47 protein-coding genes and 1 tRNA gene (1 of these 48 running past the window's edge) are annotated in these 57,671 nt (G+C 59.3%); 22 read left to right on the top strand and 26 right to left on the bottom strand.

Annotated features, from left to right (window positions below):
• The 4 genes from KDL09_RS03705 to KDL09_RS03690 form a co-directional block, all read right to left on the bottom strand.
• Positions 1-1,871: the 5' portion of an NfeD family protein gene (locus KDL09_RS03705; protein ID WP_294381473.1), read on the bottom strand. The gene continues 283 nt to the left of window position 1, outside the view; 1,871 of the gene's 2,154 nt are visible here — the first part of the coding sequence; it begins with the start codon at positions 1,869-1,871; its stop codon lies off the left edge, out of view.
• Positions 1,872-1,937: 66 nt separating this feature from the next.
• Positions 1,938-2,204, bottom strand: a complete 267-nt coding sequence (locus tag KDL09_RS03700; protein WP_294381470.1) for a GlsB/YeaQ/YmgE family stress response membrane protein — start codon at positions 2,202-2,204, stop codon at positions 1,938-1,940.
• A gap of 41 nt (positions 2,205-2,245) precedes the next feature.
• Positions 2,246-2,686, bottom strand: coding sequence for a rhodanese-like domain-containing protein (locus tag KDL09_RS03695; protein WP_294381469.1), 441 nt, complete (start codon positions 2,684-2,686; stop codon positions 2,246-2,248).
• A gap of 12 nt (positions 2,687-2,698) precedes the next feature.
• The gene (locus KDL09_RS03690; RefSeq protein WP_294381467.1) at positions 2,699-3,382 is read right to left on the bottom strand and encodes a DUF1573 domain-containing protein; all 684 of its coding nucleotides are present in this window, start codon (positions 3,380-3,382) and stop codon (positions 2,699-2,701) included.
• Between the two features lie 78 nt (positions 3,383-3,460).
• On the opposite strand from KDL09_RS03690, the gene KDL09_RS03685 reads away from it, so the two are divergent.
• On the top strand, positions 3,461-4,276 hold the full coding sequence (locus KDL09_RS03685; RefSeq protein ID WP_294381464.1) for a sugar phosphate isomerase/epimerase family protein: 816 nt from the start codon (positions 3,461-3,463) through the stop codon (positions 4,274-4,276).
• Positions 4,277-4,301: 25 nt separating this feature from the next.
• Here the strand turns inward: KDL09_RS03685 and KDL09_RS03680 are convergent, their stop codons facing one another.
• From KDL09_RS03680 to KDL09_RS03660, 5 genes are all read right to left on the bottom strand, one after another.
• Complete coding sequence (locus KDL09_RS03680) at positions 4,302-6,317, bottom strand: transglycosylase domain-containing protein (protein ID WP_294381458.1); 2,016 nt, start codon at positions 6,315-6,317, stop codon at positions 4,302-4,304.
• 5 nt (positions 6,318-6,322) lie between these two features.
• Positions 6,323-8,188 (bottom strand): penicillin-binding transpeptidase domain-containing protein, encoded by a 1,866-nt coding sequence (locus KDL09_RS03675; protein ID WP_294381455.1) that lies wholly within the window; start codon positions 8,186-8,188, stop codon positions 6,323-6,325.
• A gap of 211 nt (positions 8,189-8,399) precedes the next feature.
• The gene (locus KDL09_RS03670; RefSeq protein ID WP_294381452.1) at positions 8,400-9,194 is read right to left on the bottom strand and encodes an EF-hand domain-containing protein; all 795 of its coding nucleotides are present in this window, start codon (positions 9,192-9,194) and stop codon (positions 8,400-8,402) included.
• An 81-nt stretch (positions 9,195-9,275) separates the two neighbouring features.
• Positions 9,276-10,604 (bottom strand): dipeptidase, encoded by a 1,329-nt coding sequence (locus KDL09_RS03665; RefSeq protein ID WP_294381449.1) that lies wholly within the window; start codon positions 10,602-10,604, stop codon positions 9,276-9,278.
• A gap of 53 nt (positions 10,605-10,657) precedes the next feature.
• A complete protein-coding gene (locus KDL09_RS03660) occupies positions 10,658-11,890 on the bottom strand; it encodes an MFS transporter (RefSeq protein WP_294381446.1) in 1,233 nt (410 codons plus the stop codon).
• A gap of 173 nt (positions 11,891-12,063) precedes the next feature.
• On the opposite strand from KDL09_RS03660, the gene def reads away from it, so the two are divergent.
• Positions 12,064-12,624: a peptide deformylase gene (def, locus tag KDL09_RS03655; protein ID WP_294381444.1), complete on the top strand. Its 561-nt coding sequence runs from the start codon at positions 12,064-12,066 to the stop codon at positions 12,622-12,624.
• 1 nt (position 12,625) lies between these two features.
• Here the strand turns inward: def and KDL09_RS03650 are convergent.
• Positions 12,626-12,700: transfer RNA gene (locus KDL09_RS03650), tRNA-Thr, on the bottom strand.
• 98 nt (positions 12,701-12,798) lie between these two features.
• Here KDL09_RS03650 and KDL09_RS03645 point away from each other — a divergent pair.
• Both KDL09_RS03645 and KDL09_RS03640 read left to right on the top strand, forming a co-directional pair.
• Positions 12,799-13,572, top strand: a complete 774-nt coding sequence (locus tag KDL09_RS03645) for an RNA methyltransferase (RefSeq protein ID WP_294381442.1) — start codon at positions 12,799-12,801, stop codon at positions 13,570-13,572.
• A 66-nt stretch (positions 13,573-13,638) separates the two neighbouring features.
• Positions 13,639-15,051 (top strand): FAD-dependent oxidoreductase, encoded by a 1,413-nt coding sequence (locus tag KDL09_RS03640; protein ID WP_294381437.1) that lies wholly within the window; start codon positions 13,639-13,641, stop codon positions 15,049-15,051.
• Here the strand turns inward: KDL09_RS03640 and KDL09_RS03635 are convergent, their stop codons facing one another.
• Positions 15,052-15,897: an AraC family transcriptional regulator gene (locus KDL09_RS03635; protein WP_294381434.1), complete on the bottom strand. Its 846-nt coding sequence runs from the start codon at positions 15,895-15,897 to the stop codon at positions 15,052-15,054.
• 56 nt (positions 15,898-15,953) lie between these two features.
• Between KDL09_RS03635 and KDL09_RS03630 the strand changes: the two genes are divergently transcribed.
• Genes KDL09_RS03630 through hisH form a run of 6 tightly spaced genes read left to right on the top strand, consistent with a single transcriptional unit; the run spans position 15,954 to position 25,254 of the window.
• Positions 15,954-18,116, top strand: coding sequence for a PSD1 and planctomycete cytochrome C domain-containing protein (locus KDL09_RS03630; protein WP_294381431.1), 2,163 nt, complete (start codon positions 15,954-15,956; stop codon positions 18,114-18,116).
• A 1-nt stretch (position 18,117) separates the two neighbouring features.
• Positions 18,118-19,533: a DUF1501 domain-containing protein gene (locus KDL09_RS03625; protein ID WP_294381430.1), complete on the top strand. Its 1,416-nt coding sequence runs from the start codon at positions 18,118-18,120 to the stop codon at positions 19,531-19,533.
• A 14-nt stretch (positions 19,534-19,547) separates the two neighbouring features.
• The gene (locus tag KDL09_RS03620) at positions 19,548-22,535 is read left to right on the top strand and encodes a DUF1553 domain-containing protein (protein WP_294381427.1); all 2,988 of its coding nucleotides are present in this window, start codon (positions 19,548-19,550) and stop codon (positions 22,533-22,535) included.
• A 13-nt stretch (positions 22,536-22,548) separates the two neighbouring features.
• Positions 22,549-23,979 carry a DUF1501 domain-containing protein gene (locus tag KDL09_RS03615; protein ID WP_294381424.1) on the top strand — a complete coding sequence of 477 codons (1,431 nt, stop codon included), beginning with the start codon at positions 22,549-22,551 and terminating at the stop codon, positions 23,977-23,979.
• A 52-nt stretch (positions 23,980-24,031) separates the two neighbouring features.
• Complete coding sequence (hisB, locus tag KDL09_RS03610) at positions 24,032-24,634, top strand: imidazoleglycerol-phosphate dehydratase HisB (protein WP_294381421.1); 603 nt, start codon at positions 24,032-24,034, stop codon at positions 24,632-24,634.
• On the top strand, positions 24,634-25,254 hold the full coding sequence (gene hisH / locus KDL09_RS03605; RefSeq protein WP_294381419.1) for an imidazole glycerol phosphate synthase subunit HisH: 621 nt from the start codon (positions 24,634-24,636) through the stop codon (positions 25,252-25,254). Before hisB ends, hisH begins: the two co-directional genes overlap by 1 nt.
• Here the strand turns inward: hisH and ybeY are convergent, their stop codons facing one another.
• From ybeY to KDL09_RS03560, 9 genes are all read right to left on the bottom strand, one after another.
• Positions 25,255-25,695, bottom strand: coding sequence for an rRNA maturation RNase YbeY (ybeY, locus tag KDL09_RS03600; RefSeq protein ID WP_294381416.1), 441 nt, complete (start codon positions 25,693-25,695; stop codon positions 25,255-25,257).
• Positions 25,695-27,401: an HDIG domain-containing metalloprotein gene (locus tag KDL09_RS03595; RefSeq protein ID WP_294381413.1), complete on the bottom strand. Its 1,707-nt coding sequence runs from the start codon at positions 27,399-27,401 to the stop codon at positions 25,695-25,697. Before KDL09_RS03595 ends, ybeY begins: the two co-directional genes overlap by 1 nt.
• Before the next feature lie 35 nt (positions 27,402-27,436).
• Positions 27,437-28,462 carry a PhoH family protein gene (locus tag KDL09_RS03590; RefSeq protein ID WP_294381410.1) on the bottom strand — a complete coding sequence of 342 codons (1,026 nt, stop codon included), beginning with the start codon at positions 28,460-28,462 and terminating at the stop codon, positions 27,437-27,439.
• On the bottom strand, positions 28,462-28,935 hold the full coding sequence (locus KDL09_RS03585) for a hypothetical protein (protein WP_294381408.1): 474 nt from the start codon (positions 28,933-28,935) through the stop codon (positions 28,462-28,464). Before KDL09_RS03585 ends, KDL09_RS03590 begins: the two co-directional genes overlap by 1 nt.
• Before the next feature lie 18 nt (positions 28,936-28,953).
• A complete protein-coding gene (locus KDL09_RS03580; RefSeq protein ID WP_294381406.1) occupies positions 28,954-29,778 on the bottom strand; it encodes a hypothetical protein in 825 nt (274 codons plus the stop codon).
• A 107-nt stretch (positions 29,779-29,885) separates the two neighbouring features.
• Entirely contained in the window at positions 29,886-30,449 is a 564-nt protein-coding gene (locus tag KDL09_RS03575) for a hypothetical protein (protein ID WP_294381403.1), read from the bottom strand.
• 27 nt (positions 30,450-30,476) lie between these two features.
• A complete protein-coding gene (locus tag KDL09_RS03570; RefSeq protein WP_294381401.1) occupies positions 30,477-31,841 on the bottom strand; it encodes a coproporphyrinogen-III oxidase family protein in 1,365 nt (454 codons plus the stop codon).
• Positions 31,842-31,912: 71 nt separating this feature from the next.
• Positions 31,913-34,456 carry a bifunctional serine/threonine-protein kinase/formylglycine-generating enzyme family protein gene (locus KDL09_RS03565; RefSeq protein WP_294381398.1) on the bottom strand — a complete coding sequence of 848 codons (2,544 nt, stop codon included), beginning with the start codon at positions 34,454-34,456 and terminating at the stop codon, positions 31,913-31,915.
• A gap of 261 nt (positions 34,457-34,717) precedes the next feature.
• Entirely contained in the window at positions 34,718-36,400 is a 1,683-nt protein-coding gene (locus tag KDL09_RS03560; RefSeq protein WP_294381396.1) for an autotransporter outer membrane beta-barrel domain-containing protein, read from the bottom strand.
• 203 nt (positions 36,401-36,603) lie between these two features.
• On the opposite strand from KDL09_RS03560, the gene KDL09_RS03555 reads away from it, so the two are divergent.
• The 7 genes from KDL09_RS03555 to KDL09_RS03525 all read left to right on the top strand — a co-directional run bounded on the left by KDL09_RS03555 (position 36,604) and on the right by KDL09_RS03525 (position 44,018).
• Positions 36,604-37,446 carry a MotA/TolQ/ExbB proton channel family protein gene (locus tag KDL09_RS03555; protein WP_294381391.1) on the top strand — a complete coding sequence of 281 codons (843 nt, stop codon included), beginning with the start codon at positions 36,604-36,606 and terminating at the stop codon, positions 37,444-37,446.
• The gene (locus KDL09_RS03550; protein ID WP_294381389.1) at positions 37,443-37,850 is read left to right on the top strand and encodes a biopolymer transporter ExbD; all 408 of its coding nucleotides are present in this window, start codon (positions 37,443-37,445) and stop codon (positions 37,848-37,850) included. The genes KDL09_RS03555 and KDL09_RS03550 overlap by 4 nt, the downstream gene beginning before the upstream one ends.
• A 6-nt stretch (positions 37,851-37,856) precedes the next feature.
• Positions 37,857-38,720: a TonB C-terminal domain-containing protein gene (locus KDL09_RS03545; RefSeq protein WP_294381386.1), complete on the top strand. Its 864-nt coding sequence runs from the start codon at positions 37,857-37,859 to the stop codon at positions 38,718-38,720.
• A 9-nt stretch (positions 38,721-38,729) separates the two neighbouring features.
• On the top strand, positions 38,730-39,950 hold the full coding sequence (locus tag KDL09_RS03540; protein ID WP_294381383.1) for a DPP IV N-terminal domain-containing protein: 1,221 nt from the start codon (positions 38,730-38,732) through the stop codon (positions 39,948-39,950).
• A gap of 101 nt (positions 39,951-40,051) precedes the next feature.
• Positions 40,052-40,459: an OmpA family protein gene (locus tag KDL09_RS03535; protein WP_294381380.1), complete on the top strand. Its 408-nt coding sequence runs from the start codon at positions 40,052-40,054 to the stop codon at positions 40,457-40,459.
• Positions 40,460-40,552: 93 nt separating this feature from the next.
• Positions 40,553-43,285 (top strand): PVC-type heme-binding CxxCH protein, encoded by a 2,733-nt coding sequence (locus tag KDL09_RS03530; protein WP_294381379.1) that lies wholly within the window; start codon positions 40,553-40,555, stop codon positions 43,283-43,285.
• 25 nt (positions 43,286-43,310) lie between these two features.
• Complete coding sequence (locus KDL09_RS03525) at positions 43,311-44,018, top strand: hypothetical protein (RefSeq protein WP_294381376.1); 708 nt, start codon at positions 43,311-43,313, stop codon at positions 44,016-44,018.
• Positions 44,019-44,037: 19 nt separating this feature from the next.
• On the opposite strand, the gene KDL09_RS03520 is transcribed toward KDL09_RS03525, so the two are convergent.
• From KDL09_RS03520 to KDL09_RS03505, 4 genes are all read right to left on the bottom strand, one after another.
• Positions 44,038-44,685: a LysM peptidoglycan-binding domain-containing protein gene (locus KDL09_RS03520; protein WP_294381373.1), complete on the bottom strand. Its 648-nt coding sequence runs from the start codon at positions 44,683-44,685 to the stop codon at positions 44,038-44,040.
• 66 nt (positions 44,686-44,751) lie between these two features.
• Positions 44,752-45,501: an ABC transporter ATP-binding protein gene (locus KDL09_RS03515; RefSeq protein WP_294381486.1), complete on the bottom strand. Its 750-nt coding sequence runs from the start codon at positions 45,499-45,501 to the stop codon at positions 44,752-44,754.
• Positions 45,501-47,318, bottom strand: coding sequence for an efflux RND transporter periplasmic adaptor subunit (locus KDL09_RS03510; protein ID WP_294381370.1), 1,818 nt, complete (start codon positions 47,316-47,318; stop codon positions 45,501-45,503). The genes KDL09_RS03515 and KDL09_RS03510 overlap by 1 nt, the downstream gene beginning before the upstream one ends.
• Positions 47,315-48,994 (bottom strand): TolC family protein, encoded by a 1,680-nt coding sequence (locus KDL09_RS03505; protein WP_294381368.1) that lies wholly within the window; start codon positions 48,992-48,994, stop codon positions 47,315-47,317. The genes KDL09_RS03510 and KDL09_RS03505 overlap by 4 nt, the downstream gene beginning before the upstream one ends.
• 147 nt (positions 48,995-49,141) lie before the next feature.
• Between KDL09_RS03505 and KDL09_RS03500 the strand changes: the two genes are divergently transcribed.
• From KDL09_RS03500 to KDL09_RS03485, 4 genes are all read left to right on the top strand, one after another.
• Positions 49,142-49,816, top strand: a complete 675-nt coding sequence (locus KDL09_RS03500) for a sigma-70 family RNA polymerase sigma factor (protein ID WP_294381365.1) — start codon at positions 49,142-49,144, stop codon at positions 49,814-49,816.
• Between the two features lie 196 nt (positions 49,817-50,012).
• Positions 50,013-50,687 (top strand): choice-of-anchor R domain-containing protein, encoded by a 675-nt coding sequence (locus KDL09_RS03495; protein WP_294381362.1) that lies wholly within the window; start codon positions 50,013-50,015, stop codon positions 50,685-50,687.
• A gap of 127 nt (positions 50,688-50,814) precedes the next feature.
• Positions 50,815-52,212 (top strand): N,N-dimethylformamidase beta subunit family domain-containing protein, encoded by a 1,398-nt coding sequence (locus tag KDL09_RS03490; RefSeq protein ID WP_294381360.1) that lies wholly within the window; start codon positions 50,815-50,817, stop codon positions 52,210-52,212.
• 9 nt (positions 52,213-52,221) lie between these two features.
• Positions 52,222-53,487, top strand: coding sequence for a right-handed parallel beta-helix repeat-containing protein (locus tag KDL09_RS03485; protein WP_294381358.1), 1,266 nt, complete (start codon positions 52,222-52,224; stop codon positions 53,485-53,487).
• Here KDL09_RS03485 and KDL09_RS03480 read toward each other — a convergent pair whose 3' ends face one another.
• Together KDL09_RS03480 and KDL09_RS03475 are read right to left on the bottom strand one after the other, a co-directional pair.
• Entirely contained in the window at positions 53,488-55,044 is a 1,557-nt protein-coding gene (locus KDL09_RS03480; RefSeq protein ID WP_294381353.1) for an NAD(P)/FAD-dependent oxidoreductase, read from the bottom strand.
• 48 nt (positions 55,045-55,092) lie between these two features.
• Entirely contained in the window at positions 55,093-56,178 is a 1,086-nt protein-coding gene (locus KDL09_RS03475; protein ID WP_294381350.1) for a hypothetical protein, read from the bottom strand.
• Between the two features lie 236 nt (positions 56,179-56,414).
• Between KDL09_RS03475 and KDL09_RS03470 the strand changes: the two genes are divergently transcribed.
• The coding region (locus tag KDL09_RS03470; protein ID WP_294381347.1) for an acetylxylan esterase at positions 56,415-57,671 on the top strand (1,257 nt) is incomplete at its 3' end.

The raw sequence follows: 57,671 nt of genomic DNA, 5'->3' as shown, positions 1-57,671 counted from the left end.
ATGAGCACCGCCGCTCCGCTGACGCCCAGGGCGAAGTTGCGAAAGCCAACGGCGTACGTGGCAAGATTGAAGCCCACTCCACCGCCGGAGGACGGGACATCTCCTGCCGGAGCCACTTCCCAGCCTGACATGGCATACACCAAGGCGACCATCACACAGAGGAATCCGAAGATCCCGGGCAGAATCGTCCCGGGAGCCGCAAAGAGCTCGACGCCGATGAGCACAATCCCAAGGATGAAGACCGCCGCCACGACCATGGTCTCCTTCCCCGCGAGACTACCGGCGACATAATGGCCGAAAAAGAACAGGCTAAAGGCGGCCACCGCGACAAACCCAGGAATGCCAAACCCAGGGGTCTGCATCTCGAGATAGCCGCCCGCCAGACCGATCAGGATCAAAATCGCCGCGTATCGTGTCACCCAGATGGCAATCCACTCAAAGCCGGTGGGCTCGGCGGTGATCACCTCCCCCTTGAGCGATTCACGCTGTTTGATCTCCTCGATCGATTTGACGACTCCTTTGGCCAGCAGCGGCTTGCCATTGATCAGCATTGTCGCCTGCTCGGAATCGAGCGTTACGATCTCCCCTTTCGGGATGATGACCTGGCCGTTGATAATGAGACCGCGGTCCATGTCGATCATCCCTTCGATGATGCGCACATCATGTCCTTTCTCACGCACGACTGTGCGGGCCATGCCCATGAAGGCTGAATTGTTCTTGGCACGTTCCGCTTCTGCCAAAGGAGTGCCGTCGCCTGAAACTGGCGTGGAGGCTCCGATGGCGCTGGCGGGGGCCATGTAAATGACATCCGTCGCCATCGCGATCATCGCACCGGCGGAGATGGCCCGAGTGTTCACAAAGGAAAAGCTGCGCGACTTGAGCGCCTGCAGGTCCTTCATCATCAGACTGATCGTGTCCCAGGCCAGACCACCCGGCGTGTCGAGTTCGAAAATCACCGCCTCGGCGCCCTGTTCGTTGCAGAGGTTGAGCGTGCGCTTCATGAATTCGAAACGCGCAGGAATGATGAGATCGTCCTGTCCAACCGGGATCACGACCACCTTGTCCTTGTAGCTTTGATCTCGCGCGATGACCGGCGTTTTGTGTTCCACCGCGGCCTCCTTCTTTTCCTCTGCAGCGACGGCCGGTTTCGTTTCTGCCACCGCCTCGCCACGTTTGTCAAACCAGCCGGCGTTCAGAGTTACGAGCGTTCCCCCGGATTTGGCAGCCTTCGCCAAAGCACCGACATCGGCAATGATCGCACGAGCCAGCAACGGCTGGCCATCGACGGGCTGAACGGCGGTGTCGGCATCGAGCATCAGCAACTCGCCCTTCTCCGCCAGCGTGTTTGTCCCAAGCACCAGTCCTTTGTCGCGATCCACAAAGGCCTCGGCGATCTCCGGGCGATGGTTCTTGAGCTTGCACAGGCTGCGTGCGCCAGCCTTCAAAACAGCGAGTGCCTCCGCCAGCAGCGTGTCCTGTGCTTTAGGTGACAACGATTCGTCCACCTGCACCTTCGGTGGTGCGGCGCCAATGCGTGAACCGGGAGCCATCCAGATCTCGTCACATGCCAGGGCAAGCAGCGCCCCGCCGCCGATCGCGGACGTGTTCACATAGGCCTGCGTTTTGACTTTCAATCGGGCGATCTCCTCCGCCATCGGCAGAGCCGCCTGCGCATTGCTCTGCGTTGTGTGAATGTCGAGGATCAAACCCGAGGCGCCTTGTTTCACGGCTTCGTCCATCCACGAGCGCAACTCCCGCCAGCGGCGAACATCCTCAATGTCAGAGTCTGTGACAACCACTCTGGCCAGCTTGCCCTCCAGCGCGGGCGCGGCGAGACATGCGCTGGAAAGCATCAGGCCAATGACAGGCAAGAGGAGTCGAAAAATGTGCATGCCTAAGACTACGAGTGTGAACGTCCTGCCGCAACCGACACCGAGTCAGCTCTTCCTGCCAAACAACAGACGCCAGCCGAACATCAGGATCAAAGCTCCAGCCACTGCGGTGGCGATGCCTTTGAGACTGAACTCACCCACCACGCCCCAGCCGATCAGGCTGCCGACCTTTCCACCAATGATGCTGCCAATGATGCCCAGCAGCACCGTGGTGATGGGATTGATCCCCTGCTTCCCTGGCATGATGAGTTTTGCCAAAATACCGGCCACCAGACCGAGCGCCGACCAGATCAGAAGTCCTTGGAGTGACATAAGACTGAGATGCTACGGAAATGCGACGCCTGCAGTCAACCCTATTTCCGTTGTGCCTCTTTCCAGGCGTTCCAGCCACCCTTCAACACGAACGCATTCTCAATCGGCAGCGTCTGCTTGAGGCGCTCAAGGATCTTGCGACTCGCGTCACACTTGGCCGCATTGCAATAGAGGATGATCGGCTTGCTGTTGGCCTGCAGGATGTCCAGATAGCTGAAGAGCTGCTCTTCAAAGTGCTGTTCATTGAGCAGCAGGGCTCCGGGAACATGTTCGGCGTCATACTGCTCCTGAATACGGGCATCAATCCACAGAACCCGGCCCTGCCAGCGCTCCTCGATGACCTGCATGGAGACTTCGTCATCGCGCAGCGGTTCCTGCACGAGATACAAGGCCGGAGCACGCGGATGCCAGGCGTAGGTGGCACAGGCGGCGGTGGCGGCGAGGAAAATCAAAACAGCTGCCTGACGAATCGCGGAACGCATAGGAGGGCAAGATCAGGGCTTGGCGGCAGGCAGCGGCTCCGGTTTCCGGGTGATCGAGAAGAAAGCGAGTTGATAGCGATACTTGGCGATGGGGCTGTTTGTTTCGATCTTGAGCGCCCCCATGGTGACGTCCTTCGTGGATTTGGGCGTCACCTTGATGAGGTACTCCCGGCCTTCCTTGATCTCCTTCCAGTCAAAATCGACGTTCTCCCGGGTCGGAGTAATTTTGATGATCTTCATCGGTTCAGGGCCCTTGAACTGCACGAGGCAGGCTTTTTGCGCCGGCTGGTCGCCGATCCACCACTGTAAGTTCTTGGGTTTGATGTCCACAATGGCGGGAACATCAAGAATGAAGTTCACCTGCCACTCGGGTTGTTTGGGATCGTCGGTGCTTACGGTGATGAATTTTTCATGCCGTCCGACAAAGGTGGAAACCTTGAAGGAGGCGTGGCCGGTTCCTTCCTCGCCCGGCTTGTACTCGGCCTTGTCGATCTCGGCGCTCAGGCAACTGCAGGCGCTTTCGAGCCCAAGAATCTTGACGGTCTTGTCTCCCTTGTTGCGAAACTTGAACGTGGTCTCCACCTCCTCGTCTTCCGGCTTCGGCTTCAGTTCGACCGCAGGCACATTGAGCGCAAGCTCGGCGCGAGCGCAGACCTCAAACGCGAGCATGAGGAAGATGAGTCGGGTGGTTGGCATTTGGAAAGATAGCACAACATGCCCCCCTTTGCGCAAGCCGTGTTGACGTGGCGGAGCATCCGCGCACTCTGCGCCCCTATGCGATTCGCGATCTGCAACGAGACCTACCAGAACTGCTCCTTCGAAAAGATGTGTGAGGATGTGGCCGCCGCCGGCTATGAGGCCATCGAACTCGCCCCCTTCACGCTCAAAGAAGACCCGCGCGCCCTCACCGTCGAGGAGGCGCTGACGCACTGTGCGAAAGCCAAGTCCTTCGGCCTCGAAATCCTTGGCCTGCACTGGCTGCTGACCAAGCCCACCTGGTTTCACATCACTACGCCGGATGCGGTGCAGCGCAAGGAAACCGCCAAGTTTGGCCGCCACCTGGCCCGGTTCTGCGGCGCCACCGGTGGCCGGATCATGGTCTGGGGCAGCCCCAAGGCCCGCAATCTTCTGCCGGAATGGAATTACGACGACGCCTTCAAACGCGCCGCTGACTGCGTACGCGAAGTCGCCGAAGAGTGCGGCAAGTACGGCGTGGTCATCGCGATGGAGCCGTTGGGCCGCAAGGAAACGAATTTCCTGAACACCGCCGAGGAGACGATCCGCTTCTGCAAGCTCGTCGATCATCCTTCCTGCAAACTGCACCTCGACGTGAAGGCGATGAGTGACGAATCCAAGTCGATCCCGGACATCATTCGCGACAGCAAGGAGTGGACCGTGCATTTCCACACCAACGATCCCAACCTCCGCGGCCCCGGTCAGGGCGAGGTCAAATATGAGCCCATCATCGCCGCGCTGCGTGAGACCGGCTACAACGGCTACCTCTCCACCGAAGTCTTCGACTACACACCCGATGCGCCGACCATCGCACGGCAGAGCATCGCGTATCTGAAGCAGGTGATGGGGCTGTAATCGCGGCCGCAACACCAAATGCAGGCTACTGAGCCACAGGCTCCGGGATCGGGCTGGAAGTAACAGTCCGATACGGATCATTCCCCAGCACTACTTGGGACGCTGGTGGAATGGCTGGCACGCGAACTTCATCTTCCAAAGGCAACGCACGTAGCGGCACCGCCAGCAGTTTGGGCAGGCCACCTTTCGCATCCCATCCTTTTACCTGCTCAGCCGTGACCATTTCAAACACAGCAGCCCAGAGAGGAAGAGCCGCAGTGGCAGCGGTCGCTTTGGCACTGATCGGGATATCTTTGTCATGCCCGATCCAAACGAGGCAGGTCACAGCCTGATCTGATCCAATGAACCACGCATCGGTGCGGTCGTAAGTGATGCCCCCATAGCCGGCGATGCTCTTTTGCGCGAGCCCATGCGCGACCAGCGGCTGACGGTACTCGGGCCGTGCCATCCCTGCGATCATGGTATTGCGCACATGTGAAGCGGCGGCGGGATTGAAGACTTCCACACTGCGAGGCGAGGAGGATGCCAGCAAAAGATGCGGCAGCGGACAGGGACGTCCATCGTTGGCAATGGCGGTGAAGGCGCGGGCCAGTTCGATGAGCCTAAGGTTGCTCAGCCCTAGCGTGAAGGCAGCCTCTGAGCGCAGCGGATTGGTGAATTCGCAGCGGTTGAGCGCCGCACGCAGAGGATCCAAACCAACTTGATAACCGAGGCGAACGGTGGCCGCCGTGCGGCCCTCAATCAGCGCCTGCATGGGAGTGATGGTGCCACCCGTGTAGGCCACTTGTTCACCATCAGCCCCCCACTCACCCAGCGTGCCCACGAGGCCGCCGATCATGGCCTGGCGGTTGTCCAAGGGGCCATCGATCATCGATGCGTCGGTAACGTCAGGCTGCAAAGTGAGTGCGGCAGCATAAACAAGCGGCAGAAACGCCGTTCCGGGAGGTCGGATGCCATCGAGCGCACGATTGAAGGGACTGGTGGTGAAGTTGCGCCCTCCTTGCATGGCAACGATGGCACCGGTGCGGTTGTCCAGCACGATCACGGCACCTTGAAGCGCCCCCTTGTCGTTGGGCGCGAGCTTCACCAGATGCTGCCTCACCAGCTCATCGAGGCGTTTCTGCCAGTCCAGACGCAGGGTCATCGACATGGTCGGAGGCGTGCCCGGCTTGAGACCGAGGCGCTGAAATTCTGCACGGGCCGCGGCCAGCATGTAACCGGTGCGAACGCGGGTCTTGTCATGCCGCACAACCACCGGCTGCGCCTGTGCGTCCGCAGCCTCTTTCTCCGTGATGGCTCCCGTCTCCGCCATTCGCTTCAAGGTGAGATCACGCTTTTGGCGGGCCAGCTTCGGCTGGGTGATCGGAGAGAAGGAAACCGGGGCCTTGATGATACCCGCCAGCGTTGCAGCCTCCGTGAGCGTGATGTCGCGCACATCTTTTCCAAAGTAGCAGCGCGCAGCCGCCCCCACGCCGCTGCATCCGTGACCAAGGTAGATGCGATTCAGATAGTCCGTGAGGATTTGATCTTTTTTGTACTCACGCTCGATCCGCATGGCCAGAAAGATTTCGGTCAGCTTCCGATCATAGTTCCGCCCCTGAAGACCAAAGGCGTTGCGCGCGAGCTGCTGAGTGATGGTGCTGCCTCCCTGACGGATCCCACGCGATGTGAAGTTCGCCACGGCGGCACGTGTGAGCCCGATGATGTCGTAGCCTGGATGGGAATAAAAGCGCGCATCCTCCGTGGCAACGATGGCCTGAACCAAATGAGGAGGCACGGCATCGAGGGTGACAGGCTCGCGTTCAATGTCGCTGGCGCTGCCAATGAGTTCGCCCCGCACATCCACGATGAGAGTCTCGTTCTGACCGCGGGTGAGCGCCTCCATGTCGTAGGTGGCGGCGATGCTGGCGTAGTGTTGCCAGACAACCCCCAGTGCGATCAAGCCGATCAGACACAAAAAAGCGCACACACCAACGACACGTCGCATCCATCGGGGAAACCGATGCCAGCGATCACGAAGATTGAAGAGAAAGCGTTTCATCGGGATCAACGGAAAAGGCGTGAGAAGAAGCCGCCCAAGGAATTGTCACGGGGCGGAGGTGGCGGCGGAACGCCATAGATGAATTCAGGAGTCAAAGGCCCGATGAGCGTGTCTGTTTCCTCGGCGACGCTGCCCTTCTCATAACTCACGGCGTGAGCCTCAGGCCTCTCCTGAATATCACGCAGGACCTTGGCGATGATCGGCGCTGCCGTGCCACCACCGGAAAGCCCTCGCTCTTCCTGATTGCCCTCGATCGTCACGGTAAAGGCCAGAGGCGGAGTGGTGCCCACATAGCCGGCAAACCAGACAACATTGGCCTTTTTCCCATGCAGAACCCACTGGGCGGTGCCCGTTTTTCCAAAGACGGGCACCTTGCTCAGACGTGCTGCCTTGCCTGTGCCTTTCACGTGATTCACCACACCAAACATCGCATGCCGGACGGTCTCCAAGTCGATTTGCCCCACAGGCATCACCGTTTCCCGGCACGGGCTCGCGACATCACCCACCTTGCCGTTCTGTGTCTGCGTCTGCATCACGAGCCGAGGACGCGGACGGCAGGCGCCGTTTGCGAGTGTGGCCATGGCCATCGCAACCTGAAGCGGCGACGCTTCCGTCACCCCTTGCCCGATCGAAAGATTCGCGAGATCATGATTCGACGGCGCACGCGTGGGCAGAGAGCCCGCAGAAGCCTTCAGAGGAAGCACGGGAGCCTGCCCATAGCCAAACTCATGCGCCATGTAGAGGATGGGCACGTCCCGTGTCACCATGGCGGACTGATAAAAGTAGGTGTTGCAGGAGCGGATTATGGCAGCGCGCGCGTTGAACCAGCCGTGATCATCCTTCGACCAGTTGTCGAACTCACGTCCATCAATCATGAGCGTCGGACCGCACTCAAACTCACGAAAGGCATCCACCGTCGCAACCCGAAGCCCGGCCAGGACGACCATCGGCTTAAACACCGATCCAGGCGGATAACTGCCCTGAACGGCACGATCGAAGAGCGGACCATCCGTGTTCTGCGTGAGCGCTGCGAAGTCGGCGCTCGAGATGCCCTGTGCAAAGGCATTCGGATCGAACCGTGGATTGCTCGTCATCGCGCGGATGTCGCCGGTATAGGCATCCACGATGACAATCGCACCACGGCGGCCTGACTTGGTGAGGGCAGCCTCGGCAATCTGCTGTGTCTCGAGATTCAGTGTGGTGACCACGTCCCGTCCTGCCTCAGGAGCAGCAAAAACCTGTTCATACGCGACGGTGCCAGCATCGGACATCATCATGCACAGCGTTCCGTCAGTTCCGGTGAGCTGTTTGTTGAACGCCTGTTCGAGTCCCGCCGCACCGCGCGTACGCTGCCAAAGCGGCTCGTTGCGCAGCACCGGCCCGGCAGGCGGCGCGCCCTCAGCCGACACATAGCCCAAGATGTGTGCCGCCATGTCACCGTGAGGATAGTGCCGCACATACTCCCTCCGCACATTGGCATGAGGGTGTTTCGTTGGATCAATGACCGTTTGATCGAACAGCACGTCACTCACCGTCACGGGCAGTTCCCGACGGTCCTCATAGTGGCGCTTCAACTGATCGGCATCCGGCATGCAGGCTGCGGGCAGTTCTTGCTTGAGTCCAGCGACGGCCTGCTCGAGCCAGGCAGTGTATGATTCAAGCTTGCTCCTCTCTGAGGCCGGCACAGTCAGCTGCAAATGACGTATCACCGTATTTTGCGCGAGCGGGCGCCCCTTGCGATCCAGGATCTGCCCACGAGGTGCGGGAATCGAAAAGTAAAAGGGTTTCACATCGGTGCGTGTGCCGGTCCCCGGCACAAACCCTTGGACCGGCACCACTTCACCATGTGAAAGCGGCGACAACCCGGTCATCCAGCCAACGAACGCCATCAGAAAACGCGGCCAAAAAACATGCCCTAGGTGCCAGAGTCCGTCTTGTCGGCTGAATTCAGCAACTGCTCCCATCCTTTACTGATAGGCCTCTCCAGGCATATCACAAGCCCGCCGTCATCCTTCTCATGGAGTAAATAAAAGCGGGATGGCCTTTCGACCATCCCGCCACACATGCTAATCCAAACTCTGATCAGGCTGCATCCTTTGGTTTGTCACCTTCAGGAGCCTTGGGGGCATCACCTTCGCTTGGAGGACGACGGAATCCGCCTTCTCCCCCGGGAGGGCCGCCTTCCGGACGACGCCCGCCACCCTGTCCAGGCTGGCCGGGCTGGCCGCCACGATTACGGAACATTTCACGCATCTTCTCGGTTGCCGCGATGTACTCTTCTTCGGAGACACTTCCGTTGCCGTCCGTGTCCATGCGCTTGAAGCTCTCTTTGGGATCACCACCGAACATGCCACCGCCACGGGGGCCACCTTCGCCGCCAGGACGCATGCCTTCACCACGGGGACGCTCACCATCTGGACGACCGGCACCATCCGGACGCGGACCACCTTCAGGACGGGAGCCTTCACCACCCGGAGGACGGCGGAATCCGCCGCCTTCACCGCCCGGAGGGCCTCCCTCTGGGCGACGCATTCCCTGGCCCTGACCTTCAGCTCCACGGCGGATCATCTGGGAGATCTTGCCAATTTCATCCTGATCGACGAAGCCGTCACTGTTGGCATCCATGCGGCTGAAGCGCTCTTCGCTTTCTTTTTTGCCCATGCCTTCAAACTCGGCCTTGCTGATCTTGCCGTCGCCGTCGGTGTCGGCGCGCTTGATGAATTCCGCGAGGCGTGCAGCAGGATCGCCACCGCCGGGAGGAGGACCTCCGGGACGACCGCCTTCAGGTGGTCCTTTGCGTTCACCGTCCTGAGCGCTGGCAGAGCAGGTCAGGCACAGAAGGCCGAAGCCATAGATGAGTGATTTTTTGAGTTTCATATCGTAAGTGCGTTTGGTTGTTTGAAGCACGACGACTGAAACAAGACCTCCCGAAGTTGGTTGCGGAAGGTGCGAAAAAAATCACGCAAGCTCCGCCAGCAGCGCCTGATTGAGACGCACACCGGCCTCAAAATTCGCGATCGGAAAGTTCTCGTTCGGCGCATGCGCCTGGCAGTCCGGCAGCGCGAGGCCGAGCAGCAATGTGTCCACGCCCAGCACGTCTTTGAACGCCTGCACAATGGGTATGCTGCCGCCTTCACGGATGAGCGCGACTTTGTCGCCAAACACCTTTTTGAGCGCACGCTGAGCAGCGGTGCCGAGCGTGGAATGCGGATCCATCAGATACGGCATGCCGGTGTGGCCGGGCTTGATCTCAAGGCGGACGCCCTTCGGCAAATGCGAACGAAGATGTGCTTCAGCACTCTTCAAAACGTTATCGGGATTCTGATCGGGCACGAGACGGAAGGACAGCTTCACAAACGCTTCACGTCCGATCACCGTTTTCGATCCTTCCCCCTGATAGCCACCACCGATACCGTTCACTTCCGCCGTCGGACGCGCCCAGCGCCGCTCGCGTTCCGTGTAGCCGGGTTCGCCAAACAGCGCCGGAGAACCGGTCAGTTCGAGCATCTCCGCGTCGCCATCACCCAGTGCAGCCCATGCTTCACGTTCCCACTCGGCGATGGGACGAACGCTGTCGTAAAAGCCCTCAATGGCCACGCGCCCCTCAGCATCATGCAGCGTCGCCGTGAGACGCGCGACGGCAGTGACCGGATTCGCAATCGCACCACCAAAGATGCCGCTGTGAAGATCGATCGCCGGACCGTGAACTTTAGCCTCCATGCAGGCGATGCCGCGCAGACCATAAGTGAATGTACCGACCCCGGGCGCGACCATGCCCGTGTCTGAAATCGCCACGACATCGCACTTCAACAAGTCGCGATGCTGCTCCAAGAAGGGCTTCAAGTTTGGACTGCCGATCTCCTCCTCTCCTTCCAGCAGGAGCACGAGGTTCACCGGCAGATCGGCATGCTTGGCGAGCGTTTCGGCGAGTCCCTGAACGTGCGCCATCAGTTGCCCTTTGTTGTCCGTCGCGCCGCGGCAGTAAATGCGGCCATCACGGATCGTGGGCTCGAACGCAGGCGACTTCCACTCGTTCAGCGGTTCTGCAGGCTGCACATCGTAGTGGCCGTAAATCAGCACCGTGCGGCGTCCGGCCACATGCTTGTTCTTGGCCACCAAAACCGGATGTCCAGGCGTCTCATGCAACGCACCGCTCAGGCCCATCCCCTGCACCTTGGCCAGCAACCACTCTGCGCAGGCACGCACATCGGCGTTGCGAGTGGAGTCGGTGGAGACGGAAGGAAAGCGGAGGCAGGTGAGTAGATCGTCGAGTCCGGGCGGGTTCATCTTGCAAGCTAGAGCGTGGAAGTCCCGTGCTCAAGCCGTGCGCTGCGTTTTCATCAATGCTGAATGTCACCCTCGGGGCCATGCGTCGGCGGACGGAAGAACAACGCCAGAAGCACGATGCCTGCCAACGCCATGCCGGTCGGCCACAGGAAAAGGGACCGGTAATCCACCACGCCGTCCTTGGTGTAGTTCGCGAGCAATTGCGGGAAGATCTTGCTGGCCACCACCATGCCCACCCCAAGGATCAGCAGATTGAACAGACCTTGCGCACTGGAGCGGATGTCCTTCGGAAACACGGCGTCCACAAAGATGTAAACCGTCACAAAGAAGAAGGCATAGCAGATGCCGTGCAGCACCTGGACGGCAATGATGAGCCACTGGCTCTCCGGCGTGCCAAAGAAGGCAAAGATGCTAAAGCGGGCCGCGTGTCCGAGGATGCCCAGAATGAGCGTCGCCTTCCAGCCGATTTTTTTCAGCACCGCACCGAGGATGAGCATCGTCACGATTTCAGCCACCTGGCCGATGCTGCTGACGACCATGCTCATGTTCGCTGAGATGCCCACCTTTTGCAGGAAGCCGTCGATCACCACGAAGTAGCCGTTGTGAATCGTCGAGTCGATGAACGTCACGATGAACAGGATGAGGACAAACGGATGCGCCAGCAGCTTGAATGCCTTGAGCCACGCGACCTTGTCGGCTGCGGACACGTCCTTGCGCGGCGGCGTGTGCGGCAGCGTCAGGCTGAAGGCCGCCAGAATGAACGAGATGACACCGGCCACGATGAACACCCACTTCGTCTCGCCGGCACCGGCGTTGGAACTGAGCAGGAAGATGAACGGCCAGCTCACGATGATCCAGCCGATAGTCCCCCCCATGCGGACGAATCCAAAGTCCTTGGCGGGATCCTTCAGGTTGGCGAAAGCCAGCGAGTTCGTCACGGAGATCGTCGGTACGTAAAGCAGGCAGTAGGTCACGAAACAGCCGAAGAACGGCCAGAACGTCGTTTGAAAAGCGGTGGCGATGAGCGCGATGCCGCCGACCACATGGCTGAAGGCCAGAAAGCGTTCCGCAGAGAAATGGCGGTCGGCGAAATGGTTGCTGAAAAAGATGCCCAGAATGGACGCGATGCCGAAGGAACTGCCCACCAGCCACTGCTGGTCGGGATCGAACCCCAGCATGCCCATGTAGGGGAAGATTTTGATCTGCCACGCCCCCCAGATCGCGATCTCCAGGATCATCATGAGGAACAGCTTGAACTTGATGGTGGATTGGGTGGCGCCGGTCATAAGTGGCCGCGAGGCTAGGGAGAGGCATTCACATTGGCAAGGACAAAAGGCGCGACCGCTGAGAGACCGATACACGGCCCGTTAGGAAGCGCCAAAACGCAGGCGGACGGACTGTTTCACGAACACCCCACTCCCGCGCTTGAGCCGATGGAAAGCCAGTGATATTGACCCTCATGGTCCGCAAAATCGTCCGCTATCCCGAACCCGTGCTCCGCGCCAAATGCCGTCCCGTGACCGAGGTCACGCCAGAAATCCGCACCCTGGCCGATGACATGTTGGAAACGATGCGTGAAGCCAACGGTGTCGGACTCGCCGCCCCTCAGGTGGCCGTGGACGTTCAACTTGCCGTCATCGACGTCTCCCACAATCCCGACTGCATCACCTTCATGAAGATCGACGGTGAAAATGTCGACATGATGAAAAACATGCCCGTCGTCTTTCTGAATCCCAAACTCGAACTCGGCAGCGCCAAGGAGATCGGCGAGGAAGGATGTCTCAGCTTCCCCCGTCTGCGCGGCGACATCCGCCGCTCCAGCCAGATCAAGGTCACCTACACAGATCTCGAGGGCAAAACCGTCACCGTGGAAACCGACGGACTGCTGGCACGCGCCTTCCAGCACGAGATCGACCACCTAAACGGCATCCTTTTTATCGACCGCCTGAACGCCGTCGCCAAAGTCGGCATGAAGCGCAAGCTCGCCCGCCTGATGCAGGAGTGGGAGGACGATGATTAAATGGAGCCAGCAGTCGGAATCGAACCGACGACCAGCGGTTTACAAAACCGCTGCTCTACCGCTGAGCTATGCTGGCATCGCTAGGGGGGCCGCGATAGTAAACGCCCATGCTCATTCGGCAAATGGATTTACATCCGGTTTGAGAACACGAAATCTCCACTGAGAATACTTAGCATGCTCATCACGAGTTCCTCCAACGACCGCATCAAACACGCCCGCCGCGTACGCGAAGGGCGCGAGCGTGATCTCGTCTTTGTCGAAGGAGACCGGCTAGTTGGCGAATGCCTCGCCTCAGGCCTGCAACTGTACGCCTGTTTCACCACCGCAGAGCCTCCAGCAGCGCAGCAAACACTCTTGGAACGCATCAAGTGCCCGGTGTTCCAACTGTCCGACTCTGTCCTCGAATCGTTGAGCGACACCACCTCTACTCAGGGCATCATCGTCATCGCTGAGCGTCCATCTCCCGCCTTGGATCGGCTGTTTGAGTCTCAATCGCCGCTCCTCCTCGGTCTCGACCGCATCCAGGACCCTGGAAACTTGGGCACACTCGTCCGCACCGCGGAGGCATCCGGTGTGAACGGCATCTTTTCCTTCGCTGGGTCCGCTGACGCCTTCGCACCCAAGACGTTGCGCAGCTCGATGGGTTCCGCATTCCGCCTGCCCATCCTCCCGAACGTTTCCGGCCTCGGCGTCGTCGAAACCTGCCGTGCTCGCGGCCTGAAAACCGTCGTCGCCACCGGCGAAGCCGACCTTCTGCACTACGACTACAACTGGCGGCAGCCCACGCTTCTCATTCTCGGAAACGAAGGCCGTGGAGCCAGCACCGAGATCATGAATGCATGCGACGCACGCGTCCGCATCCCGTTGCACGAACCCGTCGAATCCCTCAACGTCGCCGCCGCTGGAGCCGCGATCTTGTTCGAAGCGGTGCGGCAGAGGCGAGCGTGAATCACGCTGCCAGCCTGTCGTGGATTCAACGCTTGCGAACCACTCCACCGCCCTGCACCTCTCCGCATGGCAGAACACCATTTCGATTTTGTGGTCATCGGCGGAGGCAGTGGCGGCTATGCGGCGGCACGCACGGCGCACAGCGCTGGTTTGAGCGTTGCCGTCATTGATGGCGCCCAGGAACTCGGCGGCCTTTGCATCCTGCGCGGCTGCATGCCGAGCAAGACGCTCATCGAATCCGCCAACCGCCAGCTTCACATCCGCCACGCCGCTGAATTCGGCCTCAAGGCCACGTCACAGGGCGTGGACATCCGCACCATCCGCGACCGCAAACGCACGTTGATCGCAGACTTCGCCGGTTACCGGCAAGGGCAGCTCGAAGACGGCCGGTTCACGCTTTACCGCGGCCATGCACGTTTCCTCGACAAACATACCATCGAAGTCGTTCCGCGCGATGGCTCGGCGTCGTTCCAAGTCACCGCTCGCAGCTTCTGCATCGCCACCGGATCGGAAGTGTTCGTCCCTGATGTGCCCGGACTCGCGGAAACGGGATTCTGGACCAGCGATGACGTCCTGGATGCCGATGCGCTGCCGAAAACCATCGCCGTCTTGGGCGGCGGAGCCATCGCACTGGAGATGGCGCACTATCTCGAAGCCATGGGCTGTGGCGTGACGCTGATTCAGCGCAACACGCAGCTTCTCACCGGTCTCAATCGTGAATGCAGCGATGTGATTGCCAAAGCCTATGCAGCACGCGGCATGCAGGTGCATCTCGGCACGCACCTGAGCAGCGTTTCAACACACGAAGGTCAGAAGTGCATCGAGTTCACCCACGGCGGCAAAATGCACCAAATCGTCGTCGATGAAATCCTCCTCGCCATGGGACGCCAGCCTGCCTCGAAGAGACTCAGCCTCCATGCAGCCCACGTGTCTGCGAGCAAGGGCAAGATCACCGTCAACGACCGCATGCAGACCTCGCAGTCGCACATCTTCGCCGCCGGTGATGTGTGCAGCCCGTTGGATGTCGTGCACATTGCGATTCAACAGGGAGAAATCGCCGCACGCAATGCAGCCTCACTGCTCAATAACAAAGACGCCGACGAAACCATCGACTACCGCCTCACGCTCTTCGGCGTCTTCTCGCATCCACAGGTCGCCGTTGTCGGTGCCACGACGGAGAAGCTCAAAGAACAGAAGATTCCTTTTCTGGAAGCCAGCTATCCGTTCGACGACCATGGCAAGTCGATGGTCATGGGCGAAACCGCCGGCTTCGTGAAGATGCTGGCCCACGCTGAAACTGGCGAGATCCTCGGTGCCTGCGTCGTCGGTCCTGAAGCGACCGAGTTGATCCATGAAGTCGTCATCGCCATGAACTTCCGCGCCACTGTGAAGCAGTTCATGACGATCCCGCACTATCACCCGACCCTCAGTGAGATCTGGACCTACCCGGCGGAAGAGATTGCCGATCAGCTGCCCTGATCACATCCCCTTCCGGTCCCGCTGACGCGCCCGGTATTCCGCAGGACCACAGCCGACCTGTCGCGCGAACATGCGGCTCATGTAGTGACGGTTGGGAAAGCCGGTTTCGATGGCGATTTGGTCGATCGTCTTGTCCGTAAGAGCCAACGCCTCGCCCGCTAGACGAATGCGGGTCGCCAGCACATACGAGGCGGGCGTCTGGCCGGTGTGCTCTCGAAAACTGCGGATAAATCGCTCCACGCTCATGCCAGAGCGCTCGGCGAGAAACCGATTCGTCAGCCTCGTGTGCGGTGAGCGAGCGATAAGGGACAACACCAGAAGCAAACGCTCCGGCACCGTTGTGGGACTCGGCGTTTCCAAAGTGGCGAACACGGTATGAAGCAACGCGGAGCCCAGATGGAGCAGTTGATGATCCCGCGTGTCGGAAGCGGGCTGTTGATGCGCTTGAATGATCCGCGTCAGCATCGGTTTGAGCGTGTCATCCGCCGGAACGAGGATCGGCTTCGCAGGAAAAGACACACCGGGACGCGTGGTGGTGAAGTGCAGCCAGTAGTGACAGGCGCGCTTCGGTCCCACGCAGTCGAAAACCGTGTCTGCGGGAATCAAAACAGCGTTCCCAGGCTCCAAAGGAATCTTCTGACCTTGAAACAGCAAATGGCATCCCGGCTTGGGATTGTAGTAGAAGCGCCAGAAGGGCGAATCGACCCCTTGATGGTTCCAATCCTCCAAGGATGGCTGGTAGCCGCTTTCGTGGATCAAAAACGGCGTCCAGTCCGCCGCGGCGATACGGGCGAGGTCCACGCCCCACGGCGTGGTGTAGTTCAGGTATTTGCGCTTGGCCGCCATGATCAGACATAACTACGGCAGAAAACGGCACACTCGTCCAGCGTTTGTACTCTCCGATGAGACACATTTTCGTCCTCTTCCTCACCAGTTCCGCCTTCGCAGCCGATCTGCCGCCTGACCATGCCCAGCGCATGGAACGCGGCTTGAAGTCGTTTCAACAGGAGGTGGCGGGCCTTTTGAAGGAGAACTGTCTCCGCTGTCACGGTGGCGAAAAGGTAAAGAGCGATTTCGACATGGCCACGCGTGAGGATTTGCTGCGTGGTGGCTCGCACGGCTCGGTCGTGATCCCGTTTGATGCGAAGAACAGCAGACTCGTCGAACAGATCAATCACACGAAGGAGCCGCACATGCCGGACGACAAGCCAAAGCTCTCCGCCGAAGTGATCGCGAAGATCAGTGCGTGGATCGATGACGGCGCGCCCTACTCGGAGCCGCTGGTGGCCGGGAAGAAGCCCAAGCGTGATGCCTCGGTCGTCACTGCGGAAGATCGCCAGTGGTGGTCGTTTCAACCGCTCAAAAAGGTGCAGGCGAAGTCGATCGATGAACTGCTCTTGAAGAATGCGAAGGGCATGAGCTTCAATCCACCGGCGCAGAAAAATGTGCTGGTGCGCAGGCTGTATCTCTATTTGACCGGTCTTCCACCGTCCGAAGCGTCAGACAAGGCCGCCCTACCCGACCTCATCGACAAACTTCTCGATTCGCCACGCTTCGGCGAGCGCTGGGCACGTCACTGGCTCGATGTCGCGCGCTACGCGGAGAGCACGGGCTTTGAGCAGGACTACGACCGCCCCTACGCCTTCCATTATCGCGACTTCGTCATCAAGGCGCTCAACAGCGACATGCCCTATGACCAATTTGTGAAGTGGCAGCTCGCCGGCGACGAATACGAGCCGCACAATCCGCTCGCACTCGCGGCGACGGGGTTCCTTGGCGCGGGTGTGTTTCCTTCGCAAATCACCGCGAACGAGGTCGAGCGCACGCGCTACGACGCGATGGACGACATGCTCAGCACCACCGGCAGCGCGATGCTCGGACTCACGGTCGGCTGCGCGCGCTGTCACGATCACAAATACGATCCGCTGCCAACGCACGACTACTACGCGATGCTCGCGACCTTCACGACCACGACGCGCATGAACGTGGATGTGCATACCGACGGTCAAGTCACCAGCGCCGTCACGACGATGAAGAAGGATAAAAACACGCCTGAGATCCCCAGTGCCACGCGCATGATGATCTGCGGCGAAGGCTACGATCCCATCGTGATGCACACGCAGGGCGGTCCGTTTTTCGACAAGACCTACTTCCTCAAACGCGGCAACTCGGACATGAAAGACGGCGAGGCCACCCAGGGCTTCATGCAAGTCCTCAGCAGGCCCGGCGACGCGAAGCGCTGGCAGTGGCAGCCGCCGAAGGACGCGAAATACAGCGGGCGACGCCGCACGTTTTCCAATTGGATCACCGATGTCGATCATGGCGCCGGTGCACTGCTCGCCCGCGTCATTGTGAACCGGTTGTGGCAGCATCACTTCGGCACCGGACTCGTTCCGACGACGAACGACTTCGGAAAAACGGGTGCGCCTTGCACGCAGCCTGAACTGCTCGACTGGCTGGCCGGTCAGCTCGTCGCAAACGGATGGAAGCTCAAGCCGATCCACCGCCTCATCCTCAACAGCCGTGCGTGGCAGCAAAGCAGCGCCCGCGATGCAAAAAAAGAGGCTGCTGATCCGGCCAACGGCCTCTTCATGCGCTTTGTGCCGCAACGCCTCGAAGCCGAGGCCATCCGCGATTCAATGCTCGCTGTGAGCGGCCTGCTGGACGACACCATGTTCGGCCCCGGCACGCGCGATGAGAACAGCCATCGCCGCAGCATCTACTTCAGCATCAAACGCAGCCAACTCATCGGCAGCATGGTCGCCTTTGACCTGCCAGAGCCACTCGTCAGCCAGGGCACACGCCCAACAACGACCGTAGCACCGCAGGCGCTCATCCTGATGAACAGTCCGCAGGCACGCACGTGGGCGGAAGGACTGGCGAAACGCATCCAAAGCGCAGGTGACGCACCAAAGCAGGTCACGATGGCTTATCGCCTTTGTTTCAACCGCGATCCAACACCCGACGAAGTCACCGCCGCAAACAGCTTCTTAAAACCCGGAGCCACACTGGCGGACTACTGCCAGGTGGTGCTGAGCCTGAACGAATTCATCTACGTGAACTGACATGAACGCGCCCCTCTATTCTCGTCGTGAAATGCTCGCCCGTGCGGGTGGCGGCTTCGGCATGCTGGCGTTTGCCTCGATGCTGGAGGCGGCCTCGAATCCCTTTGCGCCGAAGGTTCCGATGCAGGTCGGCGGCAAGGCGAAATCCATCATCTGGATCTTCACCAATGGCGGCCCGTCGCAGGTGGACACTTGGGACTACAAGCCCGAACTCGCGAAACGTGACGGCCAGACGCTGGAAGGTTTTGACCCGAAAACTGGCTTCTTCCCAGGTTCCGTGGGAGGTTTGATGAAGTCGCCGTTTGAGTTCAAGCAATACGGCGAAAGCGGCACGTGGTGCAGCGATCTGTTTCCAAAGACCGCGATGCATGTGGACAAGATGAGCTTCATCCACAGCTGCTGGACCGGATCAAACAACCATTCGCCCGCGCTTTTCATGATAAACACGGGCACCACGCGCATGGGCTACCCCTGCGTCGGCTCGTGGGTGACCTACGGACTCGGCAGCGAGAGCGATTCACTGCCCAGCTTCGTCGTGATGACGGATCCACTGAACCGCGGCCTGCCGAAAGGCAGCGCCTCGAACTGGGGCTCGGGCTTTTTGCCGAGTGTGTTTCAAGGCACGTGGCTGAAGCCGAGCGGCGCGCCCATCGACAACCTCGCCGTGCCTGCATCGCTCACACCGCAACGTCAGCGAGCACAGCTCGATCTGCTCGCCAAGCTCAACCGCAACGCGCTGCACGGATCGGCCATCGAAAGCGAATTGAATGCGCGCATCGAAAGCTTCGAGCTGGCTTATCGCATGCAAACCGCCGCGCCGGACGCCTTTGAGGTCAAAAATGAGCCAAAGCACATCCAGAAGATGTATGGACTCAACGAAAAGCACTGTGGCCACTTCGCGGCACAGTGCCTCACCGCACGACGCATGGTTGAGCGTGGTGTGCGCTTCATCCAGCTCTACAGCGGCGGCATGGAGAACCAGCAGAGCTGGGACGGGCACAAGGACATCCTCGGCAACCATCGGGGCTTCGCGAATGAGAGCGACCAGCCCGTGGCGGCGCTCATCAGCGATCTCGAACAACGTGGCCTGCTCGACCAGACGCTCATCGTCTGGGGCGGCGAGTTCGGGCGTCTGCCCATCGCGCAAAAGGGCGACAAACCGGGACGCGATCACAATCCGCATGCCTTCACCGTGTGGATGTGTGGCGGCGGTGTGAAAGGCGGCTACCATCACGGTGAGAGCGACGAGATCGGCTTCAAAGCTGCCATCGACAAAGTCAGCGTGCATGACCTGCACGCCACGATCCTCGCTGCGGCCGGACTCGATCACGAACAGCTCACCTTCAAGTTCCAGGGCCTCGACCAGCGCCTCACCGGGGTCGAGAATCCGAAGGTGGTGAAGCAGGTGTTTGCATGAGATACTTCGAAGCCATGACGCGCGGCCTATTTGTTTCCATCCTGTTCTTCACAACCTCGCTCCTCGCCGCGCCGGCGAAGGTGAAGTTCAATCGTGATGTGCGGCCGATTCTCTCGGACAAGTGCTTCTTCTGCCATGGTCCTGATCCAAAGAAGCGCGAGGCTGATCTGCGGCTCGACATGCGTGACGAGGCGCTCGCGGCGAAGGCCTTTGTTCCCGACAAGGCGGAGATGAGCGAACTGATTCAGCGCATCGTCACGACGGATGAAGACGATCACATGCCACCGGCGAAGTCGAAACTGGGCGACCTCACAGCGGCCGAGATTGCCATCTTGAAGCAGTGGATCGACGAAGGTGCCGAGTATGAGGCGCACTGGTCCTTCATTCCGCTGAAGCCGGAGGCGACGAAGGATCAAAGCATCGACAAGATCGTCAGCGCAGGACTCGCAGAACGTGGATTGAAACTTCAGCCCGAAGCGACACCGGAAACGCTGATTCGCCGCATCAGCTTCGATCTCACCGGATTGCCACCCACTCCGGAAGAGGTCACCGGTTTTGTCACCGAGCATCAGTTCGATCCTGTATCCAGCATCGATCACCTCGTCACAAGATTGCTCGCATCGCCGCATTACGGTGAACGCATGGCTGTGGACTGGCTGGACATGGCGCGCTACGCGGACAGCTACGGCTTCCAGGTGGATCGTGAACGCGAGGTGTGGCCCTGGCGTGACTGGGTGGTGAAGGCGTTCAATGACAACCTGCCCTATGACAAGTTCGTGACCTGGCAGCTCGCGGGCGATCTGCTGCCGAATGCGACGGATGAGCAAATCCTCGCCACGGCGTTCAATCGCCTGCATCAGCAGGAAAACGAAGGCGGCAGCGTCGAGGAGGAGTATCGCGTCGAATACATCGCGGATCGCGTGCAAACGGTGGCGACGGCGTTTCTCGGCCTGACCTTCGAGTGCTCCCGCTGCCACGATCACAAGTATGACCCGATCACGCAGAAGGACTACTACGGACTGTTTTCGATGCTGCAGAACATCGACGAAGCCGGCTTGTACTCCTTTTTCACCCCTTCCCCGCCGACTCCGGCGATGATGCTGATGGATCAGCCCGCGAAAGACAAGATGGCCGCGCTGAAGGCCAAGGTGGCTGACTTGGAAAAGCCCAAATCCTCACTCCCACCCGATCTTAGCCGAGGTGAACTGGCTCACTTCACGTTTGATGAACTCAAAGGCAACAAGCTGACCGATTCATTGCATCCTCCGCCAGCGCCGCAGCCAAAACAAGAAACGAAAAGCAAAGACGCCAAGAAGGACAAAGCTCCACCTGATCCTGCTGCTGTCCTCAAAGGAGAAAACAAACTGGTGTCGGGCAAGATCGGCAACGCGATTCAATTCACCGGCGATGACGCGGTGGACACACCTCTGGGTAATTTCCAACGGCATGAGCCCTTCAGCATATCGCTGTGGATGCAGACGCCGGATGTGAAGGACCGAGCGGTGGTGTTTCATCGTTCGCAGGCCTGGACCGATGCGGCGAGCCGAGGCTACGAACTGCTGATTGAGGAAGGAAAGCTCAAGTGGTCACTGATTCACTTCTGGCCGGGCAACGCGATCAGCATTCGCACGAAGGAAAATATTCCGCTGAAGCAGTGGCTGCAGGTGATCGTAACTTATGATGGCAGCAGCCGGGCGGATGGCCTGAAGATCTTCTTGGATGGCAAACAAGCCGCCGTGGAGGTGATCAAAGACAATCTGACAAAGACCATCGCCGGTGGCGGTCATGACAACATCAGCCTCGGCGAGCGCATGCGGGATCGCGGTTTCAAGGGAGGCTTGATTGATGATTTCCGCGTCTTCGGCCGCGATGTGACGCAAGAGACAAATGCCGACCTGCAAAAGGCACGGGCGGAGCTGTATGCCTTTCAGGATGCGCAGAAGGAACTGATGGTCATGAAGGAACTGCCGCAGCCAAAGAAGGCTTACGTGCTGACTCGCGGCGAGTATGACAAGCGCGGTGAAGAGGTCGGTCCTCAAACCCCGGCGGTTCTGTCGCCGTTTCCAAAGGGGGCTCCGAAGAACCGGCTCGGCTATGCGCAGTGGCTCACGGCACCGGAGCATCCGCTCATGGCGCGAGTCACTGTGAATCGCCTGTGGCAGAGTTTGTTTGGCCGTGGATTGGTGAAGACCACGGAGGACTTCGGCAGTCAGGGGGAGAGGCCGTTGTATCCCGAATTGCTCGACTACCTCGCGATGAAGTTCATCCAAAGCGGCTGGGACGTGAAGTCACTGGTGAAAGAGATCGTCACGAGCCAGGTCTATCGCCAGCGCAGCATCGCCGATGCGAAAACGATGGCGGATGATTCCGACAACCAGTGGCTGGCCCGCGGCCCGCACTTTCGACTTCCGGCGGAGATGATTCGCGACAACGCGCTCGCCGCCTCCGGCCTGATCAAACTCGCGATGGGCGGGCCGCCGGTGCATTCCTACGAGATGACCGAGGCATTCAAGCCGGTGAACCCGGGCGGGGGCGATGCGGTCTATCGACGCAGCATTTACTCCAACTGGCGACGCACCAGCCCGCCGCCCGCGATGGTCGCCTTCGATGCGCCACGGCGAGCGGTGTGCATTTCAAGACGCGAGCGCACCGATTCCCCGCTTCAAGCGCTCATCCTGCTCAACGGCGTGCAGTATGTCGAAGCCGCGCGGGTGCTGGGTGAGAAACTGTATCTCGAAGCGAAGGGCGATCTGCCCAAGATGATCGAACTTGGCTTCCTGCGTTGCCTGAGCCGCAAACCGGATGCGAAGGAGGTTCAGATCTGCACGCAGCTCTATCAGGAACAACTGGCGCACTTCAAGGCGCAACCAAAGGAGGCAGAGAAGTTGCTCAAAACAGGAAACGCCAAACGTGATGCCTCCATTCCACCTGCCGAGGCGTCTGCAGCCGCCGTGCTGGCTCAAACTCTATTAAATCATGATGCCTGCATCGTTAAACGTTAAGCCAATCTCCTCGATGAACTCCTCTTCTGTCATGTTGGATCGTCGTTCTTTTCTAAACGGCTTTGGTTTGGGACTGGGTGGCATCGCGTTGAATGAAATGCTTGCAGCGGAAAGTCGTGGAGCATCGACGGTGGATCACGGAGTGCTAAGCGGCACTCATTTCGCGCCGAAGGCGAAGCGGATCATCTACCTGTTCATGTCCGGTGGGCCGTCGCATCTCGATTTGTTTGATTACAAACCGCTGCTGAACAAGCGCCATGGCGAGCAGCTTCCCGATTCGGTGCGTGGCGGACAACGGCTGACGGGGATGTCCGGCAATCAGTCGTCGATTCCGATGGTGGGATCGCCGTTTAAGTTCACACAACATGGACAGGCGGGCGGGTGGTTCAGCGAACTGTTGCCACACACGGCGAGCATCGCGGACGACATCTGCGTGGCACGGTCGATGTTCACGGAGTCGATCAATCACGGGCCGGGTGTGACGTTTTTCCAAACAGGATCGCAGATCGCTGGACGGCCGAGTTTTGGATCGTGGTTGAGCTATGGCCTTGGTGCGGAGAACGCGAATCTGCCGTCGTTCACGGTGCTGATCACGAAAGGAAAGGGCGGCCAGCCGCTTGGGTCGCATCTGTGGGGCAGCGGCTTTTTGCCGACGAAGCATCAGGGAGTGCTGTTCCGTGCGGCGAAGGATCCGGTGCTGTATCTCGGCAATCCGGCGGGCGTGAGTGCCGACAGCCGTCGTTTGATGCAGGATCGGCTGAAGGAACTGCACGAGCATCAATTTGCCGAAACGCCGGACGCGGAGATTCAGAACCGTATCGACCACTATGAGATGGCTTTCCGCATGCAGACGAGCATTCCGGAGGTAACCGACCTCAGCGACGAGCCGCAGCATGTGCTCGACAGTTACGGGCCGGATGTAAAAACGCCGGGCACCTTTGCGGCCAACTGCTTGCAGGCACGTCGTCTTGCCGAGCGTGGCGTGCGCTTCATCCAGCTTTATCATCAGGACTGGGATCATCATGGCGGTCTTCCGGGAGCACTGCCGAGGCTGTGCAAGGAAACTGACCAGCCTGCCGCCGCCCTAGTCAAAGACCTCAAACAACGCGGCTTGCTGGACGACACGCTCGTCGTTTGGGGCGGTGAGTTTGGCCGCACGGCGTATTGCCAGGGCAAGATCAGCCCCAACTTCGGCCGCGATCATCATCCGCGCTGCTTCAGCGCCTGGCTAGCCGGCGGCGGCATCAAGGCGGGCTCGGTGTATGGCGAAACAGACGATTTTGGCTACAACACGGTCAAGGACGGCCTGCACATCCACGATTTCCACGCCACGCTCATGCACCTACTCGGCATCGACCACGAACGGCTGACCTACAAGTTCCAGGGGCGGCGTTACCGGCTGACGGACGTGCATGGCAAGCTGGTGAAGGGCATTGTGGCCTAGAGCGAGCGTCTGCTTGCCCTAGTGGGGAATAGCGTGTTGATTAGCACTCCCGATGAGCCAAGCCAGAACCGCCAAGCAGCACCGCAAAACCGCCGAGACGGACATTGAGATCGAACTCAATGTTGACGGATCCGGCCAATCGCAGATCGACACGGGAGTGCCGTTTTTTGACCACATGCTGACGCTGTTCTCCAAGCACGGCCTGTTTGACCTGAAGGTGAAGGTCGTGGGAGACATCCAGGTGGATTATCACCACACGGTCGAGGACACCGGTATTGTGCTGGGCAATTGCTTCCGTGAAGCGCTGGGCAACAAGGCGGGCATCGTTCGCTACGGCTTCTGGCTGCTCCCGATGGATGAGACGCTGGCTGAGGTCGCGCTCGACCTCAGCGGTCGCGCCTTTCTCAGCTATCACGCTCCAGAAAACGTCGAGGCAATCGGCGGCGTCAACCGCTTCAGCTACCAACTCGTCGAGGAATTCCTTCGCGCATTTGCATCGAGCCTGTTGGTCACGCTTCACGTCGAAATCCGCCGTGGACGCGACGCGCATCACATGGCCGAGGCGATTTTCAAAGGTCTCGCCCGCGCACTGGACGCAGCCACCAAGCTGGATCCACGAGTCACCGGCATTCCGAGCACAAAGGACGTTCTGTGATGAAACTCGGCGTGCTTGATTATGGCGCGGGCAACCTGCGCAGTGTCTTGAATGCGTTCGAAGCGATCGGAGCGCATGCGAATCTCGTGACGAAGCCTGAGGACTTCGAAGGCATCGACGTGCTCGTGTTTCCCGGACAGGGAGCCTTTGGTGATTCGGTGCGCATTTTGAAGGACACCCACCTGTGGGAGCCGTTGCGGGCCTGGCTTAAGGCGGAGAAGCCCTACCTTGGCATCTGCCTCGGCTATCAGCTTCTGTTTGAATCCAGCGAGGAATGCCCCGGGGTCGAAGGTCTGGCCGCCGTGGCCGGCAAGGTGCGCAAGTTCGACGCGACGAGCGGTTTGAAGATTCCTCACATGGGCTGGAACGTGGCGCAGTGGGAAACGAGCCAAAGCGCTGTTTGGGACAGCCTTCCAAACCCGACCCACGTCTATTTCGTGCACTCGTACTATCCCGAAGTGGCCGATGAATCGCTGGCGCTGTGCCGCACGGACTACGGCGTGAGTTTCATCAGCGGCATCGCGAAGAAGAACCTCGTTGCCGTGCAGTTTCACCCGGAGAAAAGCCAAGAGGCAGGGCTGACGCTGCTGCGCAATTCGCTGAAGGTGCTGGAGCAGTAGTCAAACGGCCTTCAAGGCCGCCTGCAGGATGCTTTCTTGGCGCCGAGCCATCTCGCGAGCCTCAGCGGCATCGTGATCGTCCCAACCGGCAAGATGCATCAAACCATGCACGAGATAGAGCGCCACCTCGTGATCGACCGACTGCCCATGTTCCTTGCCTTGCCGCTCAGCAGTGTCGGCGCTGATGAGAATCTCGCCGTGATGGAAAGTGATGACGTCAGTCGGCGTGGGATCATCGAGGAAGTCGCCATGAACACGGGCGATATCAGCATCGTTGACGATGGTGACTTCGATCTCCGGCAGCGAAGTGAGTGGAGCATCAGGAGATTTCACCTCCGTGAGGCACTTTGGCAGGGCATATTTGCCAATCTTTCGAAGCCAAGGCAGTGGGATGGGATGAACCTTCTGCCGATTGTAGATGCGGAGCTTCGGCAGCGGCATCACGCAGCAGAGGCAGGAGGTGACTTGCGACCACCGCGAGGCTTCTTGGGTCCTTCGGGCTGCGTGCCGGAGAACGAAGCCTCAACGATGTTGGCTGAACCCGCCGCTGGCTCATCATCTCCCGCAAGATGCGGTTTGGCCTCCACTTGCACAGGTGCCGGCTTTGATTCGACCGCCTTCTGATACTTGATGCGACCGTGCATCATGCTGAGCAGTGTTTTTGCAAAGCTGGCCTTGATACGGGCAAGTTCGGCGATGGTGAGATCGCACTCATCCAACTGTCCATCCCCCATGCGACCCTGAACAATCTCATTGATCATGGTCTCGATGCGAGTGGCGTTCGGTTTCTCCAGCGTCCGGGAGGCGCTTTCCACCGCGTCAGCAAGCGAGATGATGGCTGATTCCTTGAACTGTGGACGCGGCCCAGGATAGCGGAACGTGTCCTCACTGACCTGAGGAATGTCATCTTCCTTGGCCTTGGCCTGTTTGACCTGGCGCTCCACCTCCGCCTTTTGATCCAGCGCCTGACGATAGAAGTACCAGACCAGCGAATTGCCGTGATGCTGCTCGATAACATCGATAATGCGCGAATTGAGATTGTGCTTTATGGCGAGATCGACGCCGTCTTTGACGTGGGCGATGATCACCAGAGCACTCATGCGCGGAGTAAGATCCTCATGCGGGTTGCCTGATGGATCCATGTTTTCGATGAAGTACTCAGGCTTGCTGAGCTTGCCTATGTCATGAAAATATGAGCAGACACGGCACATGCTTGCGCTGGCACCGATGGTTTCGGCGGCGGCCTCAGAAAGGTTCGCTACGACAAGGCTGTGGTGATAGGTGCCGGGAGCCTCGATACTGAGACGGCGCATCAGAGGGTGGTTCAAATCGCCAAGTTCCAGCCATGACACATCCGTGGTGACGCCAAAAACGCTTTCAAGAACCGGCAGGAGACCGCCCACGGCCATCCCAGTGACAATCCCCACGAGCAATGGAAGGCCGACCATGCGTCCCAGCTTTTCTTCCATGATCACCCCTGCAGCCTCATGCAGCAGCAGTGAAAAGACCATCGCAGCAAGGCCCACATAAAGCCCGGCCATGAAAAGGCGATTGCGGCGACGAACCTGCTTAGTCAACAAAACCCCCGTGAACCCGAGCAGTGCCGACGTGGCCATGTAGGTGGGTGCAGAAACCGAAATGCAAACTAACACCCCGAGCAAGGTGGCATACACAGCCCCGAACAAGCCGATGCGCCGTCCCAAAATAACCGAAAGCACAACAGGTCCAAAAGCATGCGGCAGGACCACCGCCTTGAGAGTTTTCCCCCAGCTTTGTCCGGAGGAAAAGTCGAGCATTAGCACAATCAATGCGAGATGGGTAAAAATTGTCCCCATCACCAGAAGCAGGACAGCATTGTCACGAATCTCCTGCCGGAGTACCACCCGCTCATGCACTACCATGGCAAAGCCGATGGCGGCAGCATAGAGGGCATGAAGCCAAGTCACGGCAGGCAGGCCGTCCTCCACCTGGGTTCCCAGACGCATCAAGAGAGCTACACCGATGAAAAACAGGAGGTAGACCGCAACTGTTCCAGCGGGATGCGTCCGCATCTCGTCAAAGACGTCCCCTTCTTGGTGCTTCCGTCGGGTTTTGCCGCAAGAAAGCCCTTCGCGTTGCAGACGGGAACGACGAATGGACTCAAACATGATTCAGGAAGATAGAAGAGGTGGCGAGGAAGCTATCATACATCGGAGGTCGGACAAGAATCTTTCCCCTCCCCCTCGATTGCATTGAGCCGTTGTGGCTCATTTTTTCGACCTCGGCCCGTTTGGTAGGCTTCAATGATACGCTGCACGACTGGCAAGCGGACGATGTCTTTCGGGGCAAAACCCACGAAGCGGACCCCCTCCACGTCCTGCAGGAGTTCCACGGCCTCCCTGAGTCCGGACTTCACGTGGCGACGCAAATCGACTTGGGAAGGGTCCCCGGTGACTACGCAACGCGCCCCTTCCCCGAGGCGGGTAAGAAACATCAGCATCTGCTCGGTCGTCGTGTTTTGGGCCTCGTCGAGGATGATAAACGCATTCTTCAGCGTTCGTCCGCGCATATAGGCCAAAGGGGCAATTTCAATGCTGCCCCGTTCAATGAGACGCTCCGCCTCTTCTGGTTCCAACATGTCGTAGAGGGCGTCGTAGAGCGGGCGCAGGTAAGGGAATATCTTTTCTTTCAGGTCTCCAGGCAGGAAACCCAGCGCTTCCCCGGCCTCGACAGCCGGGCGGGTTAAAACAAGTCTCTGAACGACTTTTTCCTTCAGGTAGTGCAACCCCTGTGCCATGGCGAGATAGGTCTTGCCCGTACCAGCAGGTCCGACTCCGAAGACCACTTCACAATCACGCATGGCCTGCACATAGGCAATCTGGCCACGGGTCTTCGCCAGCACGGCGGGGCGTTTGCCCGAACCAAGAAGTTTCAGATGCATGATGGCATCCCCCGGAGCATCACCCGCCTCACGCAAAACGCTTTCGACAATCAGCCGCACCATCGCCACAGACACCTCGCCACCGCTGCGGCGCACCTTTTCCAACTGCGCAAAAACTTCACGTGCAGAAGCAATCCTGTCCTGATCACCTTCCAGACGCACCCAGCCTTCGCGACTGGTCACCCCCACCCCAAACGACTCCGCCACCAGCCGAAGACTGCCGAGGTTATTGCCAATCAGCTTCTGGAGGAACTGCGGCGTCTCGTACGTGAGCGTTTCGACGGGCATCAGCGGTAACCATAGGCCAGCGCCCATAGCACGCCGGGATCCAGCTTCGACTTCAGCTCGAAGACGATCTTGTAGGTGCCGGTTTTCGGCGGATTCACGCGAACGCTCATGAAGTATTTGTCCACCTTCGCGTCGATCTGCACCGGCTGATTTTTTTCGTCGAACACCTTCATGTCCAGCGTCACCCCCTCCTGGCTCGTACCAAGCCAAAAGGCATATTCGTTGCCCTTGAAAAGCTGGTGCGTGATCATGAGCTTCTGTCCACTCTTCACCTCGCCGTTCCAGTAGTCCTCTCGCACGATGAAGCCCTTCTCCACGAAGGGAGTGGCGGCTTCCATCGCGAAGTCATGCGCCTCGTCCACCGTCGCATGCACGAGCACAGTGCCAACCATTGCCATGGCGGCAAGAAAGGCTGTTTTGAGGCGGTTCCAAGGTCGAATCATTGTCTTGCTTCCCTCCACGGATAAGGTCATGCGAATAAAGTTGAGTGATTACTTTTTCGCGAGAATTTCAGCCAGCAGGCCGTCGCAAGTCTTGCCAATGTCCGATACAGCGTCTTTGGAGAAACCGTCGACGGCGCTCTCCATCTGCTGAAGTACGGACGCGAGCCCCTTCTGAATCGACCTCACCACATCGTGATCACGCGTGCTTCCCGGCATCTTGGCGATGGAGCTGACAAAGTGCTCCACCAGCATCGGCTGATTGAGCAGTTCCGCACGGTCTGCAGAAAAGCTTTTCTTCACCACCGAAGTCACCGAAGCCGTGCCGCGCAGCCAGCCACCAAGGCTGACGCACTGCGAAAGGTCCACGTCCTTCATTTGCTCCATGGTGTCGCGCACCGTCTTCTGAGTCTGGTCAAACTCCTTGCGGATCGCAGTCCAGTTCCCTTTGTCCGCAGCGTCGAGAATGCTCTGTGCATGCGGCAGCACCGACTTGCTGAGACCAAGGCTCTTGGCGAGGGAGATCACATCATGACCGACGTCCTTCACGGCCTCTTTGTCCTGGGCTTGAACAGCCACAAAACCTTCGGCCACCGTGTAACCAAACAAGAGGGACAGCTTCGTACGGTCGCTAGTGGTGGGGATTTCCTGTTTGCGCAGCTCCGCGCGCCAGTTCGGTTCTCCCAATTTGTCGAGCACGGAAAACACCTCACTTGGCACTGGAACAATCACGTCATCCACGACTTTTCCTGGGAAGGCGAGCGGATCAAAATCATCCACACCTTTGGTGCCCTGAGGTGCGGCGACGAGGGGCAGGCTTCCCACCATCAGCAAGGCGGCCGTCAGGGTGGGGAGAGGAAAAAATAGGCGTTTCATGGCAAAAGAGGACCGAGGGGATTGTCACAACTGGCGTGCAGTGAACTCAAGCCTCATAACCCCCAAATCGCAACTGGTTTGACTGCGAACCGCCAGTCTCGCCCCGGTTATGGCAATCTCGGCAGCACCTCGACCACATCCGCCAGCACTCGACCGCTGCCATGGCGCAGTTCATTGCAGCGACCAAAGAGCATCTGCCCGCTCGTCGCGCCAAGAAGGTCGGCAAGACGCTGATCCACAGAAATCCGAAAATAACCCCGCGGGTGGCTGGAATGCGGCACCTGGAAACGCTCGAGAATCGCACCGAATGGCACCCTGCCTTCGAGGACCAGCTGCTGCGCTTCCTCAGGCAAAATGTCGAGATGGATGCCAATGGCGCCGAACTCCACCGGCATGCCGTCGTTGCGACGATGCAGCACAGAAGCCCGGACGAGGTAATTGCCGATGCGGGCCCGGGCGGCGACATCCAAATCGATCTCGCAGCCATGAAACTCCCGCAGACGCGGCGTCATGTCCTTCTCGTGCACCAACAGGGCGCGTTCCTGCTCCGCCAGCGCTCCCGGCTCCACGAATGTCACGCGCGGACGCACGCTGCCGATGCCGTAGAAGAAGATGAGAGGAGCCAGAATGTCCTCGTCCTGCCTGGGTGCTTCATTCGATGCCTGCGTCATTCTCCACTCCTCATTCGTCGTTCCACTTCAGGTATAGCGGGCATACTGGCGGTGCTGAGGCAGGAAAAAGTCGTGCAGCAGACGGTCCACCTGCAGCAGGCCCTCACGCGAAAGCGTGACACCGTCCGCATCGAGTGTGGCGAAACCTTCTTTGGCGAGGTACTCGAGCTGCGAACCAAAGTGCTGGCGTGGATCTTCACCGAATTTCTTTACATAGTAGTCAAACTCGCTGCGGCCCAGTTTGAGTTTGAGGATAAACTCGCGCACAAAGCGATCTTCATGCGTTGTTTGGTAGGCGCGATAAATTGGCTTCTGACCGGCATCAACAGCCTGCATGTAGGGACCAACGTCCGCCTGATTCTGATAATGAATGCCCCCGAGATGACCAAAGGAGGCCACCCCGCAGCCCAGCAGGTCGGCGCCTTCCCACAAGGCGTCACGATAGACGAATTTGATGCGCTGCGGATCCTTCACCACCGTGTAGGCGCTGGTGACCGTGTATCCGGCCTTTTGAAATTCATCGAAGGCATAGCTCACCCAGTGGCGCTTCGTCTGCCAGTCGGCCACGGGCGCGGTAACTTTGCCCTCGGCTTTCATCTGCTGATACATGGTGGTGTTGTATGGCACCTCCATCTGATAGATGGTCACTGCATCCGGCTGCAACTCAATCGCCTTGGCGACGCAAACCTTCCAGTTGGCCTCCGTCTCGTTCATCATTCCGGCGATGAGATCGATGTTGATGTGCTCAAAGCCCAGGCTTCGGGCAAAGCTGTAAGCCTTGGCAATTTCACCACTGCGATGCGCACGCCCGTTCGTTTCGAGAATGTGGTCGTCAAAGTTCTCGACTCCCAAGCTCAGGCGCGTCACGCCCACTTCGCGTATGCCCGTCAGCTTCGTTTCGTTCAACGTTCCAGGTTCTGCTTCAAAGGCCACTTCTTCGGCCTCATCCCATGGAATGAGCGCCTTCATGCGATCTGTCAGATCCTTGAGCTGCGGCACCGAGAGGTAGCTCGGAGTACCGCCGCCAAAGTACACGAAGTGCGCCTTGCGCCCCTTCAAGTACGGCTGGCTGGCGAAGCGCTCCATCTCGCGCATTCCGGCGTCAATGTAAGCCTTGATCTCCTGCGCATTTTTGTCGGTGTAGACTTTGAAGTAGCAGAAGTGGCAGCGCTTGCGGCAGAACGGGATGTGGAAATAGACGCCCAGCGGAATGTTGTCAGGAGCAGGACGCTGCAACACTTCTTCGACCAGCGGCACCTGGTCCGGTTTCCAAAAAGAAAAGGGCGGATAATTGGAGACAAAGTAGTTCCCAGCCTCGGTCTGTTCGACCTTCTTCGGGACGTTGACTTCGGTCACGGCCGAAGCCAGCGGAGAATCGAGCGAGGTTTGCATGATTTTGGGGGTGATGAGAAAACGATCTCCTCACTCTAGTTCTACGGGCAAAGTTGCCAAGTGGAGGCTTGCTATTTCCCGCGCGCCAGCACCACACGGAAGCCGATCATGTTCCGCCGTGTCTCCGGTGGCACAGGCATGCGCGCGGAGGCCAGCAGCTCTTCCTGTGAAGCCGTGCGCCAGTTGCCGCCGCGTGTTGTTCCGAGCACCGGCTTCGGCTGCTCGCCTTCTTTCGCGGCGGGCACCGGTTCGTAATCCGTGTCGACCCATTCAGAAACATTTCCCGCGAGCCCGGTGATGCCGCGCTCATTCGGACGCAGCGCCGTCACTGGCGCCAGAAATGGAAACTTGTCCTCGTAACCGGGGATCACGTTGTCGAGGCTCGCTTTGCGTGCGCCGTTGATGTCCGCGAGGTTGTCCACGTCCGCGGGCGGCGGCCAGTCGAACCCCCACGGATAAATACCGCGGATGCGACCGTTGCGTTCCTCCGGCGTCGAACCACGCTCGAGCGGCAGGCCCACCGCACGGCTCCATTCTTCATCCGTCGGCAGACGATACACATCCTTCGCGCCGATGAGGCCGGCATTACGTTCGCGCTCCGTCAGCCAGGCGCAGAAGGCTCGCGCTTCGTTTCGATCCACGCCCACCACCGGCAGCGTCCCCCCCTTCCCGCTCGCATCCACACGTCCGGGACGTCGTGCCGGTGTCGCCTTGCAGAACTCCAGATAGTCACGATGACGCGTCTCCCACGCAGAGAACATCACATCGCCCAGTGGCACAAAATTCATCCCCAGACTGTTCGCCTTCCACTGCCGCCCGAAGGTCACCGCCTTGCGCGTCTGCATGTCGGCAAACAATTCCGCCTGTTCGCCTTCCTTCACCTCTCCTTCGAGCACCACGTCGGCGAAGCCCTCCTCCCGCAGCTCAAACTCCACCGGACCGGTGCGCACGCGCGGCAGTTCAAGCGGCGTCTCACCGAGGAATTGATCGTGCTGAAACACCCGCACCTTCTCCGGCTGGCTGTTTACGATCACGCTGCCATAGGTCTGCCGCTCGACTCGGAGATGAAACGCCCGCCAGTTTTTCTCCTCGGACTGCTCCCCCTCCACATCTTTACCATCCGGCATGTCATCCGTCGCCGACTGGCCGCTCTCCACAAAATAAAACGGTTCCACCTCGTAGCGATGCTCCTGGCTCAGGTAGGCCTCGCTGCGATCACGATCGGTCAGCCAATAGCGAAATGCCTCCGCGTCTCCGTCCGGCACGACCACGAGATAGGCACTCTCCTGATCCTTCCCGCGCTGAAAACGCACCACTTTGCCCTCAAACGAACGCCCGGTGGCCTCAAGGAAGCGGCGGAAAAACTTCATCTCAACCGGCTCCGCGCTGATATGTCCTCCCGCTCCCGGCTTGAACACCATGCCGAGACTGTTCACCCAGCGCTCACCCTTCTGCGGCAGACGCGACGGTTCAAGCTTCAGATCGAACACCGCCGGCTTCTCATCCTGCGCAATGTGCTCGATCTCGATCTGCTTGTACCCTGGAAGGCGCAGTTGATAGATCACCGGCACCCCCTCCGCAGGATTGAGTTCCAGAGGTGTCTCCCCCAGCTGGTCCTCTCCAGCAAACACCACCGCACCCGGCGGAGTCGTCACAATTTTGAGCCGCGGCACATCATTGTTCATCGCCATCAGCGTTCTGGCGCGTCGATTCTGAGCCAGCCACATGCCAAACCCCACCGCCAGCAGCAAAGCCACGGATCCCACCGCCACCCACGTCCAGAGCAATCGACGCGACGACGGCAGGGGTTCACCGCGCAAGGCCAGCGCCATCTCACGCGCATTGATGAAGCGACCCTTCGCTTTCGGTGCACAGGCGGTGCACACCACATCCTGCAGCCGACGCCACATCTCCAAACTCGCACCCGAGTCGGTGCAGGAGGGCAGGTCAGGAAAATCGAGCCGGTCTTTCCCGGTGCTCGCCTCATACAGCACCATGCCCAGAGAAAAAATATCCGACGCAGCCGTGCCCGGTCCTTCGGGTGCAACGAACCCTTCCGTGCCCACAAAACTTCGCTGCCCAAGCAGCGCCACCAGCCCGATATCCGCCAGTCTGCAGATGCCATCGATAAAAATCAGGTTCGACGGCTTCACGTCCCGATGGATCAGCTGATTGCGGTGCAGATAATCCAACCCCTCCGCAATCGTCGCCCCCAGCTTGATGCACTTCTCCGCAGGCACGCACTTGTCCCGTTTCATCTGCAAGCCCAGCGTGTGAGGTTTGTAGGTCTCAGGGTCAATGTCACGCCCGCGTTCCAGATCATCCGCGAGCTCCATCACATAGTAATAAAAGCCTTCCTCATCATTCCGCCCCACCTGCAGGATCGGCACCAGCGCCTCATGTCGGCGTGAAATCGGTTCGAAACGTTTGATCGCCTCGAACTCGCGCTCAAACGAATCCGGCCGGTCATAGTCCTCGCGCCACACCACTTTCACCGCCCGGAATACTCCGGTCACACTCTTCGCCAGCCAAACTTCCCCAAAAGCCCCGTGGCCAATGAGACGGAGGGTCTCATGATCGCGGATATCCGGCGGCGTGCGTGACGAAGACTGCATGAAGGAGGTTGGAATAATGGAATTACAGCCCAAGGGCCGTGGCTTGTCGAGATGGGATGTGCCTAAAACACCTCGCGATGCCACCGTCGTCCATCCGCGAGAGTTTTACTCCGGCTTCCAGACCTTAACCCGATTCTTCAAACACTTTCGGACCAGCCTGAGTTTGCAGGTCTATCACTCCCGAATGACACCGACTCTCTCCGAGATGAATGCCGGACAAACGGCAAAGCCCCGCTCGCAGAGAAGCCATTGCCGCCTTCGCTAAAACCTGTAACTGAAACGCACACCGCCAAAGTGCGCCTGCATGTTGTTGCGGAAGAACTGGCCCTGATAGTTCAGCAGTAAACTGAACCTGTCGTTGAATGCCACGTTCACACCTCCGCCCGCCACCATGTAATCCTGCCCGGGATTCTGATTGCCGCCGCTGAGGCTGAAGGGCGCATTGATGGCCTGCACGCTGGTGCCGTTGTTGTTGAGGTTCTGACGTTCGTAACCCAGACGCACCTGAGGCGTAAGGGTGGCCCGGTCGGTGCGAATCTTCTTGGAAAGAGACCAGCCCACACGTGTCACCAGCGAGTCGAAGCTCTGGCTGGCATAATTCAATCCGACAATGCCACCGCCCGTCTCGCTGAAGCTGTCAATGGAGCCATGCAGCCAGTCGATGCCGGCATAGGGGCCGGTGACGAGTGTGTTGTTCTGAAAACGGAAATTCCATCCGGTGTTGAACTGAACCGCGTTGGTATAGGCACGCGTCGAGCCGTAGGCCAGTGGAATTCCTGCACCAGGGTTGCGTGTCGAATCCATGTCGTAGGTGCCGAAACTGTACAGCAGGCTGCCCCAGAAGTTCCGGCGCGCGTAGGAGACATAGGCTGAAAGTGCGGGGCCATCGAGATTCAAGGTGCCGAGACCGTTCCCGTACGATTGATGACTCGACAGGAACGAGGCGGCAAACCCAAGGGTCAGCCCGCGAGCGAGATGTCGCTCGATGCCGATGCCCGGCGCCCAGGAGTCCACCCGCACACCCGCCTGTCCACTCATCGCGTTCAGATTCAAGTAACCGTAGTTCACCGTGGTGAAGAGCTCCCACTGCCGGGAGCGGCTCACCCGCTTTCCGATCGGACTTTCGGGACCATCCCCCTGCCCCACGATCACACCGTCATCGAGCGATGCAGCAATGCTGCCGTCGTATTCTTCCTCTACGGCACCCGCAAGAAGGAAGAAGAGATGATTGTTCAGATCCCCGAGAATGGCCTGACCACCCGTTTGCAGAGTCAGCGACATGAGATTGGCCAGTTGCAGGCCACCCGCAAGATCCACCGGCGTCACATCAACGGAAAAGATCAATCCACCGGGTGCACCATTGAAGAGGAGCACATTGCTAAGGTCCAGTGGTCCGAGAGTTGGAGCGGCAATCGGCCCATTGGGAGTGACCAAAATCCGCCCCCCCTCCGTTGAACCGCTCCACAAATAGGTCCCCCCACCCGAACCGACCTGCGCCACCACCCAATAGCCGGTGCCTGCGAACAGCGGCACTTGCCCTGTGTAGGTGTAGGACCCGGCTGTTGCCGGGTTCGATGAACCCGCGAGTGTTTGCACGAGACTCAAAGAAGTGCCCCCGAGCCCATTCGCGCCGGCCGTTCTGAGACTCACGTCGAATCCGCCCAAGGTGCTGACCGCATCGCCCATCTGAAGCGTGATCGAGTTCATGATGTAGTTTTGCCCGGAGACGAAAAAAGGCTGCACCTGCGTTCCGGGCCCGCCTGCGCTAATCCAATCGAGCATGGTCATGCTCTCAGGGAAAGGCATCACTGTCGCGCTTCCTCCCGACGGAGTGGACTGCGAGTAGAGGGTGTCGGCTTGAATGGAAGCGACCGGGCAAAACCCGAGCAGGAACAAACCGGCGACATGCACAAACCGAAGGCGGAGGAACAGTTCGAAAATCATAGGACTAGGCTGGGATGCAGGAGCGAATGACCCGAGCAAGTCTGACCGGTTTGACAAGTTCGTTCTTCGGTGAGCCGGGGAAACTTCTCACCTCGCCAAGACAGTCGTTCCTGCCGCATTCTCCCAGCACTCGTCAGTTGACGCCGGACTATTAAGGTCTTTTAACTAGCGGGAGCTTCCCCCTTCTCTTCGCAATGCCGCCCATGGAATCCTTTCTCTCTCCCGGCCTGCAATATGGTCTCGAACACAGCACGCTGACCTGCTGGATCATCTGCGGCATTCTGGCGCTTCTTTCCATCATCAGCTGGGCGGTGATCCTGAGCAAACACTTCCTTCTTTCCCGCGTGCATCGTGCGAACCTGTCCTTCGCACGCGAGTATCGTGAGAGCAATCACCCGCTGGAGTTGTTCCAAAAGCGGGAGCACCACGAATTCTCTTCTTACTACCACATCTATCATGCGGCCTGTCGCGAAATGGCGTGGTATCTTCTCGGAGAAGATGAGCCGGGGACTACCTTTGCGGCCCGGCTGCAGGGAGCCGGACGTATCACCCCTTCTCAAATGGGTGCCGTGCAGACAGCCATGGAACGCAGTGTCGCTGAAGCGGCCCTGCGCCTCGAAGCACGCATGAGCTGGGTGGCCACAGCACTGGGAGGAGCCCCTTTTCTGGGTCTGCTCGGCACGGTGTGGGGCATCCTCGACACCTTCAGCCAGCTCACGACGACTGGTAGCAGCGCCGACCTGGCCACACTGGCCCCGGGCATCACCACTGCACTCGTCACCACGGTGCTGGGCCTGCTGGTGGCTCTACCGAGCATGATCTGCTACAACGCCCTGGTAAACCGCATCCGTGGCATGGTGGTTCGCCTCGACAACTTTGCCAGTGAACTGAGCGCCGGTCTCGACCGCACCTTTGTGGATCACCGGTTCAGCAACGAAGTCCTGCCCAGCATGGGCGCCCTTGGCAGCCCTTCCATGCCCGCCTTCAGCGGAGCGAGTTCCTCCCCCCTGCCCTCGGCGATGCACGCCGCCCCTGTCCGCGCATGAAACGCCATTCGAACCGGCATCAGCTCCGTCTCATCACGGAGATCAACGTCACCCCAATGATGGATCTGGTGATGGTACTGCTGTTCGTGTTTCTGCTGGCGGTGCCACTGCTCAAAGCCTCGAAAAGCACACCGGCTTCGCAGTCAGCCCCACCCTCTGCACCGGCCGAATCGATGGCTCTCACCGTTTATCGCGACCAGTCGGTCACACTCAACGGCGCCATGCTCGCACGTGCCGACCTGCCAGCCTCGCTGAAACAGCTCGCGGAAAACAGGCCCAACATCGGCATCGAGGTGCGTATGCATCGTGATCTGCCGGTGCAGCAGTTGGTGGACACGATGCAGATGCTCGAAACTGCCGGCATCCGAAAGACCGCCGTCACGACTCACACAGACGAACCTTGATTCCGGATGAACCGCAGACGCCCCCCCACGCTGGAGCCGATCTCAGCGGCGATGTTTGTCATCGTCTCGCTGCATCTGGCCGCAGCCTTTGGCGTGTGGTGGTGGTGGCAGGAAACCGGCGCTGGCCGTATCCGCTCCGCTGAGGCGCGACTGCAGTGGATGACGCCAGGCGATTTTAAATCCCAACTGTCGCAGCCGCCTCCGCCCACAAATCCAACCATCGCCACGTCAGCAAAGAAAGCCCCGACAGCTTCCGCACCGAGCGTGAAGAAGACCGACGATCCTCCGGTGCAGAAGGCCACCTTGGTCGCCGGTCCGGCACCGCAGCACCAGATGGAACCGGTGCCCAACACCGCAGGAAGTCCGTTGTTTGCCCAGACCACTTCGACAGCGAAACTCTCCGCCAATCGAAGCATCACATTGCGTCGGGCTCAGGAACGCCGCACGGTCCCCCCCGCTGTCGGCGCCCCCGCCCCTCCGATGGCCAGCCCCACACTGCTGGACATCGCACGTCTCAACACCCTGCGCCCTGCATCGCCAGTTCCCGTGCCCGAAAAAGAGAATCTGCAGATGGAGGAGGTCAGTCTCGACGGCGTGGATGAGGCGGTGAACGCGGCCTTCCTCGCCGCCTGGACCGCCCCCCCGCTCGACAGCGTGCCAGACGGCCAGCGTGAAGGACGGTTGAGCATCTCCATCGGCAAGGATGGCACTCTGTTGAAATCACAGATGAGCAAATTCTCCGGGTCGCATGTCCTGGACCAGTCCATCCTGGAGGCATCCGCTCATGTGAAAAAAATTTCGACGACACTTCCTTCAAAATACTCCAAAGACAGCTACGATCTGGAGTTGAGTTTTCTCCTGCTGCCCTGACACCCGAACATGAACGCCCGCACCTTCCTACTGCTTCTGACCCTCGCCGTCTGCGACGGCACCAGGGTGGAGGCTGGCGTCCTCGACACTCTGCGAGGCTGGATGGGACTGGGTGGCAAAGAAGAGTCAATCCAGGAACCGGAGAAGGTCATGCCGCGCATCCGCATCGGCTCGTTCAGCGGAGGCACCGGCGCCAGCGCACAGAAAGCGCTTCGGAAAGAGTTGCTCGAATCGCGGGAGTTCTTCGTCGCGGGAGCCGATGAAAAAATCGATTTCACGGTGGAGGGTTCTTCCATTGGAGGACGGGTCACCGGCAAGCTCCGTGATGCGAAAGGCAAGGAACTCTTTCAGCGCAGTTACGCGGCTCCCGGGCTCGATGAAAACCTCAAGGCGCTGACCGATGATGTGATCTACACGATCACCGGCAGGCCCGGCCTCGCCACCAGCCGCATTGTATTTGTGAGTGATCGCTCCGGGAAACGCCAGATTTACATCTGTGACTCCGACGGTGGTGAAGTGCATCAGGTCACGCATGACAAATTCGGCGCAGTGGCCCCCTCGCTCTCGCCAGACTCATCCATGATCGCCTTCACCAGCTATCGCAGCGGCTTTCCCATCATTCGTCTGCTCGACCTGAATCTCGGCTGGGAGCGTGGTGTCACCGACACCCCTGGAAGCAGCTTTGGTTCCGCATTTTCACCCGATGGCACTCACCTCTCGGCCGTCATGAGCTTCATCGGCAATCCCGAAATATTTGTCAGCGATCTGAACACCAACACCGCCGCCTGTGTGAGTGATTCCATCGGAGCACCTTCGGGCCCGTCATGGCATCCTGACGGGCGGCAGATTGTCTTCTCCAATGATGAGGGAGATGGTCCGAAGCTCTACATCGTCGAAGTGCCGCAGAAAGAGGGCGAGTCGTCACGCCTGTTCCGCTGGCGCACCGGCTACCACTTCTGCACCGATCCCGAGTGGTCTCCAGACGGCAGATACATCGCATTCACCACCCGCAAGAACGGTGAGTGGACCGTCGCGATCAAACCCTACCCCAACGGCAGCGTCCGCGTGCTGCAGGCCGGCGGCGCCCAGCATCCGTCGTGGAGCCCCAACGGACACTTCATCACCTATGTGCAGCACGGCGAGTTGTTCGTGCATGATCTCCGAAGCGGCAACCGTAGGTCGATCGTGCGAGGATATGGCCAGATCACCGAACCCCGCTGGATGCGTTAGAAACTGACGAAACTCGAATGACCCGTTGCCAGACAGCTCTCTCCGCACTTTCGACTGCATTTGTCCCCTGCTTCGTTCTCGCCTCCTGCAGCAGCGTTCCCATGCCGTCGTTTCTGAAGAATCCGGCTGACGAAGCGGTTGTTTACGCCCTGGGGCCCCGCGATGGCTACACCTCTCCGTTGAGTACGAACCTCAAACCCGCCTGCCCTGCGCTGGTGTTCGGCGAGGATGACTTCCGACTGACCCCGGCGCATGAACATGCCCTCAATGGTGTTGCCCAGGAGGTGTCACCAAACAAAAAGACTCGTCTTCTGATCGCTGGCTACGCTCCTCCCAATCTTCCTCAAGATCACGCCCGCGCCCTTTCCGACCGCCGCGCCCTCGCGGTGCGCCAGCGCCTGATCGAACTCGGTCTCGAAGCTGCCAACATGCAGACGGTCGGTTTCGGCAATGATTTTTCTCCGACCGGACCGTCGTCCGCTGTGGTGGTCATCTACCGGCAAAACTAAGGCACAGGTGTAGCCGCTAGTGAGGCTCTGCAGACGCGGGATGAGTGGTCGGCAAGATCACTGCATTTTTCCCGTTCATTTCGCTCCCCAACAATGACCAGCCGTAAAAACCTCCTCCTCACACTCGCGCTAGCCGCACCGCTCCTCCTCTTCGCTGCCAAGCCGGAAAAGCCAGTCACCAAGGTAAAAAAAGAAAAAGGACCGTTTGTCGCAGGAAAGCCCGCCTTCACTCCCGACCCCGCGGTGCCGGCCTTTGATCCGTCAAAAGTGACACCCGATCACCTCGAACCCGCAGCGTTCAAAGTACCCGAAGGTCTCGAAATCACTGTGTGGGCCACATCGCCGCAGCTGTTCAATCCGGCCAACATGGACGTCGACCACATGGGACGAATCTGGGTCACCGAAGGGGTCAACTATCGCCGCCACAGCGGCCGCAGCCGCGAAGGTGACTGTGTTCGTGTGCTGCAGGACACCGATGGCGACGGCGTCTGTGACAGCAGCCATGTCTTCGTGCGTGAGAAGGAACTCGAATGCCCGCTCGGCGTGGCCGTGTTCGACAACGTCGTCTTCGTCTCCAACACGCCGAACATCATCAAATACACGGATGTGAACCGTGACCTGAAGTTCGATCCGACCGTGGACAAGCGTGAGGTCTTCCTCACCGGTTTCGAACAACCGCAGCACGACCACAGTCTTCACAGCGTTTACGCCGGTCCCGACGGCCGCCTTTATTTCAGCAACGGCAACTGCGGCGCAGAGTTCAGCGATAAGAGCGGGAACACCTTCCGCATCGGCGGTGCCTACCTGAACAATCCGTATGCCGGCGCGAAGAGCGACGACGGTCATGTTTATGTCGGAGGTTTCACCGCCAGCGTTGATCCGGACGGCCACAACGCGCGCATCCTCGGTTACAACTACCGCAACAGCTTCGAAGGTGTGCGCACCTCCTTCGGCGACATGTTTCTGAACGACAATGATGATCCGCCAGCCTGCCGGGTGAGCCATCTCATCGAAGGCGGCAGCTTCGGATTCTTCTCACGCGACGGCAAACGCCAGTGGCGTGCCGACAAGCGCCCTGGCCAGGACATTCCCACCGCTGAATGGCGCCAAGATGATCCGGGCAGCATTCCCGCAGGAGACGTTTATGGCGGTGGAGCTCCCACTGGCATGTGCTTCTATGAAAATGGCGCGCTGGGTGACAAGTGGAACGGCCTGCTGTTGAGCTGCGAAACGGGACGCAATGTTGTCTTCGGTTATCTGCCGAAACCTGACGGCGCAGGCTTCAAGCTCGAGCGCTTCGACTTCTGCACCACCAACACCACAGGCGTGTTCAAGGGCAGTGACTTCGTCGGCGGCGCCAACAATCTCTCTGACGACCGCAAAACACTTTTCCGCCCGTCCGATGTCTGCGTGGGCCCCGATGGTGCGATTTATGTCAGCGACTGGTTCGACAAACGCACAGGAGGCCATCAGGACACCGATGAAACCTGCAGCGGCACCATTTACCGCATCGCGCCGAAGGGCTTCAAACCCCAGGTTCCCGGTCTCAAGCTGGACACGGTCGAAGGCCAGATCGCCGCACTCCAATCTTCAGCGATCAATGTCCGCCACGTCGCCTTCCGGCGTTTGAAGGAAGCTGGCGAAGCAGTTCTGCCGCAGGTGCTCGAACTGCGTGGCCACGCCAATCCCTACATCGCCTCCCGTGCCGTCTGGCTCGCCACACAGCTTGGTGAAAAGGGGCTGACCGCCGCGCGCTACTGGCTCGAGTCCGACGACGCCACCAAACGTCTCGTTGCCCTGCGCGCGATCCGCGCCGCCACCAACGACGGCCTCGATCTCATCTCCAGCATGGCTGCTGATCAGTCCCCCATGGTCCGCCGCGAAGTCGCCGTCGCCTTGCGCGATGTGCCTGCAAAACGCAGCGTGCCCATCCTCGCACACCTCGCTCGTCACATCGACGGCAGCGACCGCTCTCTGCTCGAAGCCTGGGGCATCGGCTGCGAAGGCAAAGAGGAGCTGGTCTGGAACGAACTCCATTCCGACGGCGACTGGAGCGAGGGCTTCGCGCATCTCACCTGGCGTCTGCACCCCGCCGCAGCTGTTCCTGAATTGCAGCAGCGTGCCACCAACCCCAAACTCACGCTCGAACAACGCAAGCTGGCGCTCGACACACTTGCTTTCATTCCAGAAGCCGGTGCGGCCAAAGCAGTGCTCGCCCTGGCGAAGGACAAGGACTCCCCCATTCACACCGACGTCATGTGGTGGCTCATCAAGCGCAGCACCGACGACTGGTCTGCTTTCGGCATCGCTGAAGAACTGAAGAAGGAAGGTATCTTCGATCCCGAAAACGCCAAGCTCGTCACCATTGTCACCCCGGCCGCCATTCCCAGCACGGTGACACTTGATGAGGTTCTCCGATTGAAGGGCAATACAACGAACGGTGCCCAGCTCGTCACACGCTGTGTCATGTGCCATCAAATCGGCGGCCAGGGCGTCGAGTTCGGCCCCAGTCTCGAAGGCTGGGGGCGAAGTCAGCCGACCGAGATCATCGCCCAGGCACTCATCGATCCCAGCAAAGACATCGCGCATGGTTACGACGGCCAGGAGATCGTCACCAAGGATGGTGTCACCATCGACGGCATGATCCTCACCGAAGGCGACATCATGATCGTCCGAAGCATGGGTGGACAGAATCAATACGTGGCCAAATCCCGCATCAAAAGCCGCCGCAAACTCGACCGCAGCATGATGCTGAGCGCCACGCAGCTCGGCCTGACCGCGCAGGATGTCGCGGACATCGTGGCCTATCTCCGCACAGGAAAATAACCACCGAGACTCCGCGTCACCGCCCATGTCGCCCTATCGATTCTGCCTCTTCGTAGCAGCCCTCAGTCTCTGCGGCTGTGTTCATTCTCCGGTTCCCGCGCCACCCGAATTTCAGCTTTCGACTGACGCGCTTCAGCAGCAGTACCCTGCCACGCGCACCACAGGAGCAGCTCATTTGTTCGCGCATGAAATTGTCACCACGCTCGACGAGTTTGGCCGCGAGACCCATCAAGCCAGCGGTGGAGCGCTGCTGCTCAAAGAATCCAATCCTCCCATCCACGCAAAAGCCTCCACCATCGTCATCACTCCCAACTTCGCCGAAGTGCACGGCGAGGCCGTAGTGAAGAAAAACGACCGGCTCTACATTGGAAAAGACGACTCCACAAAGATCATCATCGACGGAACAGCCATCAAACCGGAAGGCCCTCACCTCGTTCGCACGATCGCCGCCGAAAGCGACCAACAGAAGCCTTCCAAGCTCGAGGAAACCACCATCAGCACCACACAGGAGCCGGTCATCGAAGCAAAGCCCTCCTCACGCCGCGAACCAAAGAAGACAACTCAGTCAGTCGCCTCAAAGTCCACGTCCAAGACAGCCCCATCGGCAGTAAAACCTAAAGCGAATCCGCCCGTCTCCAAACCAGCTTCTCCACCGGCCACCAAGCCCAAGGCTCTGCCCACAACAGACCGGGCACGCCTGCTTGAACTTATGCGAGCCCCCAAAGATCCCTGAGATCGCTTCAACAGTCTGGTCAAAACGCCCAGCGATAAGGCGCATTGTGGATCAGCTTGCTCTTCGGATAGGCGGAGATGCGCACCTGATTCTTGGAGTTGCCGCTCAGCAGCCAGACATTCGTCGCATCCAGCGCATGCAGAAAACCAATGTGGCCGCTGCTGGCCTGATCCGTTGTCAGCGGCTGGAGAATGCAGATCGCACCATAGGTCGCGGCCACGGGACGTCCCCAGCCCCACCAATCCGAAACTTTGGCGCTGCCCTGAGGCCGATAGCCCGAACGCAGCACACACCAGTTAACAAAGGCCGCGCACCAGGCTGTCTCATCGTGCAGCAAGCTCCCGCTGATGCCGCAGCTCCTCAGGTACTCGAGGATGCGCGGGTTGTCGCCTTGCGACCACTCCTGAACTCCAACCTCCATGATGGCGATCTGCATCCACGGCGGCGGTGCGGCGAAACTCGTCGGCGCAGACGCGACTGTTTCGGGCGGCACACCGGTGACGACGCCGTTCACATTTACGATCTGCCCGGGAAACAACACCTTCCAATTTCCCGTGCCCCACTCGACAAGCCCCGGGTTCAACTTTTGAAACTGGGCGAGCGTCATGCCAAAGGACTTCGCGATTTTCGAAGGATTGTCGCCGGGCTGAACCGTGTATTGGGCCATAGCAGGGATCATTGCCCTGCGGATTGAAAAAGCCACCGCTCTTTTGGCGCTCCCGAAAATCTCGGCTCAAGCCGCAGGTGCGTAGTGTTCCCCAATGACCTTGCCGCGCAGACGGCCGGCCTTGGCGCCAGCCTGATCGTGCTCAATCAGACCGTCCCGAAGGCGAATGATGCGGGTGCAGCGCTCCACCATGCGCTCGTCATGCGTCACAAAGACCAAGGTCTTGCCCTGCTGATTGAGCTCGTCGAAAAGATCGAGAATTTCCTTTCCCGACTTTGAATCGAGATTTCCCGTGGCCTCATCCGCCAGAATGACGAGCGGATTGTTCGACAACGCCCGTGCAATGGCGACGCGTTGCTGCTGACCGCCCGAGAGTTCGTTGGGCTTGTGATACAAGCGATGATCAAGCCCGACCTGGGAGGCCAGACGGGTGCCCGTTTCGATCATGTCAGCCTCTTTGGCGCCACCATAATACATTGGCACGGCAATGTTCTCGATGACGCTTAGCTGCTGAATAAGATTGTAGCTTTGAAAGATAAACCCGAGGTTTCTGTTTCGGGCGGCCGAGAGATCGTCGTCGTTGAGATGCGCCACGTTCTGCCCGCCGAGAAAGTAGTCGCCGGAGGTTGGCTGGTCGAGACATCCGAGCACGTTCAACAGCGTGGACTTGCCGCAACCTGAAGGCCCCATGATGCAGACGTATTCTCCCGGGTAAATGGAGAGCGAGACGCCCTGGAGCACATGCTGGGTCAGGTCTCCCATCTGGTAGCTCTTTCGGATGTCCACCAGTTGGATGATGGGATCAGCGGCGGGCATCACGGTTGTGCCACAGCAACGTTCTTTTCCTTCGGTTTAACTGGCTTGGCCTTCGGCGCATCACCCGAAGGCGCCGCCCCGGCAGGAACCGGCCGTCCACCGTTCAAATCCACTTCAGACTTCTTCGGCAAGGCCAGCGCCACCGCCTCCCCTCCAGCAAGACCGTTGCGCACTTCGATGAATTCATCGTTGAACAGGCCTGTGCTGATCTCCCGGCGTTCAAGACTGCCGCTGTTGTTGATGTAGCAGAAGTGATGGTCCTGCTCCACCTCGACGGACTGCACGGGCACATAGATCACATCGGCGAGCTGGTCCACGATGATCTCCACCTTGGCGTTCATTCCGGGCTTCATCCACGGATGATAGCCATTGATGTGAATGATGCAGGGATAGACTTTCAAATTGGGAGTGTATCGGCTGCTGCTGGAGTCAGGCAGAATGGCCAGTTCGGCCACGCGTCCGTCGAGTTCCTTGCCTGGTTCCGCGTCGACGCGCACCTTCACCGGCTGACCAATGCGCACCTTTTTGATCTGCGATTCATGCACGTTCACTTTCACGCCCATCTGGCTCATGTCAGGAATCGTGAGCATCGTCTGGCGGAGGCGCACGGTGGCGCCTTCCTCGATCGGATAATTGTAGTTGTAGCTTGAGCCGGCGTTCAGATCCCCATAGGCGACGAGGCCGGGCTGCGCGGCCTTGATGACACACGCTTTGAGCTGGTGCTCCAACCCCTCGCGCTGCGTCAGTTCCATCTCGTAGCGCCGCTTGGCCGTCATGAAACGCGTCTCCGCCTGGGCCATGCGAGAACGATTGGAACGGATCGTGCGCTGCAGCTTGTTCAGCGCCTCCCGATACGCGGCGATGAGAGTGGAGCACTGCTTGTTGAACTCGTATTTCTTGAACAACGACAGTGCAGTCTCCGCAGTCTTCACAGACAGCGACACCTTTTCAAAGGTCACCTGGTCATTCTCAAGCTGCGCCGAGGTGATGAACTTCTTGTCGGCCAGACGGGACGAGGATTCGACCTTCTGCTTCGCCACAGCGAGTTCGGAGCGGTGCAGCAGCAATTCGTCCTCCAGTTGACGAAGTTTCTGCTGGGCCTCACCGTCGCTCTGGGTCTTCTGGTCCAAAAATGGTGCGAAGTCGATGATTTCACTTTCTGTCCTGACCACTGCCGCCTTCTTTCCGGGCTGCTTCTCACTCGCGGATGCCTTGGTCTTGGCCACATCGGCCGACACCGGCGTGTTCGCCTGGGTCTCGAGCACGTCCGAGTATTTTTCAAAAGCCTCCACGTCCTTGGGCAGCCCGGCAGTGTCCAGAATGGAGGCGGTGACATCACGGCCAAGATACTTTTCAAAGTCCATCAGCGCAAAAATAGCCGTCTGTTTCGTGTCCCGGACAAGGCTCTGGTTTTCGCTCTTCTGGATTTCGCGGTTCTCATCCGCGTCGATGTAGTTCGACACGGTCGTCTGGAACTCGATCTCGTGGCTTTGAATGCGCGTCTTCAGGTCCGTGCTGTCGAGTTCAATCAGCACCTTGCCTTCCTTCACATCCTCATCGGTGATGAGATAGCCTTCGGGAATGAGGCTCAGGATCTTGGTCGGAATTTCAATCTCGCTTTTGACCTCGGCGTTCTGCAGGGCGCGGATTTCGCCACCTTGAAGCACATTGATCTCCAATGGTCCGCGTTGAACGATGAATGTGGGCACCTGGTCGGCCTGCGTCGATCCACCGGACATGAGCCACCATCCGGCCAGGACCGCGACACAAATGCCTGCAATGGTGATGATTCCCTTGATGGATTTTCCCTTCTTCATTCGCCTTTGGCTTTCTCCTTGTTCAATACGTCCACCCACGTGCCGTCTTTCTCGATGAAGAGGATGCCCATGTCCCGCCAGAGTTGCAGGCGAACAAGAGTGTGGTTGATCGTGGTGGCGACCATGAGGTCACGAGTGGTGTTGATGTCACGCTGGGCGTCTACGAGGTTGATCGCCGTGCCCTGGCCCTCAGCGTTGAATGCTTCTTCGAGTTCGAGTCGCGCCGAGCTGATTTCCATGCCTCGTTTGGCCAGCTCATACTGTTTGCGTGCCAGTTCCAGGTCACGCCAACCGGTTCGCACGTCGCTCCTCACATTCTCCTCCGCCAGTTCGAGTTCACGGCGGGCGCGCTGCTCGGCGATCGTCGCCGATCGCAGCGTGTTGCGTTCGGGCTTCTGATTGAGGTTCAAATCGGTGTTCAGGCCCATGCTGGTGCCGCGATTGCGCGGGACGAGCGCAAAATCGTTCCGGCTCGGGTTGTCGAGGATATTGTAGGACACCAGTGAGTTCACCGCGGGAAGCGTCTGCTGTTTGGCGATCAGAACTTTTCGGCTCGCGTCTTCCACGGCATCACGTGAATTCCACACATCCAATCGGGCCGTGAGCGCGGTCGTCACAGCCTCATCCAGCGTGCCAGTGGGATCAATGACCTCGAGATCATGCATGTCCTTGTAGTCCAGAACGATGCGTTCTGTCACAGGAAGGCCCATCTGGATTTTCAAATCGTCCAAGGCCTGCTCGTAGTTGCGGATTGCGTTCAACCAGCTTCGGTTGAACACGATCCGCTGCTGGGAGAGACGATAGAGTGAGGACTTGGTGCTTGCGTTCTCCTTCTGCATCGCCGTTTCGCGGTCCACGACGAAGTTGAAAGCCTTGAAGCCAAGGTAAGCGTTTTTTGCCGACTCTCGTGTCTGAATCGTCCGGAAATACTGCGTCGCCACATCCACCGCGAAGGATTTACGATACTGCGCAAAGGACCGGATCGCATACAGCACCGTACGCTCGTTTTGAGTCAGCGACTCCGAGGCCGAAAGGTAGCCGGCCCCGCTGAGCAGCGGCTGCGTCACCGAGAAACCGAGTTGTGTGACGCCTGAATCCGCGCCGCCCGTGAAGAAGCGCACGAAGTTCGTCGTGAGGTTCGTCGCGATAAGCGCTCCCGTGCGAGTGAGTGCCGACAAACCCAGGTTTCCGGTGGAAGTCAGCGCCGACGTCCGCACGAGGTTGTTCACCCCTGTCTGGACTTTCGTACTCGCCAGCGTGGAAGAACCTCCTCCAGACATGATTGGCCCGAACTGCTGCCGTGTGAGCGTGAGGTTCAGCGCCGCGAGGTACACCACCTCCTTCTGTAGCAGATAGCTCCGGTTCCGGTGCACTGCAAAGTTCAGCGCTTCACCGAGCCCGATGACGCGGGCATCCTTTTCAAGATAAGCCCGTTCTCCGAGAAACTCGACCGTCTCCATATTCTTCCGAAGCTCCTCCATCTTCACCGGCGGAGGCGGTGTGATGTCGAGAAAAGCCTGCCCGGAATTGGGCACTTTGCTGGCCTTTTTGCGCAGCAGGCCAAAAACCTCCTTGTCCGCCCACTTCTTATAAAAGCCTGTGGAGCAGCCACTCGTTCCCAGGGCAAGCAGCGTGAGAAACGCGGCGGCGGGCTGGAAAAAGCGAGATTTTGGCATAGGAGATCTGACCGGCATCGGGGTGGTTGGGCCGGGATTGGTATTTTTTGGGGGCCATGCAATACGCCTTGCTGAACGGTGATCTATCGAAAGGAAGGCAAAACCTCATTGCCTCCGACGCTGCCGCCGTTACTATTGCTGCCCCGCATGTCCGACGTCCCCAAAGTCGCTGAAACTGAAGAACTCCTCAAGGAGACCTCCGGATCCCCCCCGACCCGGAAAACCTTGATCGAGAAACTCGACAATTGGGACGATTGGGCCAGTTGGGACGAGTTTTACCGGACCTACTCCGGCTTCGTCTTCCATGTCGCCCGAAAGACCGGCCTGAGCGACGACGAGGCCAACGATGTGGTGCAGGAAACCTTCATCGGGGTGGCAAAAAACCTGCAGAAAAAGAAATTCGACACCAGCCTCGGTTCCTTCAAATCCTTCCTCCTCAATCAGGCCCGATGGCGCATCCTCGACCAGTTCCGACGCCGCAAGAAGCAGCAGAGCCGCGAGGCCAACCTCTACGCGGACGAAACCGACGAACGCCGCACCGCGCCGATTGATCGTTGCGCTGATCCGAACGGTGTCGCCCTCGAGAAACTCTGGGAAAAAGAATGGCAGGACAAGGTGATGGACATCGCGCTGCGCCGTGTGCGTGCGCTTGTCTCGCCACGCCAGTTCCAGATTTTCTCCTGCTACGTGCTCAAAGGCTGGAGCCCCGAACGCGTGAAGAAGGAACTCGGCGTCAACGCCGCCCAGGTCTATCTGGCCAAGCATCGTGTCGGCCGCATTCTGAAACGCGAAGCCGCAAAGTTGGCGGAAACGGAGCAGTGAGCGGCTGAGTGTCTTCCTGCGCGATATATTCGACATCAGGCAAGCACCTTCCCCGGGAATTCCGGATGGGCGGCAATATTTTTGATTGACGCAGCGCGTCATTTCTAATTTTATTTCGTTTGTCACTTGGAACGCTACAACACAAGCAATCTAATATATGACTAAACAAAACGATCTCCTTAGAGGAAGTTCGCGGATGTTCACTCTCGCCAAAAAAGCGCGAGTAATCGGGGCCTCCATTTTACTCATGTCGCTCATCAGCACAGGCACGTCCTCTGCTGCCACAACGGTTACTAATCTTGGGAACCTATTCGATGGAACATACAATGTCTATGATTCGCCCGCCGGGCTAGGACGTGATGTGGCGGGCTCGTTCACCACAGGCTCCGATGGGCTCTCCCTTGAGAGTGTCACTCTGCTTATTGGTGGATCAACCTTCAATAATGGTGGGTTTGGCGTGAGCCTCTACAGTGATGCTACCAACGCCCCAGGGACAGATCTGGGCGTTTCATTCCTAGGCACTGCATTCCCTACGCCTGACGGCAATTTCACCTACACAACCAGTTCCCCCTATACCCTCAGCGCCAACACTCAGTACTGGGTTGTTGCCAGCGTACCTCACACGAATTCAAACACCGGTTATGCATGGCGCACCACCAGCAATCCCACGGAAATCAGCGATCCTGGCTGGAGCATCGGCGCGTTAGCCACCCGTAACGTGAACAGTGGAACACCAGAATCTTGGTCCGTGGATGCAAACACCTCGATGGGCCTGTCCATCCAGGCAGTTGCCGCGGCCCCTGAGCCATCGAGAATGCTGCTGACATCTGCTGGTTTAATTCTGCTGATTTTCCGTCGCAAACGCAGCTGAGTTCATAGCAGCCGTGAATTAGAACGTGGAGTGGATATCGCGTCGGCTTTTATTGAGTCGTATGACGACCGTCCAGCAGTGACTGGACGTCTTGAAAGTATAGGGCCGAACGCGCCGTAGGCGCTCCATGCTACGACCACTTGCTCTCCTCCTCGCTGTCTCATCTCTCCACGCCGCCGATCCGGTGGCTCTCTTCATCGAAGGTTATGCCGGCCAGCGCAGTGTCGCTCAAGGCGAGGAGATGCCGGTTCACGTCAGCACCACGGCGGCGAAGTATGAGATCGAAGTCGCACGACTCGGCGCTCAACGCGAAGTCGTCTGGAAGAAGTCGGACGTTCCCGGCGCGGCCTATCCCGTGCCTGAAGACGCCAGCGCCAACGGTTGCCGATGGCCGGAAAGCGTGCGCGTGCCCGTCGGCGCGGACTGGAAGAGCGGCTACTATGAGGTCGCGCTGCGTGCTGCCGACACCGGCGGCAAGTGGACGCATCGTGGGGCACGCACGGCCAGCAGCGGCACTCATTTCATCGTCAGGCAGGCGAAGCCGGGCAGCACCTCGAAGATCCTTCTGCAACTCTGCACGAACACCTACAACGCCTACAACAACTGGGGCGGCTTCTCCGTGTATGCCTACAACAGCCTTTCAAACAACCAAGGACATCGCGTAAGCTTTGAGCGCCCCGGCCCGTCACAGTTCAGTCGTTGGGAGCATCCCTTTGTAAAATGGGCGGAGACCAACGGCTATCCGCTTGAGTTCGCCGCCAACGATGATCTCGAATTCCACCCGGAGATTCTCGCCAGCTACAAAATCGTCCTCAGCGTCGGTCACGATGAGTATTGGAGCACGCCGATGCGCGATAATTTGGAAGCCTGGATCGCCAAGGGCGGCAACGTGGCCTTCTTCAGCGGCAACACCTGCTGCTGGCAGGTGCGAGCCGAGGACAACGGCCGCGCCTTCACCTGCTGCAAGCAGAACTACCACCTCGATCCCGTCTTCCAGACGCGCGACTTCAAACTCCTCAGCACCGCGTGGAGTCATCACCTGCTAAAGCGTCCCGAGAACGAACTCACCGGTGTCGGCTTCCTGTGGGGCGGCTACATGCGCAGCCACGGCCAGTTCATGGACGGCGACGCCTCCTTCATTGTGCATCGCCCCGACCACTGGATCTTCGAAGGCACCGGCTTGAAACGCGGCGATCGCTTCGGCGGCAAGGACACCATCGTCGGCTACGAGTGCGACGGCTGCGAACTCGAATGGAAGAACGGCCTTCCCTTCGCCACTCACAAAGACGGCACGCCCAAGAGCTTCGAAGTCCTCGGCACCTGCCCCGTGCGCTGGCACCCCGACGACGTCGAGTGGTATGAGAAATGGGAGATCGGCCGCACCGGCGTCGCCTGCCTCGGCGCCTACACCAACAACGGCACCGTCTTCACCGCCGCCACCACCGACTGGGCCCATGGTCTTCAGGGAAATGACGTCACCGTCGTGCGCATCACGAAGAACGTGCTGGATAAACTCTCCAAATAGAATCATCCGATGAAATCGCTTCTTCTCTTATTGGTCGCCACGAGCGCACTCGCCGCAGATCGCCCCGCGGTCACGATTCCTCGCCAGACAAGCGGCGACACGGCAGTGCAGCCGAAGTGGGAGGAGGCATTGACGATCACCGTTGGCACAAAAGACGCAGACATCGTCGGCAATGACCAGCGGGCCATTCAGGCGGCGGTGGATCATGTGGCGCGACTCGGTGGCGGCACGGTGCGCATCAAAGAGGGAACGTATCGACTCCGAAACGCCGTCTATTTGCAAAGCGGCGTGAACCTCATCGGTGAGGGCGAGAAAACGCTGCTCATCAAGGAGCCGTCCACCACCACGCCGTTGAAGCTCGACAGTGACTGGTATGACCAGGAGATCACCCTGCACGATGCGAAGGGCTTTCGCGTGGGCGATGGCGTTTGCCTGCGGGCGAAGGATGCGAAGTCAGGGCGCCGGACGGTGATCAAACGTACGCTGGTGGCGCGCAGCGGAAACCGCTTCAAGCTCGACAAGCCTTTGCGTGAAAACCTGTGGCAGATGAACGACGCGACGTGTTCCACCCTCTTCCCGCTCCTCAGCGGCGAGTTTGTGAACGACCTGCGCATCGAGAACCTCGTGCTCGACGGCAACCGCGAGCACAACGCCGAGCTCGATGGCAACTACGCCGGCTGCATTTTCCTGCAGGACTGCAACCGCGTGCAGATTCGCGGCGTCACCGCCCGCAATAATCAAGGCGATGGCATCTCCTGGCAGATCTGCCACGACGTCGTGGTCGAAAATTGCATCAGCGAGAACAACAAGAACCTTGGCCTGCATCCTGGCAGCGGCTCGCAACGTCCCATCATCCGCAACAACACCCTGCGCGGCAACGACATCGGCATCTTCTTCTGCTGGGGCGTCAAATACGGCCTCGCCGAGCATAACACGATTGAAGGCAACCGCCTCGGCATCTCCATCGGCCATCGCGACACCGACAACCTCATCACCGGCAACATCATCCGCGACAGTAAGCTCAACGGCGTCCTCTTCCGCCCCGAACGCGGCCCCGACTTCGCCGGTCATCGCAACCGAATTGAGAAGAACACCTTTATCGACAATGCGCCTGAAGGCGGCGCCGTCATCGACATCCAGGGCAGCACGGAGAATATCACCATCACCGACAATCAGTTCACCGAAACCCGCGGCGGCGCAAAGCGCGAACTCGTTAAGCAGGGCCCGGACACGAAGCAGATCGTCGTCGAGGGCAGCAAGACGAAAGGATTGTGATCAGGCCTTCTTTTCGGTGCCCAGCAGTTCCCGCGCCGCGCGGTTACCGCTTTCGACACCACCATTCATGAAGGCCGGTGATGCGGAGCTGGTGTGTTCGCCCGCAAAGACCATTCGGCCGTCGAGTTCGGGAGTCCTGGCCGCATCGTACACCCAGCAGTACTGTCCCACCAGCGGGCAGGAATAGCTGCCCTTCATCGTCTTCATGCTCGGCCAGTTGAGCATCGCCTTGTTGCCATCGTGCTTCGTCTTGAGGCCGGGAAAGATGGTGTCGAGTTCGGCAATGTACTTCTCAATGTTTTCCGGTCCGTATTGCGCACCGACGCTGCCGCCCATGAAGTTGGTGATGATGCCGCTCCCGCCGTTCTGTCCACGACTGGTCTCCCACACCGTCTGAAAGCTCTTGTCGGCATACACGCTGCCGTTGCAAAAACCGGTGCGACCTCCCATGGGCGTGCGCCACAGCCGTTCGGAAAAGCCGTACATGACCTTGATGTTGGTGCCATAGCCCATCTCCTGAATGGCGCGCTGCTTTTCCGCTCCCAGCTTGAGCTCCTTCACGCCTTCGATACCGCGCAGAATCGTGAACGGCAGCGCCATGACGACATGGTCGTAGGAAGGCGTGAGCAGTTTCGATCCGGCGACAAAGCTGAGCTTGATCTTCTCGCCCTCGTCCTCAATGCGCACCAGCCTGTGGCCGCTGTTGAGTTTCACCCCGCCCTGAATGGCCCGATGCACAGCCGTGGGCAGCGTGTCGTTGCCACCGCGGACGCGAAAGGCCTCGTCGCTTTCGCCGAAGATCTCGAAGCCGTTGCTGGTGTCCGGATTGATGAAGTCGATGAGATTGAGTGCCGACTGCTTCTCTGCGTCGAGCCCATACTCCGGCACGTAGGCCACCTCGAGCATCTGCACGATCCAGCGTTCCGCGCCCGCGCCGATCTGCTTGAAGTAGTCCTTGAGGCTGACGTTGTCGAATTGCCTCGCCTTGTTCGTGAACTCCTCCTTGTCGTCATAGAGGCCGTCAGCATCCCTCGCGATCTGCTTCGCCAGCGGTGCAAACGCGGCCACGACATCTTCATCCGTGTAAAACTTCCCGCCAAAGTGGAAGAACTCCACCCCCGCATCGCCGTCCAGGAGATTTTGGATTTCCACTCCCAGCTCCTTCGCCAACTCGATGAGGTCTGTGTGGTTCGAGTCCACCAGTTCGCCGCCGAGCTCGACGAACATGCCGTCCTTGTTGAAGTCGCGTTTCGTCCACATGCGTCCACCGAAGCGTTCGAGCTGCTCGTAGAGATGCACCTCCACACCGGCCTGCATGAGACGGTAGGCTGCAGTGAGTCCGGAAATGCCGCCGCCGACCACGGCGACAGGTCCTTCGATTTTCTTCGTGGAAACCCCTTCCTTTTTCTCAGCATCCTGGGCCTGCAACCCAAACGCAGCCGCTGCTCCGGCGGCGGTGCTGAGACGAAGAAAGTCACGCCGGGTGTGGTACGGCATGGAGGCCTCGCGCATCGCGCGCATGACCTGGCGAAAAAGAGGAGTGCGTCCTGGATTCATGGCGGTGAAGGATGATGGAGTTGGGGATAATCGAAGGCCTCACGCGGGTCACTCGTCGTTCGTCGGTCCGATGCCGATGAGCCACAGTTTGATGAAGTTCATCACCTGCTGCTTGGTGAGCTGGTTCGCATCGAGCTGATAGATGATCTTGCTGGCGGTCACCGAGTTCTCGCCCGCCGCTTTCGCCATGGTGTCCACGTAGGTCACCGTGCCGGTGAGTGAAGGCACGCTGTTGTCCATGGCGAAGAACGCCTCCTCGTCGCTGGCGATCTTGAATGCATCAGCCTCGGTTCTGGCTGGTTGGGTCGTGTCCTCGTTCCAGCGCAGGTTGAACTCATACCGTCCTTTGCCATTCGTGGAGCGGTCCGGATCTTCCACCCACTTGATCGAACCGGTCACCACGTCGTCGTAATCCCGGCCGTTGAGCGTGTAATGAAAGCGCAGACCGTTGGTCAGCCAGTTCCCGGTCTCATAGTCAAAGTCGAGGTTTCCGTTCACCGTGCACTTCGGATAGCTTTGCGCCGGGCCCATCGCGAGCGTCACGTTTTCGAAGCGCATGGGGTCCACGTTGTTCACCTGAATCTTGACCTCCTTGCCCTGCAGTCTGCGCACATAGGACATCACGCCGTCCGTCTTCTTTCCCTTGCCGTAAAGGCGACCGCCAAAATCGTCGGTGAACGCGGGCACCTTGCCGATGGCGTCCACGCGAATGCGTTGCGGACTGTCGCCGGTGCCCGCCAGTTCATGCACGCCTTGTGCATCGATCGGCACGGTGCCCACCCACTTGCCCACGGTCTTTCGCTGCGTCATGTCCACCGGGTTGATCACCGCCAGATCGAGGGAGTAAAAGAGCTGCCCCGGCTGGTCCACGGTGCCGAGAATTTTTTTCGTTATCAGCGACTGGCGTTCAACACGTCCCTTGAACTCGGTGGTCTTGCCCACATTGATCGCGATCTCATACACGTCCTTGGCACCCTTCTCCGGCCTGCCGTCATCGGTGAGCCGCGTTCGGGAATCGAACGTGATGTCCACCGTTCCGGAAACCATGCCCGGCTGAGTGACCTTTTCCAACTCCTCGCTCCGCGCCGCAACCAGCAAGAGCATCCACAACGAAAGAAAGCCGGACGTTTTCATGATCGTGATGTGATTAAAACCCACCGAACGTGTCGAGGCGGAGTCTAGGACCGCAGCCGCAAATCGCAAGCTGCACAAAAATCGACTCGGACAAAAAGACGTTTCCAGCACCGTCGGCACAGACGTAGGCGCCAACACAGGGCAAACGAGCCGCGAAGGAATTGGGATTGTCACTTCGCGACGTTCGTGATGAACTTCGCCCGCTCGCACCGTTGGTGTGCGGTCGCTTTCCAACCATGAAACACACGCTGCTCCTCGCTTTCCTCGCCGCCATCGTTGCTCAGGCCGAAGACATCCGTCTTCAACCGCCGAAGGACCTGAACGGCTACTTTCCCTTCAATCCGCCTTCGTCATTGAGCGAATGGGATGTGCGTCGTGAGCAGGTGCGTCGTCAGATCCTCGTCGCGGAAGGTTTGTGGCCGATGCCGACGAAGACGCCGCTGAATCCGGTCATTCATGGCAAGGTTGAAGGCGACGGATTCACCGTGGAGCGTGTGTACTTCGAGAGCGCTCCCGGATTCTACGTCACCGGCAGCCTGTGGAAGCCAAAGGAGATCAAAGGCAAGGTGCCGGGCATCATGTTCGCCCATGGTCACTGGCAGGATGCGCGACTTTCGCTGGGCACGGAGGACAAGGTGCGAGCAGAAATCGCCGCGGGTGGTGAACGTTTCGAGCGCGGCGGGAAGAGCATCTTCCAGTCGCTCTGCGTGCAACTCGCACGCATGGGCTGCATCGTGTGGCAGTGGGACATGCTGAGTGATTCAGACTCGATCCAGTTTTCGCGCGAGATCGTGCACACGTTCAAGAAACAGCGCCCCGAGATGAACACGACGGAGAACTGGGGTCTCTACAGTCCGCAGGCGGAGTCGCATCTGCAATCGATCATGGGTCTGCAAACATTGAATGCTGTGCGCGGTCTCGACTTCCTGCTTTCGCTGCCCGAGGTCGATCCTGAGCGCACTGCCATCACGGGCGCGAGCGGCGGCGGCACGCAGACGATGCTGCTCGCGGCCATCGACGACCGCATGAAGCTCTCCTTCCCCTGCGTGATGGTCAGCACCGCGATGCAAGGCGGCTGCACGTGTGAAAACGCATCGCTGCTGCGCATCGGCACCGGCAATGTCGAGTTCGCAGGTCTCTTCGCGCCGAAGCCGCAGGGCATGAACACTGCGAACGACTGGACGAAGGAAATGGCGACGAAAGGCTTCCCCGATTTGCAGAAGCTCTACACGACCTTTGGCAAGAAGGACAACGTGCTGCTCGTGCGCGGCGAGCATTTCCCGCACAACTACAACGCGGTCACCCGCAGCGCCTTCTACACCTTCGTGAACAAGCATTTCAAACTCGGCTTCCCATCGCCGGTGATCGAGAAGGACTACGAACCGCTCACAAGAGACCAGCTGACCGTGTGGGATGACAAGCACCCTGCACCGAAAGCGGGCGATCCCGAATTCGAACGCAAGCTGCTTAAGTGGTTCACCGAAGACGCGGAG

It is taken from the genome of Prosthecobacter sp. (assembly GCF_020439865.1).
Classification (GTDB): Bacteria; Verrucomicrobiota; Verrucomicrobiia; order Verrucomicrobiales; family Verrucomicrobiaceae; genus Prosthecobacter.
This window is presented reverse-complemented; position numbering and strand designations above follow the sequence as displayed.

What these genes read in the sequence shown, in the direction of transcription:
- KDL09_RS03700 (WP_294381470.1), bottom strand. Translation starts at nt 2,204, where the DNA reads ATGTCACTCCAAGGACTTCTGATCTGGTCGGCGCTCGGTCTGGTGGCC.
- KDL09_RS03695 (WP_294381469.1), bottom strand. Translation starts at nt 2,686, where the DNA reads ATGCGTTCCGCGATTCGTCAGGCAGCTGTTTTGATTTTCCTCGCCGCC.
- KDL09_RS03690 (WP_294381467.1), bottom strand. Translation starts at nt 3,382, where the DNA reads ATGCCAACCACCCGACTCATCTTCCTCATGCTCGCGTTTGAGGTCTGC.
- KDL09_RS03685 (WP_294381464.1), top strand. Translation starts at nt 3,461, where the DNA reads ATGCGATTCGCGATCTGCAACGAGACCTACCAGAACTGCTCCTTCGAA.
- KDL09_RS03680 (WP_294381458.1), bottom strand. Translation starts at nt 6,317, where the DNA reads ATGAAACGCTTTCTCTTCAATCTTCGTGATCGCTGGCATCGGTTTCCC.
- KDL09_RS03675 (WP_294381455.1), bottom strand. Translation starts at nt 8,188, where the DNA reads ATGACCGGGTTGTCGCCGCTTTCACATGGTGAAGTGGTGCCGGTCCAA.
- KDL09_RS03670 (WP_294381452.1), bottom strand. Translation starts at nt 9,194, where the DNA reads ATGAAACTCAAAAAATCACTCATCTATGGCTTCGGCCTTCTGTGCCTG.
- KDL09_RS03665 (WP_294381449.1), bottom strand. Translation starts at nt 10,604, where the DNA reads ATGAACCCGCCCGGACTCGACGATCTACTCACCTGCCTCCGCTTTCCT.
- KDL09_RS03660 (WP_294381446.1), bottom strand. Translation starts at nt 11,890, where the DNA reads ATGACCGGCGCCACCCAATCCACCATCAAGTTCAAGCTGTTCCTCATG.
- def (WP_294381444.1), top strand. Translation starts at nt 12,064, where the DNA reads ATGGTCCGCAAAATCGTCCGCTATCCCGAACCCGTGCTCCGCGCCAAA.
- KDL09_RS03645 (WP_294381442.1), top strand. Translation starts at nt 12,799, where the DNA reads ATGCTCATCACGAGTTCCTCCAACGACCGCATCAAACACGCCCGCCGC.
- KDL09_RS03640 (WP_294381437.1), top strand. Translation starts at nt 13,639, where the DNA reads ATGGCAGAACACCATTTCGATTTTGTGGTCATCGGCGGAGGCAGTGGC.
- KDL09_RS03635 (WP_294381434.1), bottom strand. Translation starts at nt 15,897, where the DNA reads ATGGCGGCCAAGCGCAAATACCTGAACTACACCACGCCGTGGGGCGTG.
- KDL09_RS03630 (WP_294381431.1), top strand. Translation starts at nt 15,954, where the DNA reads ATGAGACACATTTTCGTCCTCTTCCTCACCAGTTCCGCCTTCGCAGCC.
- KDL09_RS03625 (WP_294381430.1), top strand. Translation starts at nt 18,118, where the DNA reads ATGAACGCGCCCCTCTATTCTCGTCGTGAAATGCTCGCCCGTGCGGGT.
- KDL09_RS03620 (WP_294381427.1), top strand. Translation starts at nt 19,548, where the DNA reads ATGACGCGCGGCCTATTTGTTTCCATCCTGTTCTTCACAACCTCGCTC.
- KDL09_RS03615 (WP_294381424.1), top strand. Translation starts at nt 22,549, where the DNA reads ATGAACTCCTCTTCTGTCATGTTGGATCGTCGTTCTTTTCTAAACGGC.
- hisB (WP_294381421.1), top strand. Translation starts at nt 24,032, where the DNA reads ATGAGCCAAGCCAGAACCGCCAAGCAGCACCGCAAAACCGCCGAGACG.
- hisH (WP_294381419.1), top strand. Translation starts at nt 24,634, where the DNA reads ATGAAACTCGGCGTGCTTGATTATGGCGCGGGCAACCTGCGCAGTGTC.
- ybeY (WP_294381416.1), bottom strand. Translation starts at nt 25,695, where the DNA reads ATGCCGCTGCCGAAGCTCCGCATCTACAATCGGCAGAAGGTTCATCCC.
- KDL09_RS03595 (WP_294381413.1), bottom strand. Translation starts at nt 27,401, where the DNA reads ATGTTTGAGTCCATTCGTCGTTCCCGTCTGCAACGCGAAGGGCTTTCT.
- KDL09_RS03590 (WP_294381410.1), bottom strand. Translation starts at nt 28,462, where the DNA reads ATGCCCGTCGAAACGCTCACGTACGAGACGCCGCAGTTCCTCCAGAAG.
- KDL09_RS03585 (WP_294381408.1), bottom strand. Translation starts at nt 28,935, where the DNA reads ATGACCTTATCCGTGGAGGGAAGCAAGACAATGATTCGACCTTGGAAC.
- KDL09_RS03580 (WP_294381406.1), bottom strand. Translation starts at nt 29,778, where the DNA reads ATGAAACGCCTATTTTTTCCTCTCCCCACCCTGACGGCCGCCTTGCTG.
- KDL09_RS03575 (WP_294381403.1), bottom strand. Translation starts at nt 30,449, where the DNA reads ATGACGCAGGCATCGAATGAAGCACCCAGGCAGGACGAGGACATTCTG.
- KDL09_RS03570 (WP_294381401.1), bottom strand. Translation starts at nt 31,841, where the DNA reads ATGCAAACCTCGCTCGATTCTCCGCTGGCTTCGGCCGTGACCGAAGTC.
- KDL09_RS03565 (WP_294381398.1), bottom strand. Translation starts at nt 34,456, where the DNA reads ATGCAGTCTTCGTCACGCACGCCGCCGGATATCCGCGATCATGAGACC.
- KDL09_RS03560 (WP_294381396.1), bottom strand. Translation starts at nt 36,400, where the DNA reads ATGATTTTCGAACTGTTCCTCCGCCTTCGGTTTGTGCATGTCGCCGGT.
- KDL09_RS03555 (WP_294381391.1), top strand. Translation starts at nt 36,604, where the DNA reads ATGGAATCCTTTCTCTCTCCCGGCCTGCAATATGGTCTCGAACACAGC.
- KDL09_RS03550 (WP_294381389.1), top strand. Translation starts at nt 37,443, where the DNA reads ATGAAACGCCATTCGAACCGGCATCAGCTCCGTCTCATCACGGAGATC.
- KDL09_RS03545 (WP_294381386.1), top strand. Translation starts at nt 37,857, where the DNA reads ATGAACCGCAGACGCCCCCCCACGCTGGAGCCGATCTCAGCGGCGATG.
- KDL09_RS03540 (WP_294381383.1), top strand. Translation starts at nt 38,730, where the DNA reads ATGAACGCCCGCACCTTCCTACTGCTTCTGACCCTCGCCGTCTGCGAC.
- KDL09_RS03535 (WP_294381380.1), top strand. Translation starts at nt 40,052, where the DNA reads ATGCCGTCGTTTCTGAAGAATCCGGCTGACGAAGCGGTTGTTTACGCC.
- KDL09_RS03530 (WP_294381379.1), top strand. Translation starts at nt 40,553, where the DNA reads ATGACCAGCCGTAAAAACCTCCTCCTCACACTCGCGCTAGCCGCACCG.
- KDL09_RS03525 (WP_294381376.1), top strand. Translation starts at nt 43,311, where the DNA reads ATGTCGCCCTATCGATTCTGCCTCTTCGTAGCAGCCCTCAGTCTCTGC.
- KDL09_RS03520 (WP_294381373.1), bottom strand. Translation starts at nt 44,685, where the DNA reads ATGGCCCAATACACGGTTCAGCCCGGCGACAATCCTTCGAAAATCGCG.
- KDL09_RS03515 (WP_294381486.1), bottom strand. Translation starts at nt 45,501, where the DNA reads ATGCCCGCCGCTGATCCCATCATCCAACTGGTGGACATCCGAAAGAGC.
- KDL09_RS03510 (WP_294381370.1), bottom strand. Translation starts at nt 47,318, where the DNA reads ATGAAGAAGGGAAAATCCATCAAGGGAATCATCACCATTGCAGGCATT.
- KDL09_RS03505 (WP_294381368.1), bottom strand. Translation starts at nt 48,994, where the DNA reads ATGCCAAAATCTCGCTTTTTCCAGCCCGCCGCCGCGTTTCTCACGCTG.
- KDL09_RS03500 (WP_294381365.1), top strand. Translation starts at nt 49,142, where the DNA reads ATGTCCGACGTCCCCAAAGTCGCTGAAACTGAAGAACTCCTCAAGGAG.
- KDL09_RS03495 (WP_294381362.1), top strand. Translation starts at nt 50,013, where the DNA reads ATGTTCACTCTCGCCAAAAAAGCGCGAGTAATCGGGGCCTCCATTTTA.
- KDL09_RS03490 (WP_294381360.1), top strand. Translation starts at nt 50,815, where the DNA reads ATGCTACGACCACTTGCTCTCCTCCTCGCTGTCTCATCTCTCCACGCC.
- KDL09_RS03485 (WP_294381358.1), top strand. Translation starts at nt 52,222, where the DNA reads ATGAAATCGCTTCTTCTCTTATTGGTCGCCACGAGCGCACTCGCCGCA.
- KDL09_RS03480 (WP_294381353.1), bottom strand. Translation starts at nt 55,044, where the DNA reads ATGAATCCAGGACGCACTCCTCTTTTTCGCCAGGTCATGCGCGCGATG.
- KDL09_RS03475 (WP_294381350.1), bottom strand. Translation starts at nt 56,178, where the DNA reads ATGAAAACGTCCGGCTTTCTTTCGTTGTGGATGCTCTTGCTGGTTGCG.